This window comes from Mycobacterium sp., assembly GCF_019247635.1.
In the GTDB taxonomy this organism is placed as follows: Bacteria; Actinomycetota; Actinomycetes; order Mycobacteriales; family Mycobacteriaceae; genus Mycobacterium.
This window is the reverse complement of record NZ_JAFBAR010000090.1, coordinates 57,672-113,826: the sequence shown is the minus strand read 5'-3', so window position 1 is coordinate 113,826 and position 56,155 is coordinate 57,672. Positions and strand designations below refer to the sequence as shown.

Annotated in this window: 60 protein-coding genes (2 of these 60 only partly in view); 31 read left to right on the top strand and 29 right to left on the bottom strand. The window is 66.7% G+C overall.

Translation table 11 applies throughout. The annotated features are described in order from the left end of the window. A protein-coding gene (locus JO236_RS14640) for a CPBP family intramembrane glutamic endopeptidase (RefSeq protein ID WP_293331405.1) crosses the window boundary here: on the top strand, nt 1–661 show its 3' portion. Its footprint begins 62 nt before the window's first position; 661 of the gene's 723 nt are visible here — the last part of the coding sequence; its start codon lies beyond the left edge, outside the window; the stop codon is at nt 659–661. On the opposite strand, the gene JO236_RS14635 is transcribed toward JO236_RS14640, so the two are convergent. Together JO236_RS14635 and JO236_RS14630 are read right to left on the bottom strand one after the other, a co-directional pair. Continuing rightward, the gene (locus tag JO236_RS14635; protein WP_293331402.1) at nt 624–2,000 is read right to left on the bottom strand and encodes a DUF2867 domain-containing protein; all 1,377 of its coding nucleotides are present in this window, start codon (nt 1,998–2,000) and stop codon (nt 624–626) included. The genes JO236_RS14640 and JO236_RS14635 overlap by 38 nt on opposite strands. A gap of 57 nt (nt 2,001–2,057) precedes the next feature. Next, complete coding sequence (locus JO236_RS14630; protein WP_293331399.1) at nt 2,058–2,870, bottom strand: enoyl-CoA hydratase; 813 nt, start codon at nt 2,868–2,870, stop codon at nt 2,058–2,060. Nucleotides 2,871–3,016: 146 nt separating this feature from the next. Here JO236_RS14630 and JO236_RS14625 point away from each other — a divergent pair, with 146 nt between their 5' ends. Then, on the top strand, nt 3,017–4,120 hold the full coding sequence (locus tag JO236_RS14625) for a CaiB/BaiF CoA transferase family protein (protein WP_293331396.1): 1,104 nt from the start codon (nt 3,017–3,019) through the stop codon (nt 4,118–4,120). Nucleotides 4,121–4,247: 127 nt separating this feature from the next. Here JO236_RS14625 and JO236_RS14620 read toward each other — a convergent pair whose 3' ends face one another. Then, entirely contained in the window at nt 4,248–4,379 is a 132-nt protein-coding gene (locus JO236_RS14620) for a hypothetical protein (RefSeq protein WP_116526608.1), read from the bottom strand. Nucleotides 4,380–4,645: 266 nt separating this feature from the next. Here JO236_RS14620 and JO236_RS14615 point away from each other — a divergent pair, with 266 nt between their 5' ends. Both JO236_RS14615 and JO236_RS14610 read left to right on the top strand, forming a co-directional pair. Then, entirely contained in the window at nt 4,646–7,018 is a 2,373-nt protein-coding gene (locus JO236_RS14615; protein WP_293331388.1) for an MMPL family transporter, read from the top strand. Between the two features lie 219 nt (nt 7,019–7,237). Continuing rightward, nucleotides 7,238–7,885 carry a class I SAM-dependent methyltransferase gene (locus JO236_RS14610; protein ID WP_416362243.1) on the top strand — a complete coding sequence of 216 codons (648 nt, stop codon included), beginning with the start codon at nt 7,238–7,240 and terminating at the stop codon, nt 7,883–7,885. A 99-nt stretch (nt 7,886–7,984) separates the two neighbouring features. Here JO236_RS14610 and JO236_RS14605 read toward each other — a convergent pair whose 3' ends face one another. Together JO236_RS14605 and JO236_RS14600 are read right to left on the bottom strand one after the other, a co-directional pair. Next, the gene (locus JO236_RS14605) at nt 7,985–8,848 is read right to left on the bottom strand and encodes a hypothetical protein (RefSeq protein ID WP_293331385.1); all 864 of its coding nucleotides are present in this window, start codon (nt 8,846–8,848) and stop codon (nt 7,985–7,987) included. A 116-nt stretch (nt 8,849–8,964) separates the two neighbouring features. Next, nucleotides 8,965–9,681 (bottom strand): NAD-dependent deacylase, encoded by a 717-nt coding sequence (locus JO236_RS14600; protein ID WP_293331382.1) that lies wholly within the window; start codon nt 9,679–9,681, stop codon nt 8,965–8,967. A 37-nt stretch (nt 9,682–9,718) separates the two neighbouring features. On the opposite strand from JO236_RS14600, the gene JO236_RS14595 reads away from it, so the two are divergent. Continuing rightward, nucleotides 9,719–10,093 (top strand): GntR family transcriptional regulator, encoded by a 375-nt coding sequence (locus JO236_RS14595; protein WP_293331379.1) that lies wholly within the window; start codon nt 9,719–9,721, stop codon nt 10,091–10,093. Nucleotides 10,094–10,114: 21 nt separating this feature from the next. On the opposite strand, the gene JO236_RS14590 is transcribed toward JO236_RS14595, so the two are convergent. Then, nucleotides 10,115–10,630 carry a DUF1697 domain-containing protein gene (locus JO236_RS14590; RefSeq protein WP_293331376.1) on the bottom strand — a complete coding sequence of 172 codons (516 nt, stop codon included), beginning with the start codon at nt 10,628–10,630 and terminating at the stop codon, nt 10,115–10,117. A 50-nt stretch (nt 10,631–10,680) separates the two neighbouring features. Here JO236_RS14590 and JO236_RS14585 point away from each other — a divergent pair, with 50 nt between their 5' ends. Both JO236_RS14585 and JO236_RS14580 read left to right on the top strand, forming a co-directional pair. Continuing rightward, on the top strand, nt 10,681–11,124 hold the full coding sequence (locus JO236_RS14585; RefSeq protein WP_293331373.1) for a PPOX class F420-dependent oxidoreductase: 444 nt from the start codon (nt 10,681–10,683) through the stop codon (nt 11,122–11,124). An 88-nt stretch (nt 11,125–11,212) separates the two neighbouring features. Further along, a complete protein-coding gene (locus JO236_RS14580; RefSeq protein ID WP_293331370.1) occupies nt 11,213–11,398 on the top strand; it encodes a DUF5302 domain-containing protein in 186 nt (61 codons plus the stop codon). Here JO236_RS14580 and JO236_RS14575 read toward each other — a convergent pair. After that, complete coding sequence (locus JO236_RS14575; RefSeq protein ID WP_293331367.1) at nt 11,395–11,781, bottom strand: DUF4345 domain-containing protein; 387 nt, start codon at nt 11,779–11,781, stop codon at nt 11,395–11,397. The genes JO236_RS14580 and JO236_RS14575 overlap by 4 nt on opposite strands. Nucleotides 11,782–11,872: 91 nt before the next feature. Here JO236_RS14575 and JO236_RS14570 point away from each other — a divergent pair, with 91 nt between their 5' ends. Further along, complete coding sequence (locus tag JO236_RS14570; protein ID WP_293331364.1) at nt 11,873–12,448, top strand: TetR/AcrR family transcriptional regulator; 576 nt, start codon at nt 11,873–11,875, stop codon at nt 12,446–12,448. A 53-nt stretch (nt 12,449–12,501) separates the two neighbouring features. Here JO236_RS14570 and JO236_RS14565 read toward each other — a convergent pair whose 3' ends face one another. Continuing rightward, nucleotides 12,502–12,813 carry an extradiol dioxygenase gene (locus JO236_RS14565; RefSeq protein WP_323802161.1) on the bottom strand — a complete coding sequence of 104 codons (312 nt, stop codon included), beginning with the start codon at nt 12,811–12,813 and terminating at the stop codon, nt 12,502–12,504. 122 nt (nt 12,814–12,935) lie between these two features. Here JO236_RS14565 and JO236_RS14560 point away from each other — a divergent pair, with 122 nt between their 5' ends. Together JO236_RS14560 and JO236_RS14555 are read left to right on the top strand one after the other, a co-directional pair. Next, a complete protein-coding gene (locus tag JO236_RS14560; protein ID WP_293331361.1) occupies nt 12,936–13,511 on the top strand; it encodes an HhH-GPD-type base excision DNA repair protein in 576 nt (191 codons plus the stop codon). Further along, the gene (locus tag JO236_RS14555) at nt 13,508–13,654 is read left to right on the top strand and encodes a DUF1059 domain-containing protein (RefSeq protein WP_293331358.1); all 147 of its coding nucleotides are present in this window, start codon (nt 13,508–13,510) and stop codon (nt 13,652–13,654) included. Before JO236_RS14560 ends, JO236_RS14555 begins: the two co-directional genes overlap by 4 nt. Before the next feature lie 132 nt (nt 13,655–13,786). On the opposite strand, the gene JO236_RS14550 is transcribed toward JO236_RS14555, so the two are convergent. After that, nucleotides 13,787–14,833, bottom strand: coding sequence for a hypothetical protein (locus tag JO236_RS14550; protein ID WP_293331685.1), 1,047 nt, complete (start codon nt 14,831–14,833; stop codon nt 13,787–13,789). Nucleotides 14,834–14,852: 19 nt separating this feature from the next. Further along, nucleotides 14,853–15,584 (bottom strand): hypothetical protein, encoded by a 732-nt coding sequence (locus JO236_RS14545; protein WP_293331355.1) that lies wholly within the window; start codon nt 15,582–15,584, stop codon nt 14,853–14,855. Nucleotides 15,585–15,763: 179 nt separating this feature from the next. Here JO236_RS14545 and JO236_RS14540 point away from each other — a divergent pair, with 179 nt between their 5' ends. Next, complete coding sequence (locus JO236_RS14540) at nt 15,764–16,969, top strand: mannosyltransferase (protein WP_293331683.1); 1,206 nt, start codon at nt 15,764–15,766, stop codon at nt 16,967–16,969. Here the strand turns inward: JO236_RS14540 and JO236_RS14535 are convergent. Further along, nucleotides 16,966–17,250 (bottom strand): 4a-hydroxytetrahydrobiopterin dehydratase, encoded by a 285-nt coding sequence (locus JO236_RS14535; RefSeq protein WP_293331352.1) that lies wholly within the window; start codon nt 17,248–17,250, stop codon nt 16,966–16,968. The two genes, JO236_RS14540 and JO236_RS14535, sit on opposite strands and share 4 nt — an antisense overlap. A gap of 27 nt (nt 17,251–17,277) precedes the next feature. Here JO236_RS14535 and JO236_RS14530 point away from each other — a divergent pair, with 27 nt between their 5' ends. The 3 genes from JO236_RS14530 to JO236_RS14520 are packed head-to-tail and all read left to right on the top strand — an operon-like array spanning nt 17,278 to nt 21,549. Then, a complete protein-coding gene (locus JO236_RS14530) occupies nt 17,278–17,670 on the top strand; it encodes an NUDIX domain-containing protein (protein ID WP_293331349.1) in 393 nt (130 codons plus the stop codon). A gap of 49 nt (nt 17,671–17,719) precedes the next feature. Continuing rightward, on the top strand, nt 17,720–19,606 hold the full coding sequence (typA, locus tag JO236_RS14525; protein WP_293331346.1) for a translational GTPase TypA: 1,887 nt from the start codon (nt 17,720–17,722) through the stop codon (nt 19,604–19,606). Between the two features lie 35 nt (nt 19,607–19,641). After that, a complete protein-coding gene (locus tag JO236_RS14520) occupies nt 19,642–21,549 on the top strand; it encodes an ABC transporter family substrate-binding protein (protein ID WP_293331343.1) in 1,908 nt (635 codons plus the stop codon). A gap of 42 nt (nt 21,550–21,591) precedes the next feature. Here the strand turns inward: JO236_RS14520 and JO236_RS14515 are convergent, their stop codons facing one another. Continuing rightward, nucleotides 21,592–22,206: a TetR/AcrR family transcriptional regulator gene (locus JO236_RS14515; protein WP_293331340.1), complete on the bottom strand. Its 615-nt coding sequence runs from the start codon at nt 22,204–22,206 to the stop codon at nt 21,592–21,594. A 61-nt stretch (nt 22,207–22,267) separates the two neighbouring features. Here JO236_RS14515 and mshB point away from each other — a divergent pair, with 61 nt between their 5' ends. Together mshB and JO236_RS14505 are read left to right on the top strand one after the other, a co-directional pair. After that, nucleotides 22,268–23,167 (top strand): N-acetyl-1-D-myo-inositol-2-amino-2-deoxy-alpha-D-glucopyranoside deacetylase, encoded by a 900-nt coding sequence (gene mshB / locus JO236_RS14510; RefSeq protein ID WP_293331337.1) that lies wholly within the window; start codon nt 22,268–22,270, stop codon nt 23,165–23,167. Between the two features lie 68 nt (nt 23,168–23,235). Further along, nucleotides 23,236–23,697, top strand: a complete 462-nt coding sequence (locus JO236_RS14505) for a hypothetical protein (protein WP_293331334.1) — start codon at nt 23,236–23,238, stop codon at nt 23,695–23,697. 9 nt (nt 23,698–23,706) lie between these two features. Here the strand turns inward: JO236_RS14505 and JO236_RS14500 are convergent, their stop codons facing one another. Next, a complete protein-coding gene (locus tag JO236_RS14500) occupies nt 23,707–24,549 on the bottom strand; it encodes a PE family protein (RefSeq protein ID WP_323802160.1) in 843 nt (280 codons plus the stop codon). Nucleotides 24,550–24,759: 210 nt separating this feature from the next. Here JO236_RS14500 and JO236_RS14495 point away from each other — a divergent pair, with 210 nt between their 5' ends. Next, nucleotides 24,760–27,333: a bifunctional FO biosynthesis protein CofGH gene (locus tag JO236_RS14495; protein ID WP_293331681.1), complete on the top strand. Its 2,574-nt coding sequence runs from the start codon at nt 24,760–24,762 to the stop codon at nt 27,331–27,333. Nucleotides 27,334–27,433: 100 nt separating this feature from the next. Beyond that, nucleotides 27,434–28,198, top strand: coding sequence for a maleylpyruvate isomerase N-terminal domain-containing protein (locus tag JO236_RS14490; protein ID WP_293331329.1), 765 nt, complete (start codon nt 27,434–27,436; stop codon nt 28,196–28,198). Between the two features lie 5 nt (nt 28,199–28,203). On the opposite strand, the gene JO236_RS14485 is transcribed toward JO236_RS14490, so the two are convergent. Then, a complete protein-coding gene (locus JO236_RS14485) occupies nt 28,204–28,545 on the bottom strand; it encodes a hemophore-related protein (protein ID WP_293331326.1) in 342 nt (113 codons plus the stop codon). Between the two features lie 462 nt (nt 28,546–29,007). On the opposite strand from JO236_RS14485, the gene fdxA reads away from it, so the two are divergent. The 4 genes from fdxA to JO236_RS14465 all read left to right on the top strand — a co-directional run bounded on the left by fdxA (nt 29,008) and on the right by JO236_RS14465 (nt 34,150). After that, complete coding sequence (fdxA, locus tag JO236_RS14480; protein WP_293331323.1) at nt 29,008–29,334, top strand: ferredoxin; 327 nt, start codon at nt 29,008–29,010, stop codon at nt 29,332–29,334. Between the two features lie 11 nt (nt 29,335–29,345). Beyond that, on the top strand, nt 29,346–30,431 hold the full coding sequence (dapC, locus tag JO236_RS14475; protein WP_293331679.1) for a succinyldiaminopimelate transaminase: 1,086 nt from the start codon (nt 29,346–29,348) through the stop codon (nt 30,429–30,431). A 62-nt stretch (nt 30,432–30,493) separates the two neighbouring features. After that, complete coding sequence (locus JO236_RS14470; RefSeq protein WP_293331320.1) at nt 30,494–32,860, top strand: APC family permease; 2,367 nt, start codon at nt 30,494–30,496, stop codon at nt 32,858–32,860. A 15-nt stretch (nt 32,861–32,875) separates the two neighbouring features. Beyond that, nucleotides 32,876–34,150 carry an alpha/beta hydrolase gene (locus tag JO236_RS14465; RefSeq protein WP_293331317.1) on the top strand — a complete coding sequence of 425 codons (1,275 nt, stop codon included), beginning with the start codon at nt 32,876–32,878 and terminating at the stop codon, nt 34,148–34,150. A 67-nt stretch (nt 34,151–34,217) separates the two neighbouring features. On the opposite strand, the gene JO236_RS14460 is transcribed toward JO236_RS14465, so the two are convergent. From JO236_RS14460 to JO236_RS14420, 9 genes are all read right to left on the bottom strand, one after another. After that, complete coding sequence (locus JO236_RS14460) at nt 34,218–35,336, bottom strand: YeiH family protein (protein WP_293331314.1); 1,119 nt, start codon at nt 35,334–35,336, stop codon at nt 34,218–34,220. 4 nt (nt 35,337–35,340) lie between these two features. Then, entirely contained in the window at nt 35,341–35,499 is a 159-nt protein-coding gene (locus tag JO236_RS14455) for a hypothetical protein (RefSeq protein ID WP_293331311.1), read from the bottom strand. Between the two features lie 400 nt (nt 35,500–35,899). Beyond that, nucleotides 35,900–36,208 (bottom strand): type II toxin-antitoxin system PemK/MazF family toxin, encoded by a 309-nt coding sequence (locus JO236_RS14450; protein WP_293331307.1) that lies wholly within the window; start codon nt 36,206–36,208, stop codon nt 35,900–35,902. After that, nucleotides 36,208–36,444, bottom strand: coding sequence for a YlcI/YnfO family protein (locus JO236_RS14445; protein ID WP_293331304.1), 237 nt, complete (start codon nt 36,442–36,444; stop codon nt 36,208–36,210). The genes JO236_RS14450 and JO236_RS14445 overlap by 1 nt, the downstream gene beginning before the upstream one ends. Nucleotides 36,445–36,515: 71 nt before the next feature. Continuing rightward, nucleotides 36,516–38,423, bottom strand: coding sequence for an adenylyl-sulfate kinase (gene cysC, locus JO236_RS14440; protein ID WP_293331301.1), 1,908 nt, complete (start codon nt 38,421–38,423; stop codon nt 36,516–36,518). Next, on the bottom strand, nt 38,423–39,337 hold the full coding sequence (cysD, locus tag JO236_RS14435; protein ID WP_293331298.1) for a sulfate adenylyltransferase subunit CysD: 915 nt from the start codon (nt 39,335–39,337) through the stop codon (nt 38,423–38,425). The genes cysC and cysD overlap by 1 nt, the downstream gene beginning before the upstream one ends. Next, a complete protein-coding gene (gene stf0 / locus JO236_RS14430; RefSeq protein ID WP_293331295.1) occupies nt 39,334–40,137 on the bottom strand; it encodes a trehalose 2-sulfotransferase in 804 nt (267 codons plus the stop codon). Before stf0 ends, cysD begins: the two co-directional genes overlap by 4 nt. Before the next feature lie 155 nt (nt 40,138–40,292). Further along, nucleotides 40,293–40,595 carry a hypothetical protein gene (locus JO236_RS14425; protein ID WP_293331292.1) on the bottom strand — a complete coding sequence of 101 codons (303 nt, stop codon included), beginning with the start codon at nt 40,593–40,595 and terminating at the stop codon, nt 40,293–40,295. Between the two features lie 236 nt (nt 40,596–40,831). Next, a complete protein-coding gene (locus tag JO236_RS14420; protein ID WP_293331289.1) occupies nt 40,832–42,394 on the bottom strand; it encodes a PucR family transcriptional regulator in 1,563 nt (520 codons plus the stop codon). 84 nt (nt 42,395–42,478) lie between these two features. Here JO236_RS14420 and pruA point away from each other — a divergent pair, with 84 nt between their 5' ends. The 5 genes from pruA to JO236_RS14395 all read left to right on the top strand — a co-directional run bounded on the left by pruA (nt 42,479) and on the right by JO236_RS14395 (nt 47,165). After that, a complete protein-coding gene (gene pruA / locus JO236_RS14415; RefSeq protein WP_293331286.1) occupies nt 42,479–44,110 on the top strand; it encodes an L-glutamate gamma-semialdehyde dehydrogenase in 1,632 nt (543 codons plus the stop codon). Next, complete coding sequence (locus JO236_RS14410; protein WP_293331283.1) at nt 44,110–45,063, top strand: proline dehydrogenase family protein; 954 nt, start codon at nt 44,110–44,112, stop codon at nt 45,061–45,063. Before pruA ends, JO236_RS14410 begins: the two co-directional genes overlap by 1 nt. A gap of 124 nt (nt 45,064–45,187) precedes the next feature. Then, nucleotides 45,188–45,478 carry a hypothetical protein gene (locus JO236_RS14405; protein ID WP_293331280.1) on the top strand — a complete coding sequence of 97 codons (291 nt, stop codon included), beginning with the start codon at nt 45,188–45,190 and terminating at the stop codon, nt 45,476–45,478. Then, on the top strand, nt 45,479–46,696 hold the full coding sequence (locus JO236_RS14400) for a hypothetical protein (RefSeq protein ID WP_293331277.1): 1,218 nt from the start codon (nt 45,479–45,481) through the stop codon (nt 46,694–46,696). Between the two features lie 73 nt (nt 46,697–46,769). Further along, nucleotides 46,770–47,165 (top strand): hypothetical protein, encoded by a 396-nt coding sequence (locus JO236_RS14395; RefSeq protein ID WP_293331274.1) that lies wholly within the window; start codon nt 46,770–46,772, stop codon nt 47,163–47,165. Nucleotides 47,166–47,259: 94 nt separating this feature from the next. On the opposite strand, the gene JO236_RS14390 is transcribed toward JO236_RS14395, so the two are convergent. From JO236_RS14390 to JO236_RS14365, 6 genes are all read right to left on the bottom strand, one after another. Beyond that, nucleotides 47,260–47,871 carry a TetR/AcrR family transcriptional regulator gene (locus JO236_RS14390; RefSeq protein WP_293331271.1) on the bottom strand — a complete coding sequence of 204 codons (612 nt, stop codon included), beginning with the start codon at nt 47,869–47,871 and terminating at the stop codon, nt 47,260–47,262. Between the two features lie 132 nt (nt 47,872–48,003). Continuing rightward, nucleotides 48,004–49,173: a lipid-transfer protein gene (locus JO236_RS14385; protein ID WP_293331268.1), complete on the bottom strand. Its 1,170-nt coding sequence runs from the start codon at nt 49,171–49,173 to the stop codon at nt 48,004–48,006. Continuing rightward, nucleotides 49,170–49,637, bottom strand: coding sequence for a MaoC family dehydratase (locus tag JO236_RS14380; protein ID WP_293331265.1), 468 nt, complete (start codon nt 49,635–49,637; stop codon nt 49,170–49,172). Before JO236_RS14380 ends, JO236_RS14385 begins: the two co-directional genes overlap by 4 nt. Further along, nucleotides 49,634–49,924: a hypothetical protein gene (locus JO236_RS14375; protein WP_293331262.1), complete on the bottom strand. Its 291-nt coding sequence runs from the start codon at nt 49,922–49,924 to the stop codon at nt 49,634–49,636. The genes JO236_RS14380 and JO236_RS14375 overlap by 4 nt, the downstream gene beginning before the upstream one ends. 11 nt (nt 49,925–49,935) lie before the next feature. Continuing rightward, nucleotides 49,936–50,343, bottom strand: coding sequence for a Zn-ribbon domain-containing OB-fold protein (locus JO236_RS14370; protein WP_293331259.1), 408 nt, complete (start codon nt 50,341–50,343; stop codon nt 49,936–49,938). Continuing rightward, nucleotides 50,343–50,885, bottom strand: a complete 543-nt coding sequence (locus tag JO236_RS14365; protein ID WP_293331256.1) for an FAS1-like dehydratase domain-containing protein — start codon at nt 50,883–50,885, stop codon at nt 50,343–50,345. Before JO236_RS14365 ends, JO236_RS14370 begins: the two co-directional genes overlap by 1 nt. Nucleotides 50,886–51,161: 276 nt before the next feature. Here JO236_RS14365 and JO236_RS14360 point away from each other — a divergent pair, with 276 nt between their 5' ends. The 4 genes from JO236_RS14360 to JO236_RS14345 all read left to right on the top strand — a co-directional run. Continuing rightward, nucleotides 51,162–52,631, top strand: a complete 1,470-nt coding sequence (locus JO236_RS14360) for an aldehyde dehydrogenase family protein (RefSeq protein WP_293331253.1) — start codon at nt 51,162–51,164, stop codon at nt 52,629–52,631. A 45-nt stretch (nt 52,632–52,676) separates the two neighbouring features. Beyond that, nucleotides 52,677–53,585: an alpha/beta fold hydrolase gene (locus JO236_RS14355; RefSeq protein ID WP_293331250.1), complete on the top strand. Its 909-nt coding sequence runs from the start codon at nt 52,677–52,679 to the stop codon at nt 53,583–53,585. Between the two features lies 1 nt (nt 53,586). Beyond that, nucleotides 53,587–55,002 carry an acyl-CoA synthetase gene (locus JO236_RS14350; RefSeq protein WP_293331247.1) on the top strand — a complete coding sequence of 472 codons (1,416 nt, stop codon included), beginning with the start codon at nt 53,587–53,589 and terminating at the stop codon, nt 55,000–55,002. A gap of 200 nt (nt 55,003–55,202) precedes the next feature. Beyond that, a protein-coding gene (locus JO236_RS14345) for an MFS transporter (RefSeq protein ID WP_293331677.1) crosses the window boundary here: on the top strand, nt 55,203–56,155 show its 5' portion. Its footprint extends 313 nt past the window's final position; only the first 953 of its 1,266 coding nucleotides appear in the window; its start codon is at nt 55,203–55,205; its stop codon lies beyond the right edge, outside the window.

Here is a 56,155-nt window from a genome sequence, read left to right as displayed (position 1 = left end):
CAATGTCGCTGTGCCACACAACGAACCGCCCTCGGTTGTGTTGCGCCGGCGGATCGTGGTCGGCGTCACCGTGGTGGTCGGTGCGGTGGTGCTCGGGTTTTCGCTGCGGCGCGCGCCGGGCGAATCCAGCTTCTACTGGCTGACGCTGCTGCTGGCGGCCGTGTGGATGGCCGGCGCGTTCGTGTCCGGGCCGCTGCATCTGGGCGGCATCAACTGGCGCGGCCGCAACCAGCGTCCCGTCATCACCGGGACCGCCGTCGGCCTGCTGCTTGGTGGCGTCTTTGTCCTGGGCGGGCTGATGGCCAGGGAGATTGCACCCGTCGCACACCTGATCACACGGGTCCTGCTGTATGCACACGGCGGTTCGTTTGTGCTGATCGTGCTGATCACCCTGATCAACGGGGTTGCCGAGGAGGTGTTCTTCCGCGGCGCGCTGTACACCGCGTTGGGGCGGCACCATCCGGTGGTGATCTCGACGATTTTGTACATCGTTGCCACTTTGGCCAGCGGGAACCCGATGCTCGGGTTTGCCGCGATCATCCTTGGGGCGGTGTGTGCGCTGGAGCGTCGGGCCAGCGGCGGGGTGCTCGCGCCGATGCTGACCCACTTCGTGTGGGGCCTGATCATGGTGCTGGTACTGCCGCCTTTGTTCGGCGTGTGACGTCGGACGACCCGACGACATCGCGGGCCAGCCGCCGCAACGCCAACGACCACAGCGGGCGCGCCGCAAACCAGTACAACCGCCCCGCGAGACCCCTCGGCTGAAAGATCGCCCGAAGCGCGCAGGTGCTGCCGCCGCCGTCGCGCGGTGCGACGGCGATGTCCAACCACGCCCGCCCTGGCGCGCGGATCCGCACACGCGCCCGCAGCCTGCTGCCCAGCTCGCGCTCATGCACGATGCAACGCCGGTTCGCGGCCCGCTCGGCGGCGGCGAACACGTCGTCGGGTGCTGCGGTCGCCACGGCAGTGCGTCTGACGGTGTACACCACGTCGCCGGCCCAGTCCGGGTCGCTGGGCAGCGGTTCGGCGGGCTCGGATCGCGAGGAGGCCCAGGTGGCGTCGGGTGGGCCCGGCGCGGCGGGGTTGAGGGCCAATTCGACGGCGCGGCGGTAGGGCGTCAGGCCTTCTGGCGGAGGCTCGATGATGGTGTCGATATCGCGGTCACGCATCACCGCGTCGCATTCCAGCGACTCGATCAGCGGCCGCGCCAGCCCGGGGGGCATCGGGGTCACGGTGCCAACCCAGAGACTGGCGATCGTGGGGGTCAAAAATGGCAGCACGATCAAACGCCGCCGGCGCAGACCTGCCACCTCGGCATAGATCCGGATCATGTCGCCGTACTCCTGCACGTCCGGGCCGCCGATGTCCCAGGTTCGCGACGACGGCACCGCAACCTTCGCGGCGGCGACCAGGTAGTGCAGCGCGTCGCGGATCGCGATGGGCTGAATCCTGTTATGCACCCACTTCGGTGTGGTCATCACCGGCAGCCGGTCGGTGAGGTGCCGGATCATTTCGAACGACGCCGACCCCGAACCGACGACGACGCCGGCCTGCAGCACCACCGATTCGATGCCGGACTCGATGAGAGCCTGGCCCACCGCGGTGCGTGACTTGAGATGCGTTGAGAGATCGGCATTTTCGGGGTGCAGACCGCTGAGGTACACCACTCGCCGCACCTGCGCTTGACGGGCGGCCGTCACCACGTTGCGGACTGCGCGGGCCTCGTCGGCGGCGAAGTTTTTCGACGAGCCCATCGAGTGGACCAGGTAGTAGACGACATCGACTCCGGCGAACGCGGCGATCAGCGAATCGACGTCCTCCAAATCACCGGCCACCACCTCGGCCCGCTCGCGCCACGGCACGCCTCCTGATTCGGAATCCAATTTGCTCGGGGTACGGGCCATGGCCCGAACTCGATAACCCTCGTCCAGCAATCGCGGCACCAACCGACCACCGATGTAGCCGGTGGCCCCAGTGACCAGGCAGCGCAGTTCTTCCATTTGTTCCTCCGTTGCCGGTTATTCGGAACCGAAACAACGAAGGATGGCAGGGTCTGTTCAGGAGTCGGTGAAGACGGGGTCGCGCCGTTCCTGGAATGCCTTTGTGCCCTCTTTAAAGTCGGGTGCAACCAGCAACCCCGACTGCCCGTCATACTCGCGCTCGAGAGTGGGGTTCAATTCGGTCAACGTGGCGGCGTTGATCGCGTTCTTGGTCTTGGCGTACGCGACCGCGGGACCGGCGAGCAGCCTGGCGACCACCTTGTCCACCTCGGCGTCGAACTCATCCGCCGGGTAAACCGCGCTCACCAGGCCCCAGGAGAGTGCCTCGGCGGCCGGCAAGCGCTCGGGCAGCAGCGCCATCCGCAGCGCCCGGACGCGGCCGACGGCCGCGGCGACCAGAGCCGATGCGCCGCCGTCGGGCATCAACCCGATCTTCGTGAACGCCAGCAGGAAAAACGCTTTGTCAGAGGCCAGTACGACGTCACAAGACAGTGCGATCGAAACACCGACGCCCGCGGCCGGCCCATGGACCACGGCTACGACCGGGTGCGGCAATGTGGTGATGGCTCGTATCAGCCGGTTGATCTCGAGAATGATTTCGTCCGGCGAGGCGCCGCGGCTACCGGACATGTCGTCAGCGCTGATGCCCGCGCCGGAGCTGAAGCCGCGGCCGGTACCGCCGAGGCGCACCACCCGTACGCCCGGGTCGGTGGCCGCGCGTTCCATGGCGTCGGCGATTCCGGTGATCACCAGGATGGTCAGCGAGTTGAGGCTGTCGGGCCGGTCGATGGTCACCGACAGCACTCCGTCGGCCAGCGTGACGTCGAGACCTGCGACAGGCGCAAGCGTCGCGATTCCTGAATCCGGCATGGGTGTCACCCTAGGGGACCGGGTGGCGACCCGCTGCGCGAGGCTACGCCGCGCTCGCGATCGCCACGGGGCGACCGGGTGCACGGCCATCGGCGGCGGCTGCGAAGATGCGAACGGCGTCAAAGTAGACGAAAGGTCGGTACACCATGGCGGGACCACTGCGCGGCTTGCGGGTAATCGAACTGGCCGGCATCGGGCCTGGCCCGCACGCCGCGATGATCCTGGGCGATCTGGGCGCCGACGTGGTGCGCATCGATCGTCCGTCGGCTTCTGCCGCCAGTGCGGGCGACAGCACAGTCAAAGACGCCATGAGTCGCAACCGGCGCATCGTGACCGCTGACCTGAAGTCCGACGCGGGCCGCCAACGGGTGCTCGGTCTCGTCGCCAAAGCCGACGTTCTGATCGAGGGCTACCGGCCGGGCGTTACCGAGCGGCTCGGGCTTGGTCCCGAAGACTGCGCCAAAGTGAACGACGGGCTGATCTACGCCAGGATGACCGGCTGGGGACAAAGCGGCCCCCGCAGCCAGCAGGCCGGCCACGACATCAACTACATCTCGCTGAATGGCATCCTGCACTCGATCGGCCGGGTCAACGAGCGGCCGGTGCCGCCGCTGAACCTGGTCGGCGACTTCGGGGGCGGCTCGATGTTCCTGCTGGTCGGCATCCTGGCCGCGCTGTGGGAGCGGCAGAACTCCGGCAAGGGGCAGGTCGTGGACGCCGCCATGGTCGACGGGTCCAGCGTATTGATCCAGATGATGTGGCAGCTGCGTGCGGCTGGGATGTGGTCTGACGTGCGGGGCACGAACATGCTCGACGGCGGCGCGCCCTACTACGACACCTATGAGTGCGCCGACGGCCGCTACGTCTCCGTCGGCGCAATCGAGCCGCAGTTCTACGCGGCCATGCTGGCTGGACTGGGTCTGGACGCCAAGGACCTCCCGTCGCAGAACGACGAGACCCGCTGGCCCGAGCTGCGTGCGGTGCTGACCGAGACGTTCGCCGGCCGCGACCGCGACCACTGGGCCAAGGTGTTCGCGGATTCCGATGCCTGCGTGACGCCGGTGCTGGCCTTCGGCGAAGTGCAGACGGAGCCGCACATCACCGAGCGGAACACGTTCTACGAACTCAACGGCGGCCTGCAGCCGATGCCGGCGCCACGGTTCTCCCGCACCGCGCCTGAGACGCCGCGCGCGGCCGTGCGGGTTTCGGACAGCGACGATGTCCTGACGGACTGGGCGCCGCCGACCTAGACGCCGTACAAAAACGAAAGCCCCCCGCGCTGCGGGGGGCTTTCACTGGCAATAAGGACTATCGACGGAACCAATGCTGAAGCCGCGGGTTGGCCATAAGCAGCCGCGCAAACACACTCATGACAGGTCAGCTAGCCGTAGGCAGCGGGTGCCAGTCTTCGAACTGCTCGGAGGTCTCGCCTTCCACCAGCATGTCGCCGTGGTAGAGAGCCTCGAAGTCAGCCTTGATGACATCGGCACTCGAGTCGTCGATCCACATGGCCCTGAGCCTATGGGCTTCCTCTAAGGAATCTTTGAGTCACGATTCGGAAAATGATGGCAATTCTTACCCGTGGGTAGGGTATGCGGCTCTCAGGCGTTCTGCGGGGGCGTGCCGGGTACCCATTCTGCGTCCCGGTGAACCGTCGCGGACCCCAGCCCGTATCTAGTGCGGGTGTTATTTGACACCTGTAAGTTAGCTCCGATAAGTTACCGCCGGTGCGGGGCGGCGCGGTCGGGACCAGCACCCCCGCGGAGGGACGCAACATGCTTCAGGCCATCGCTCGATTGGCTATCGCAGCTCCGCGTCGAATCATCGCCATTGCTGTGCTGGTGTTCATAGCAGCGGCCGTCTTCGGTGTGCCCGTCGCCAAGAGCTTGGCTCCCGGGGGTTTCCAGGACCCGAATTCGGAGTCGGCGCGCGCCATCGCGGTGTTGACCGACAAGTTCGGACAGAGCGGGCAGCAGATGCTGATTCTGGTGACACCGCCCGACGGCGCCAACAGCGAACAGGCCCGGAAAGTCGGCACCGACCTTGTCGAGCGGCTGCAGAAGTCGCCGTTGGTGTACAACGTGTCCTCGGCGTGGACCCCGCCTCCCCAGGCGCCGGGGGCCGCAGCCGATCTCATCAGCAAGGATGGCGAGTCGGGGTTGATCGTCGTCAACCTCAAAGGCGGCGAAAACAACGCGCAGAAGAACGCCCAGACCCTGTCTGACGAGTTCGTCCACGATCGCGACGGCGTCAGCATCCGCTCCGGCGGCTCGGCGATGGAGTACGCGCAGATCAACTCGCAGAATCAGGCCGATCTGTTGGTGATGGAGATGATCGCGATCCCGTTCACCTTCTTGGTACTGGTGTGGGTGTTCGGCGGGCTGTTGGCTGCGGCGCTGCCGATGGCGCTTGGTGCGATGGCCGTCGTCGGCTCGATGGCGGTGCTGCGGTTGGTCACGTTCGCCACCGAGGTGTCGATCTTCGCGCTGAACCTCAGCACCGCGTTGGGGTTGGCTCTGGCCGTCGACTACACGCTGCTGATCGTCAGCCGCTACCGGGACGAGCTGGCCGAGGGCAGCGATCGCGAAGAGGCGCTGATCCGGACCATGGCCACGTCCGGGCGCACGGTGCTGTTCTCCGCGGTCACCGTTGCGCTGTCGATGGCCGCGACGGTGGCGTTCCCGATGTACTTTCTGAAGTCCTTCGCCTATGCGGGCGTGGCCACCGTGGCCTTTGTCGCGACCGCGTCCATCATCGTCACCCCGGCCGCCATCGTGCTGCTGGGTTCCCGACTGGACGCATTCGACGTTCGGCGGCTGATTCGTCGGATGCTGGGCCGCGCCGAACCGATACACAAACCGGTCGAGCAGCTGTTCTGGTATCGGTCCAGCAAGTTCGTCATGCGCTTCTGGGTGCCGATCGGACTGGCCGTGATCGCGTTGCTGTTGCTGCTCGGGCTGCCCTTCACCACTGTGAAGTGGGGTTTCCCCGACGACCGGGTGCTGCCGCATTCGGCGTCGGCGCATCAGGTCGGTGACCAGTTGCGCGGCAACTTCGCGCACGACTCGGCGACCGCAGTGCCCATCGTCATCCCCGACGCCCGCGACCTGAGCCCCGGGGAACTTGACCGGTACGCTGCCGAGCTGTCGCGGGTGCCCGACGTGTCGGCGGTGTCAGCCCCGAGCGGGACGTTTGTGGCCGGCGACCAGAAGGGCCCGCCGGTTGGAGCGACCGGCCTGGCCGCGGGCAGCGCGTTTGTGACCGTGAGCAGCACCGCACCCCTGTTCTCCCAAGACTCCGACGCCCAGCTCAGACGACTGCATCAGGTACCAGGGCCGGGCGGCAGATCCGTCGAGATGGCCGGTGTCGCCCAGGTCAACCGCGACAGTGTCGACGCGGTGACGGATCGCCTGCCGCTGGTGTTGGGACTGATGGCCGTAATCACGTTCGTGCTGCTGTTTTTGCTCACTGGCAGCGTCGTGCTGCCGGTGAAGGCGCTGATATGTAACGTGCTGTCGTTGACCGCGGCGTTCGGCGCGTTGGTATGGATCTTCCAGGACGGACATCTCGGCGCGTTGGGGACGACCCCGAGCGGGACGTTGGTCGCGAACATGCCAGTGTTGTTGTTCTGCATCGCATTTGGGTTGTCCATGGATTACGAGGTGTTTCTGGTCTCGCGAATTCGCGAGTACTGGCTGGCGTCCGGTGTCGCTCGGCCTGCCAAGCCCAGCGCTGCCCAGGCGCACGCCGCCAACGACGAGAGCGTGGCGCTCGGAGTTGCCCGAACCGGCCGTGTGATCACCGCGGCCGCGTTGGTCATGTCGATGTCGTTCGCGGCGCTGATCGCGGCCCATGTGTCCTTCATGCGGATGTTTGGCCTGGGGCTCACGCTTGCGGTGGCGGTCGATGCGACACTAGTCCGGATGGTGCTGGTGCCGGCCTTCATGCACGTGTTGGGCCGGTGGAACTGGTGGGCGCCGGCGCCGCTGGTGTGGCTGCACGAGCGTTTCGGCATCAGCGAGGCCGCCGCCGAGGTATCGGCGGAGTCCGCGGAAGCGATGCCCGGGCGTCACCGCCTGCCGCCCGAGGACGCGGCGCACCGCAACCCGCAGCCGTTCAAGGCGTCAGTGACGCACAGCGGGAAATGACGTGCCGATCGATCGTCGTCGCCGGGTTCCACGCGGGTCTGGGGACCGGTTCGGCGACGTGCAGGAGTTCGCGATCGCGTGTTGTGCTCGGTCGTGTGCGGGCGGGTCGCGGACGGCGTCGCCGGTAGGGACGCGGCGCCACAGCAAATGGTGGAATGGATGGTGGCACAACGTTCGTCGCGACCCATGTTGAGGTCCGTCTGAGGGGGAGGTTCACGCATGGCTCGGATGGTGGGGGCGGTGGCAACGGTCGACAATCCTTTCTTCGCACGGGTGTGGCCCGTGGTGGCCAGCCACGAAGCTGAGGCGATCCGGACCCTGCGCCGGGAGAATCTGGCCGGTCTATCGGGTCGGGTGCTGGAAGTCGGTGCGGGCATCGGAACGAACTTTGACTTCTATCCCCGGTCCGTTGAGCAGGTGGTGGCCCTGGAGCCCGAGCCGAGGCTGGCCGCCCGGGCGCGCGCCGCGGCGGCCGATGCGCCGGTACCGGTCGTCGTGACCGGCCAGACGGTCGAGGATTTCAGCGACACCCAGTTGTTCGACGCTGTGGTGTGCTCCTTGGTGCTGTGCTCGGTCAGCGACCCCGCAGCCGTGCTGCAGCGCCTGCGCGCCTTGCTGCGGCCCGGCGGTGAGCTGCGCTATCTCGAGCATGTGGCCAGCGACGGGGCCAGGGGCCGGCTGCAGCAATTCGTCGACGCCACGTTCTGGCCGAGGTTGCTGGGCAACTGCCACACCCATCGCGATACCGAGCGCACGATCGCCGATGCCGGATTCGACCTGGACCACACCCGTCGGGAGTGGACGTTGCCGGTGTGGGCGCCGCTGCCGGTCTCGGAGTTGGCCTTGGGTCGGGCGCGCAAGCCGTAGTTCCCGCGTCGCAAGGGCTACCAGCCGCTCGCCGAGACTGCGGTGAGGGCGTGGGCTGGCGCGCAAACGCGATCTGTGCGCAGGCTCGGCGCCACCATTTCAGGTTCGATGCAGACGCGAGGCGCGGAGTTCCCGCGCCTCGCGGACCCGGCGGATGATGTCCGCCGGGCGATCGGTGGCGATAACTCGGATGACGATCCAGCCGAGCCGATCCAAGGCCTCCCTGCGGCGGACGTCCTTCCTGTATTGCCAACGGTCGACGCGATGATGCTCGCCGTCGTACTCCGCCGCAACCATCAGGTCCTCCCAGCCCATGTCGAGGTAGTACAGCTCAGCCCCGTCCTCGGTTACCACCGGGATCTGGGTGGTCGGCGGTGGCAGACCCGCTTCGATCAGCAGGAGTCGCAGCCACGTCTCTTTCGGGGACTGCGAACCGGCATCTACCAGTCCCAGCGCGGTTTCCAGTTGACGCAGTCCCCGCGCTCCCCGATGCCGCTCGGCAATCTCGACGACATCACCGACGTTGATGCCGGTAGCTCGGATCAGGGCGTCGAGGTGGGCGACCGTCGGGCCGGTCGGCTTGCGCCGGCCGATGTCGAATGCGGTGCGACCGGGGGTCGTTACCGGAATCCCGGCCACGATGCCGGACTCGTCTGGGCGTAGCGCCATGTCGTAGGTTCGCAGCCCGCGTGGCGGTCGCGCATTCGACCAGATCAGCTCGATGGGCAGGTGTTCGTCCACCCATTTGGAGCCATGCCAAGCCGCTGCGGTGAGCCCGGCGATCACGCCTTGGCGGTGCGACCACAGCCACGCCGCCACGGCTCGCCTGCGCAACGTGAGTTGTTGGTCGCGTCGGACGTACACGTCCGGGAACACCGTACGGAATCGGGAGCGCAGCTGGTGGCGCCGCACGATTTCGCTGGCCACCGCTTCGCTGCCAATGAACGGTTGATCGCTGGTCATGACAGCAGACTCGGCTATCGCATCGATTCGACCCGACCGATTCTGCGGTCAGGGCGCCACCTTGTGAACGAAACACGATCTGTGCGCAGGCTCGGCGCCACCAACGCAGACTCGGGCTACCTCAACAGGGCGGGCAGCCGCTCCAACAACCCCGGCAACGCCTGGCTTGCCGACTCGCGGATGCTGAGCGTGACGCTGTTGGACAGCGGCGTGGGCTCGGGGTTGACCTCGACGACGACCGTGCCGCGGGCCAGCGCCACCTCGGGCAGACCGGCCGCGGGATACACGATCGCCGACGTCCCGACCACCACCATCACGTCGGCGGACTCCGTCGCCTCGACGGCATGCCGCCACGGCCCCTGGGGCAGCGCCTCGCCAAACCACACGATGTCGGGCCGGATCAGGCCGCCGCACCGAATACACACCGGCGGCTCCACCTCGATTGCCGCCTCGGTCATCATCGGTAGCGGCTCGGTATACGCGATACCGCAACGCGCGCAGCGGAACTCGAACAGGCTGCCGTGCAGGTGGTGCACCGGGGCGCTGCCGGCCCGCTCATGAAGGTCATCGACGTTCTGCGTGACGACGCTGACGTCGGCGTGCTGCTGCCACTCGGCGATCGCGCGGTGTCCGTCGTTGGGTTCGACGTCGGACACCAGGTAGTGGCGCCACAGGTACCACCCCCAGACACGCTCCGGATTGCGTTCCCAACCCTGGACGCTGGACAGCTCGTAGGGGTCGAACCGGGCCCACAATCCGTTCTTGTCGTCGCGGAACGTCGGTACGCCGCTTTCCGCGGAGATCCCCGCACCGCTCAGCACCGCCACCCGCATCCCACAAACATAGCGACGGTTGAGTGATACTGGTCACGTGGACTTGCGGGATTTGCTGAAGGTCGACATGAAGGCGGGCAAACCGTTGTTCGACCAGCTCAGAACCGGGGTGATCGACGGAGTGCGGGCCGGTGCCCTGCCGCCGGGCACCCGGCTCCCCACCGTACGCGACCTGGCCGGCCAGCTCGGCGTCGCCGCCAACACCGTGGCCCGCGCCTACCGTGAGCTCGAGTCGGCGGCAATCGTCGAAACCCGTGGGCGCTTCGGCACTTTCATCTCTCGTTTCGACCCGACCGACGCCGCGATGGCGGCGGCGGCCAAGGAATACGTCGAAGTTGCCCGCGCGCTGGGGTTGACCAAGTCCGACGCGATGCGTTACCTCGCCAACGTGCCCGACGACCAAGGGGCGTGACCTTCCGTCGTCAGGACGACGTCATTTCAACACCTTGTCCAGGGTGCGCAGATTGCGCGTCGTGGTTGACGACTTGTAGCGCTTCTTGCCCATCGTCTTGCCTATGGTGCTGTCCAGCGTGCTGCCCTTTGGGACCTGCCAATAGATCACGCCGTCACCGCGGCGGATCTTCTCCTTAGCGGTCGCCTTCAGCCCGGCGAGTTCATCCAGCACGTCGGCGTCGGCGACGAATGTGACATAGGACTGGTGCCCGTCCAGTTCGCGCTCGAATGGGTACGCCTGGGAGATGTCGCGCACCGTGTCCACCTCGTAAACCAGCACCCAGGCGTCATAGCCGAACTTTTCGCGCAACGCCGACTCGGCCTTCTTGCGCACGGCGGATGCCCGGGACGAGGACTCCAGCAACACGTTGCCGGTGGCCAGGATGGTACGCACACCGTCGAACCCGGCATCGGTCAGCGCGCTTGCCAACTCGGCCATTTTCAGGTTGACGCCATTCACATTGACGCCCCGCAGGAACGCCGCGTATTTCGTCATTACCCGATTTCACCAGACCGGTCGGTTGCGGCGGCACGTAGGCTTTCGGCATGGGACGCCAAGCCTTCGACGACAAGTTGCTCGCCGTGATCAGCGGGAATTCCATGGGGGTGCTGGCCACCATCAAGCGGGACGGACGGCCCCAGCTGTCCAACGTCTCGTACCACTTCGACCCGCGCAAAGTAGTGCTGCAGGTGTCCATCACCGAGCCCCGGGCGAAGACGCGTAACCTGCGCCGCGACCCGCGAGCCTCGATCCTGGTCGACGCCGACGACGGCTGGTCGTACGCCGTCGCCGAGGGCACCGCAGCGCTGACGCCGCCGGCGGCCGCGCCCGACGACGACACGGTCGAGGCCCTGATCACCTTGTACCGCAACATCGCCGGGGAACATCCGGATTGGGACGAGTATCGGGAGGCGATGGTCACCGATCGGCGGGTGGTGCTGACAATGCCGATTTCGCACCTCTACGGCCTGCCGCCGGGCAAACGCTGACGCCCACCTCGGCCTGAACGAACGGACGCCGGGGAACGGCGGTGCCCAACACCCGACAGAGTCGTTCGGCACGCTTTAGGCTGCCGGTATGGCTGAATCTGAATCGAAGTCCGCAGGCTCGGGGGACGAGACCAAGCGCAAGTTCCGGGAAGCCCTAGACCGCAAATTGTCGAAGTCCGCGGGCGGGTCGGATCACAAGGACGGCGGCGGCAAGCAGCCGCGGGCGCACGGCGCCGCCGGCAGCCGTCGGGAATTCCGGCGTAAAAGCGGTTAGCCCGACGCCCGTTCCGCATGATCAGCAATGGTCAAAATCGCTGCGGGAACGGCGAATTCAACCGCAGTCAGAACATCTTGAAGCCAGTGTGGACGGCCGTTTCGCAGTCGCGAGAGGACTCGCCCGGCGCCCCCCGTCAGCATGACGCCCGCCAGCAGGCGCACGTCATTGACCCGCATGGGGGAGTTCCGGGCGGCCTGTAGCCAGGCGATGCCGTACCCGGCGAAGATCGCCGAGTAGAAGCGTTCCCGCGAGTCGACCGTCGCGTTCGCATCGGTGGCTCCGGGAACCGAAGCGGTGCCAAGCGCGAAGTGGTAGCCGCCGATCGCGATGCAGGACGCCCCGGTGGCGACGGCCAGTTGCCTCAAGTCACCGGCAGTCATGCGCATACCTCCCCGGACCGGCACGCGGACCGTTAAGTAGATTTCTGTCAACTTAGATCCAAAGGCGTTGAGTGTCAACTACAATCCGAGCGTGACTAGGCAGCGGCGGCTGGCACCGGAACGACGTCGCGAACACGTGGTCGATGCCGCGGAGCGCATATTCGCTGCGCGGCCTTACGAAGAAGTCACGATGGACGCGGTTGCCGAGGAGGCCGGGATCTCGCGTGCCCTGCTATACCGATACTTTCCCGGAAAACTCGTACTGTTCGCGGCGGTGTATCGGCGTGCGGCCGATCGGCTGCTCGCGGACATTCACATCGAGCCGGACGCGCCGCTCGAAGACCAGATTGCCGCCGGGCTGGACGCCCACTTCGATTACTTCTTGGCCAACCGCAATGCCGTCCTGGCGGCCAACCAAACGTTGGCCGCCGAGCCGCTGGTGCAGGACATCATCGCCGCCGAGCTGGACGCGCTGCGGGACCGACTCGCCGGCGCAGTGGCGTCGGATCACGTTGCACGCCAACGTATTTCCGCTCTGGTGATCAGCTGGCTGGCCTTCGTGCGGGTGTTGAGCGTGCAATGGCTTGCCGAGCGCAACTTCACGCGCGAGGAGATACGCGCCATCTGCGTCGACGCCCTCGACGCGGTGCTTGCGCCCAGGCTCTAGACGCGCTGCTGGTCGGCATGCTGCTGGAGTCGGGGCTGCGCCTTGAGTCCTTGCTAGAGCGCAGTCGCACGCGGATGCCGCGGCTCGTACAAGCCCAATTCGCCGCCGCCGGGAGGGGTTATCGTGGTCAGCCGACCCCACCGCTCGTCAGTGGGAGGCGAGCAGCTAAACCCGTTATCGGCCAGCATCTGCATCGTGGCGTCCAGGTCATCGCACATCAGGTACAACTCATGCTGCGACGCGTCCGAGGGATGTACCGCGACCTCCGCAGGTGGCAGTTTGAAGATCAGCCAGCCACCGCCGGCATCGACATGCCGGTAGCCCAGCGTGTCCCGGAAGAACGCACGGTCGGCCTCGGGGGTCACGGCTGTAAACGATGACGTGAGCACCCGTAATCACGTCGGCGACGGTACACCCGCCGCGAAGAGTAAGTGTGGGCAGTTCGCACCGGCCTGCTCGACCCACTTGGCAGTCCTAGACTGGCCGAGTGCCAAACCTGCGACTGGCCGGTGATCCGGCAGCTGATGCCCTGCTAGACGAGAATCCTTTCGCTCTTCTCATAGGTCTAGTGCTCGACCAACAGGTACCGATGGAGACGGCGTTCGCGGGACCGAAAAAGATCGCCGACCGGATGGGCGACTTCGACGCGCAGCAGATCGCCGACTACGACCCTGACAAATTTGCCGCGCTGTGCTCGGAAAGGCCTGCGATACACCGCTTTCCGGGGTCGATGGCCAAGCGCATCCAGGCCTTGGCGCAGATCGTCGTGGACCGCTACGACGGCGATGCCGCCGCGGTGTGGACCGCGGGTGAACCCGACGGCAAGGAATTGTTGCAGCGGCTCAAGGGACTGCCCGGTTTTGGCGAGCAGAAGGCGCGGATCTTTTTGGCGCTGCTCGGCAAGCAGTACGGTGTGACGCCGACGGGCTGGCGGGAGGCGGCCGGCGACTTCGGCAAAGCCGGCACCCACATATCCGTCGCCGACATCGTCGACGAAAAAACGCTCGGGCAGGTGCGGTCGTACAAGAAGCAGATGAAATCCAAAGGAAAGGCGGCAACGTGAAGACACACATAACGTGTCCGTGTGGCGAGGCCATCTCGGGTAAGGACGAGGACGAGCTGGTCGAGCTGACCCAGGCTCATCTGGCCGAGGTGCATCCCGGCCTGGAGTACGACCGCGACTCCATTTTGTTCATGGCCTATTAGCCCGCTCGGCGCGAGCTAGCCCGCTGGCGCGAGCTAGCCCGCTCGGCGCGAGCGTGCGTGTCCGTTCAGCGACACGCCGCAGTCGGCGCACATCTGCGCACCCTCGCGGCGAAGGGTCAGGGGGTCAGGGCCTTAGGGCACGACCGTCGAGCCGATCGTGGGCATGAACTGGCACTGCTTTTCCTTGGTGGTGACCTGACCGAAGATCGTCGACATGATGCTGCCGGAGCCTGTGTCGACAATCGCGGTCAACGTCGTCGGCCCGTCGCCGTTGATGTCCGTGCGCGGCGTCAGGGTGACGGTCCCGGACTTGCCGGTGGTCAGATTCACCCAGGTGACGTTCAACGGCAGCTTCTGCGTTTGCGCGGGCCCGGGGGTGCCGACGGCGGTGAACACGTACGCCGTCTGGCCCGGTCCGGGACCTGGCGTCGGAATCTTAGCCGGTCCCGCCACCGACAGCGCGGTCGCCAGCGAACTAGTGCCGTCCGCAAGGCAATTGGTGCCGATCGAGGGGTACATGAAGTCCTGCGTGGGCGGTGCGTCGGACCCGAACGCCGGGGCGGGGGCGGGAGGTGCGGCCGCGGGCGCCGACGGTGCCGGGGCGGGGGCGGGAGGTGCGGCCGCGGGCGCCGACGCCGGGGCGGGGGCAGGCGGTGCCGCGACGGGGGCAGACGGTGCCGCGACGGGGGCAGGCGGTGCCGCGGCGGGCGCGGGACCGGCCGCGTATGCGGGGTTGATGCCGGTCGGCAGATGAGACTGCAGGCCCGGTTCGACGCCCGCCGGGGGAACGTGTGGCATCGGGGCGCTATCGGGCGGCGTGGGTGCACTCGGAGCCGGGGCCCCGTTCGGTTCACCGACGAACTGGGTCACCGACGTGGCCACGTTCTTGGACTCGGCGGGTGCGCTCGGATTGTGCGTAAACGCTTGCGCTGCGGCCATCAGCAGCTGGGTCGCCTGTCCTGGGTTGCCAGCCGCTTGCTGGATTATCGGACTCAACTGCGACAACGCCGGCAGGCCCGGTAGCTGTTGGGTGGGGTCAGGCGATGGCACCGCCGGGTCGGCCGCCGCGCTCGGGGAAAGCCCGAGCGCGGCAACCGATGTGACGACGACAGCGGCCAAACCTTTGGACAGTTTCCAAGTGCTTGCCACGGTGTGTTCCGGTCCTTTTCTACGGTTCAGCTGGCTGGGTGGATTTCACTCAGGGCAGGGCGGAAAGCAGCGACGGCGGCGATGCCGGCGCATGCGAAGGAGTGCCCGGCGTGGTGGCCGCGGGCGCCCCGGGAACGGCACCCGACGCCAGCGCCTGGAGGTCGCCCGGCAGGTTGAGCTGCGGCGGCACCTGCACCGGAAGGTTCGGTAACGCCGGCATGTCAACCCTCGTCTGCGGCAGGCCTGGAGTGGCTGCCGGCGCGGCGGTAGTAGATGCAGGTGCGGCAGGGGTGATGCCGGGTATCGAAACGGGCAACCCGGGAATCGCCGGACTGGCCGGTGCCGTCGGCGCCGCAGCTGGCGCAGCGGCCGGTGCTGTCAATCCCGGGATCGGCGCGTTGACCCCGGGGATAGTAGGGGTCGTCGCCGCCGGCGCGGTTGTCGGCGCAGCGGCCCCCGCCGGGGTCAGCCCGGGAATGGACGGGATGAGTGACGGCGCGGAGGCCGGTGTCGGCGCCGCGGCCGGGGTCAGTCCCGGAAGCGTGGTGGTGATCCCGGGTGCGGTCGGAGGCGCCTGGGGCGGCGTTGCGCCAAGTGCCGTCGCGAGGTTCTGCAGGATCTGTGGTGCGTTGGCCACCGAGGCGATCAGCTGCTGCGGAATGTTGGGGGCCGGGGCCGGCGCGGGCGCCGGGTCGGCGTGGGCGATACCGCCCGTCAGTAGCGCGGCTGACGATCCGACAACGACGGCGGTTGCGCGCAAGTAGGTCCAGATGGTTGGCATGACTCTCCCTGGTTATCGACGAACAGGTACCGCGGCCGAAGTTACTTTGATACGGGTGTGACTCAAGTGACACGTGTGGCATTTATTCGATCGTTACCCAGACGAGTGGAAGCGGTGACCGGGCACCCACGAACCGAGATCAAAAGCACTGGGTCGTTAGAGTCGGGCGGGTAGACACCATCTCCGCTGCTTCCAAGGCCCCCGGTACCCGGCGGTCGGCGCTGGACAGCGCCGTCGCACCGGCGCTCTTGCTCATCAGCATCGCCGCGCGACTCGCCTGGACCTACCTGGCGCCCAACGGCGCAAACTTCGTCGACCTGCATGTCTACGTGGGCGGCGCCGCCGCGCTTGACCATCCCGGCACGCTGTACGCCTACGCCTACGCCGACCAGACCCCGGACTTCCCGCTGCCGTTCACGTACCCGCCGTTCGCGGCGATCGTCTTCTACCCGCTGCATCTGCTGCCGTTCGGCCTGGTTGCCTTGCTGTGGCAGGTCGCGACAATCGGCGCGCTGTACGGCGTGGTCCGGGTCAGCCAGCGGCTCATCGGTGACTGCGAGCGGCGCGCCGGCCTGGCGTGGACCGCGGTCGCCATCTGGGTCGAGCCGTTGCGCAGCAACTTCGACTACGGACAGATCAACGTGCTGCTGGTGGTGGCGGCGCTGTGGGCGGTCTACACGACGCGCTGGTGGCTGTCGGGCCTGCTGGTGGGCGTGGCGGCCGGGCTGAAGCTGACCCCGGCGGTCACCGATCTGTATTTCCTCGGTGCTAGACGCTGGGGCGCGGCGGCATGTTCGGTGGTCGTATTCCTGGCGACGGTCGGGCTGTCGCTGCTGGTGGTGGGCGATCAGGCTCGCTACTACTTCACCGACCTCATGGTCGATGCGCATCGGGTGGGGCCGATCGCCACGTCGTTCAATCAATCCTGGCGCGGGGCGATCTCCCGGATCCTCGGGCACGACGCCGGCTTTGGTCCGCTGGTGCTGGCCGCCATCGCCGTCACCGCGGTATTGGCGATCCTGGCCTGGCGCGCGCTCGACGGATCCGACCGACTGGGCAAGCTACTGGTGGTCCAACTTTTCGGGCTGTTGCTTTCGCCGATTTCCTGGACGCACCACTGGGTGTGGCTGGTGCCGTTGATGATCTGGCTGCTGCACGGACCGCTGCGTGGGCGCGTCGGCGCCCGAATTCTGGGCTGGGGCTGGGTGGCGCTCACGATCGTCGGCGTGCCGTGGTTGCTCAGCTTTGCCCAACCCACCATCTGGCAGATCGGCCGGCCCTGGTATCTGGCCTGGGCCGGCCTGGTCTACCCGCTGGCCACGCTGGCGACGCTGGGCTGGATAGCCGCGACTCGCCCAGCCTCCGGCCCGGCGCACACAAGCTAGCTGCCGATGATCCCGTCGATATCGCGTGCCATGTCGACGTCGTTCTTGGTGATACCACCCTCGGAGTGTGTGACCAGCGCGAAAGTCACTGTCCGCCAACGGATATCGATATCCGGGTGATGATCTTTGCTCTCGGCGTGCTCGGCCACCCGGCGTACGGCGTCGATACCATCCAGAAACGCCGGAAACTTGATCGAGCGGCGTAGGGCGCCATCGGCACGCTCCCAGCCGTCGAGTTCGGGCAACGCGGCGTCTACTTCCTCATCCGTGAGAACAGCCATGTGACCGACGGTATACCGTCACTGGCCATGCCTGCCCAGATCGTCGTCGCCGGAGCGATCTTGAGTGGTTCGACCGTCCTGGTGGCGCAGCGGGATCGGCCGCCGGAATTGGCCGGGCGCTGGGAACTTCCGGGCGGCAAGGTCGCCGACGGCGAAAGCGAGCGTGACGCGCTGGCCCGCGAGCTGGCCGAGGAACTCGGCCTCGAGCTGGGCGACGTCGCGGTGGGCGACCGCCTGGGCGACGACATCGCGCTGAACGACACGACGACGCTGCGCGCCTATTACGTCCGCCTGATCCGCGGTGAACCGCAGCCGCGCGATCACCGCGCGCTGCGCTGGGTCACGGCAGGCGAACTGCCCGATGTCGACTGGGTGCCGGCCGATCGCGGGTGGCTGCCGGATCTGACGAAGGCCCTCTGAGCGCTCACCCAGTTCGCCATCTCAGGCCCCCGCTGCCACAATCACCGACGTGCCATTCCGCAATGTCGCCATCGTCGCGCACGTCGACCACGGCAAGACCACGCTGGTCGACGCGATGTTGCGGCAGTCCGGCGCCTTGCACGAGCGTGGCGAGATGCAGGAACGCGTGATGGACACCGGCGACCTGGAACGGGAAAAGGGCATCACCATCCTGGCCAAGAACACCGCCGTCCACCGTCATCGTCCCGACGGGGCCGTCACGGTGATCAACGTGATCGACACCCCGGGGCACGCCGATTTCGGCGGCGAGGTCGAGCGCGGGCTGTCGATGGTGGACGGGGTGTTGCTATTGGTCGACGCGTCGGAGGGCCCGCTGCCGCAGACGCGGTTCGTGCTGCGCAAGGCGTTGGCCGCCCACCTGCCGGTGATCCTCGTCGTCAACAAGACCGACCGGCCCGACGCACGGATCGCCGAGGTCGTCGAGGCCAGCCACGACCTGCTGCTCGACGTCGCGTCCGACCTCGACGACGAGGCCGCCAAGGCCGCCGAGCACGCACTGGGCCTGCCGACGCTGTACGCGTCCGGGCGCGCCGGGGTGGTGAGCACGACGCAGCCCCCGGACGGCCAAATTCCCGACGGCACCAACCTGGATCCGCTGTTCGAGATCCTCGAAGAACACGTGCCGCCGCCCCAGGGCGACCCGGAGGCGCCGCTGCAGGCGCTGGTGACCAACCTGGACGCGTCGGCGTTTCTGGGCCGGCTCGCCCTGGTCCGCATCTATAACGGCAAGCTGCGTAAGGGCCAACAGGTGGCGTGGATGCGCGAGGTCGACGGGTTGCCTGTCATCACCAGCGCCAAGATCACCGAGTTGCTCGCCACCGAAGGCGTCGAGCGCAGCGCCACCGATGAGGCCGTCGCCGGGGACATCGTGGCCGTGGCGGGGCTGGCCGAGATCATGATCGGCGACACGCTGGCGGATCCCGATCATGCGCATGCGCTGCCGCGCATCACCGTCGACGAGCCGGCCATCTCGGTGACGATCGGCACCAACACCTCACCGCTGGCGGGCAAGGTGTCCGGCCACAAACTCACCGCGCGCATGGTCCGCAGCCGCCTCGACACCGAACTGGTCGGCAACGTCTCGATCCGGGTCGTCGACATCGGCGCGCCCGACGCGTGGGAGGTGCAGGGCCGCGGCGAGCTGGCGCTGGCGGTGCTGGTCGAGCAGATGCGTCGGGAGGGCTTCGAACTGACCGTGGGCAAGCCGCAGGTGGTCACCCGGACTATCGACGGTCAGCTGCACGAGCCGTTCGAGGCGATGACCATCGACTGTCCCGACGAATTCGTCGGGGCCATAACGCAATTGATGGCCGGCCGCAAAGGCCGCATGGAGGAGATGGCCAACCATGCCGCGGGCTGGGTCCGGATGGATTTCATCGTGCCCAGCCGCGGCCTGATCGGTTTCCGCACCGATTTCCTCACCCTGACCCGCGGCACGGGCATCGCCAACGCCGTGTTCGACGGCTACCGGCCGTGGGCGGGGGAGATCCGGGCCCGGCACACGGGCTCGCTGGTGTCCGACCGGTCCGGCACCATCACGCCGTTCGCGCTGCTGCAGCTCTCCGACCGGGGCCAGTTCTTCGTCGAACCCGGCCAGGACACCTACGAGGGCATGGTCGTCGGAATCAACCCGCGCCCAGAGGATCTCGACATCAACGTCACCCGCGAAAAGAAGTTGACCAACATGCGGTCCTCGACCGCCGATGTCATCGAGACGCTGGCCAAGCCGCTCGAACTGGACCCGGAGCAGGCCATGGAGTTCTGCGCGCCCGACGAGTGCGTCGAGGTGACTCCCGAAATCGTGCGGGTACGCAAAGTCGAGCTGGACGCCACTTCCCGCGCCCGCAGCAGGGCGCGCGCAAAGGCCCGGGGTTGATTCGGCGGGCGACGACCGCGGCGGTCGATACCCTGATGCGCATGCTGCACCGAGCCCGCCACGTCCTCATGACGATCGGTGTGCTCGTTTCACTCGTAGGCCTGGGCCTGGCCGCCTGTACCGTCAATCCGCCACCGGCGCCGCAGAGCACCGACACACCGCACAACAGCGCGCCGCCGCCCCAGCGGCCCACCCAGATCATCATGGGTATCGACTCGATCGGGTCCGGCTTCAACCCGCACCTACTGTCCGACCTTTCGCCGGTGAACGCGGCCATCAGCGCGCTGGTGTTGCCCAGCACGTTCCGCCCGGTGCCCGATCCCAGCACCCCGACCGGTTCGCGCTGGGAGATGGATCCGACCCTGCTGGTTTCCGCCGACGTGACGAACCAGAACCCGTTCACGGTGACCTACAAGATCCGTCCCGAGGCTCAGTGGACCGACAACGCCCCGATCGGCGCCGACGACTTCTGGTATCTGTGGCACCAGATGGTCACCTCGCCGGGCGTGGTCGACCCCGCGGGATACGACCTGATCACCGGTGTGCAATCGCTCGAGGGCGGCAAGCAGGCGGTGGTCACCTTTGCGCAGCCGTATCCGTCGTGGAAGGAGTTGTTCAGCGATCTGTTGCCCGCACACATCGTCAAGGACGTGCCGGGCGGCTTCGCGGCCGGATTGGCCCGGGCGTTGCCGGTCACCGGCGGACAGTTCCGGGTGGAGAACATCGACCCGCAGCGCGACGAAATCTTGATCGCCCGCAACGACCGCTACTGGGGCCAGCCCGCCAAACCGGCGCTCATTCTCTTTCGGCGCGCCGGCGCGCCCGCCGCGTTGGCCGATTCGGTGCGCAACGGCGACACCCAGGTGGCCCAGGTGCATGGTGGTTCGGCCGCCTTCGCGCAGCTCTCTGCCATTCCCGACGTGCGCACGGCCCGGATCGTGACGCCGCGGGTCATGCAGCTGACGCTGCGCGCAAACCAGCCGAAGCTGGCCGATACGCAGGTGCGCAAGGCGATCCTGGGGTTGCTCGACGTGGACTTGCTCGCCGCCGTGGGTGCCGGCAGCGACAACACCGTCACGCTGGCCCAGGCCCAGATCCGCTCGCCGAGCGATCCGGGTTACGAACCGACCGCGCCACCGGCGATGACCACGGCGGCGGCGCTGGAGTTGTTTGCGACGGCCGGTTACCAGGTCGAGGGCACGTCGGCAGCACCGACACCCGGGTCGACCACAACCCCGGTCAGCACCGGGCCGTCGGAGGCCATTCGCGGCCGGATCAGCAAGGACGGTAAACAACTGACCCTGGTCCTGGGGGTGGCGTCGAATGACCCCACGGCGGCTGCCGTCGCCAATACCGCCGCCGACCAGTTGCGCAACGTCGGTATCGCGGCGACCGTGCAGGCGCTGGATCCGGTGCTGCTGTATCGCGACGCGCTGAACAACAACCAGGTGGACGCCATCGTCGGCTGGCATCAGGCCGGCGGAAACCTGGCGACGCTGTTGGCGTCGCGCTACGGTTGCCCCGCCCTGCAGCCGACGACGGTATCGACCTCGAACGTGCCCTCCACCGCGGCGACCACCACGCCGGCCGGGACCGAGCCGTCCAGGCCGTCGGCTGGACCTGATCCGCCGACTCCAACGACGACGGCGCCCGCCACCCCGAGCGATCCAGGTGCGCTGGTGCAAGCGCCGTCGAACATCACCGGAATCTGCGATCGCAGCATCCAGTCGAACATCGACGCCGCTCTCAACGGCACCAAGAACATCAACGAAGTGATCACCGCCGTCGAACCCCGGTTGTGGAATATGTCGACGGTGTTGCCGATCCTGCAGGACACCACGATCGTCGCGGCGGGCCCTAGTGTGCAGAACGTCAGCCTGTCGGGTGCGGTGCCGGTGGGCATTGTCGGTGACGCCGGCCAATGGATCAAAACCGGACCGTAGCGGGATAGCCGCGCCGGTCCGCGCAAAGTTGCGCTGCGTTGCTCAGTTGGCTTGTGCCGCTTGTGATTTCGGCGGAATCACGGTGTCGACGATGAGAGCCAGTTCCCGTCGGTCCGGCGGGTCGCCGGTGAGCATGAAGTGCTGGTTGATCAAGGCGGGCCCGATCCGGGCGGTCAGCGGCGTGACCGTGGCGGGGTCGAGGTCGCCGTCGCGGATGGCGGCCTGCAGGATCGACTCGACGATCGTCAGGCGCGGACACACCACCGCGTCGGCGAAGATTGCGCGCAGCTCCGGTTCGTGCAGTAGCTGAGCCATGATCGTCAGGCCGGGGAAGACCGTCTTGCCGGCCAGCACGTCGCGATGGGCGCCGAGCACCGCCGACAGGTTCTCTCGCGCCGAGCGACCTGGCCGCGGTTCCGGCACCCGCGGCAGGGCATGCCGCAGCGCGGCCTGCACCAGGTCATGCTTGGACGCCCAGCGGCGATACAGCGCCGCCTTGCCGGTGCGGGCGCGCGCCGCTATTCCTTCCATGGTCAGTCCGCCGTAGCCGACTGCGGCCAATTCGGCCAGGGTTGCCTCGTAGAGCGCACGTTCGAGCACCTCGCCTCGCCGCCGGCTCCTGGCGGCTGCCGACACGGTCTGGGTGGGCTGAGCCATTTGTCGATAGTAGCCGTTGGCGTTCCTACGTGTGCCTGCTTGCTCGGGTTAGGGTGCGTCCATGTCCGAGACACCGCGGCTGTTGTTCGTGCATGCGCACCCCGACGACGAGAGTCTGGCCAACGGCGCCACCATCGCGCATTACGCCGCCCGCGGGGCGCAGGTCCATGTGGTCACGTGCACGCTCGGCGAGGAAGGCGAGGTCATCGGCGACCGCTGGGCTCAGCTGGCCGTCGACCAGGCCGACCAACTCGGCGGCTACCGCGTGGGGGAACTCACCGCCGCGTTGCGCGCGCTGGGGGTTGGTGGGCCCATCTACCTGGGCGGCGCGGGTCGCTGGCGCGACTCCGGCATGGCCGGCACCGAACCGCGCAGCCGGCGCAGATTCACCGACGCCGATCAGCGCGAGGCTATCGGCGCAATGGTCGCGATCATCCGCGAGCTCCAGCCGCACGTCGTGGTCACCTACGACCCCCACGGTGGTTACGGCCACCCGGACCACATCCAAGCGCACACGGTCACCACGGCCGCCGTGGCCGCCGCGGGCTCAGGCGACTCTCCAGGCGAGCCGTGGGAGGTGCCGAAGTTCTACTGGACGGTTCTGGCCGTAAACGCCTTCCTGGCGGGCTGGCACGCGCTTGGCGCCGACGATATGCGGCCCGGGTGGACGATCCCACCGGAAGGTGAATTCGACTTCGGATACTCCGACGACGACATCGGCGCCGTGGTCGAGGCGGATCCGGCCGCGCGGGCCGCCAAGGTCGAGGCGCTGACCGCCCACGCCACCCAGGTCACCGTCGGCCCGACGGGCCGCGCCTGCGCCCTGTCGAACAATATGGCGCTGCCCATCCTGGGCGACGAGCACTACGTTCTGGTCGGCGGATCGGCGGGGGATCGCGACGAGCGTGGCTGGGAAACGGATCTGCTTGCGGGTCTGGGCTTCCCGAGGTCAGGCACGTAAGCTGCTCGTATGGACCCGGACATGGACCCCAACATGCAGCACTGGCAGGACCGGCTGGACAGCCTGCAGTGGGTCATCGGCTCGATACTCGCTCAGTTCGACAGCGTCCCGACCTGACCGAAACCGCGCCACGCGCCGCGTCGATCGAAGACAGCGGCGCGACTGATCCCGCTATTCGTGTTGTTGTTCTGGCGCTGTTGGCCGTCGACGGCGTCTTGTCTGCACTGGCCGGCGCCATGCTCATGCCCGCCTACATCGGGTCGGTTCCCTTTCCCGTCAGCGCATTGATCAGTGGATTGGTCAACGCCGCTCTGGTTTGGGCCGCCGGGCGGTGGACCAAGTCGGTGCGGGTGGCCGCATTGCCCTTGTGGACGTGGCTACTGACGGTGGCGGCGATCGGCCTGGGCGGTCCCGGCGACGGTCAAATCCTCGACGGCCAAGGACTCCTGGCCTACCGGGCTGTGCTGCTGATCGTGCTGGGCGTCGTGCCACCGGCGTGGGTGCTGTGGCGTCGCGGTCGGCACGGCTGAAGGGCCGGCTCAGGCCGCGGGCGGGAGCGGCGGAAGCGGCGGCAGGAGGCTGCGCACCCAGTCGATCTCGGTGTTGATGAACTGGTTGATCGACGCGTTGGTGGCCGACCAGAAGTTCGCCAGCCCCTGACTGAAGCTGATGGTTCCGCCCAGCCAATCGAGTGTGTTGAACAGGGCGCTCTGCACGATGGGCTCAAAGAGGTAGTACAGGAAATTGATCTGCGGAGCCAAGACGCCGGCCCCCGCCCACCCCGCCGCGTACGCGACGAGGCTGAAGCCATACGCCACATACGGCTCGACCGTGTTGTAGAGATTCTCGATGGCGTCGCCGATCGACTGGGCCGGGGCCGACGCGGCCAGCGCAGCGGTCCCGCCGGTGGGCAGCAGCGCCAGCACGCTGTTGGCGGCCGGACCGACGATCGCCGCGCTGCGGGCCAGCGCGCCGGGACCGCCAAGGAACAGGCTCTGCACCTGGCTTAACGTGGGCGCCGCCATCGAACGGCCGCCGGTCAGTGGCTGACCCAGCAATGCCTGGGCGGGGGCGTTCACCGTGTTCGCCAAGGTCTGTGCGGCGCTGGCCTCGGCGGCCGCAAACGCGCCGGCACCCGCGGTCAGGTTCTGCACGAAGTCCTGATGGAGCGCCGCCAGCCGCGCGCCGAGCTGCTGGTACCCCTGGCCATGCGCGGAGAACACCGAGGCAACCAGAGCCGAAACCTGGTCGGCGGCCGAGGCAATCACCCCGGTCGTCGGCACCGCCGCGGCCGCGCCCGCCACTTCGACGGACGAGCCGATGCCAGCGATATCCGAAGCCGCGGCCACCAGTGCGTCTGGAGCTGCGACCACGAACGACACCGGCTGACCCCCTGCGTTTCCAGCATCGTATCGCTATCAGCCCTGATCCGTGGCGGATGCGCCTGAACGGGGGCGCAGGGCATCGGGCGTATGCGGGCCGATGCCTGCCGCTACTGTTGCCCATATGGCGCCTAGGTTGCCCGCGCGATTGCCGGCCGGGTTGCCCGCGCGGATGAAATCAGACCGTGGGGAAGTTACACGAACGTGCCATTGACACCGGGGCCTCCGGGCCAGGAGCCCACCGCTCTGCAGACCCCCGTCGTTCCGCGCAAGACCAGCGCGTCGGCGCTGCGCCGGGTACTGCGGCGAGCCCGCGACGGCGTCGCGCTGAACGCGGACGAGGCGGCCGTGGCGATGACCGCGCGCGGCGACGACCTGGCGGACTTGTGCGCGAGCGCGGCGCGGGTACGCGACGCGGGTCTCGAGTCGGCCGGGCGGCGCGGCATTGGCGGGCGGCTGCCGATCAGCTATTCGCGCAAGGTGTTCATCCCAGTCACCCACCTCTGCCGGGACAACTGCCACTACTGCACGTTCGTCACCGTCCCGGGCAAGCTACGCGCCCAGGGCGCGGGCATGTACCTGGAGCCCGACGAGATCCTCGACGTCGCCCGCCGCGGAGCCGAACTCGGTTGCAAGGAAGCGCTGTTCACGCTCGGCGACCGTCCCGAGGATCGCTGGCCCGAGGCTCGCGAATGGCTTGGTGCGCGCGGCTACGATTCGACGCTGTCCTACGTGCGGGCAATGGCGATCCGGGTGCTGGAGGAAGCTGGGCTGTTGCCGCACCTGAACCCCGGCGTGATGAGCTGGTCGGAGATGTCACGGCTGAAGCCGGTGGCGCCGTCGATGGGCATGATGCTGGAGACGACGTCGCGGCGGCTCTTCGAGACGAAGGGTCTGGCCCACTACGGCAGTCCCGACAAGGATCCGGCGGTGCGGTTGCGCGTGTTGACCGACGCGGGCCGATTGTCGATACCGTTCACTACAGGACTGCTCGTCGGCATCGGCGAGACGCTGGCCGAACGCGCCGACACCCTGCACGCGATACGCAAGTCGCATAAGGAGTTCGGGCACATACAGGAAGTGATTGTGCAGAACTTCCGGGCCAAGGAGCACACCGCGATGGCCGCCGTGCCGGACGCCGGCATCGAGGACTACCTGTCGACGGTGGCGGTGGCGCGACTGGTGCTCGGGCCGGGGATGCGCATCCAGGCGCCACCCAACCTGGTGTCGCGCGACGAATGTCTGGCATTGATCGCCGCCGGCGTCGACGACTGGGGCGGCGTGTCGCCGCTGACGCCCGACCATGTCAACCCCGAACGGCCGTGGCCCGCCCTCGACGACCTGGCCGACATCACCGCCGAGGCCGGTTACGACCTGGTGCAGCGGCTGACCGCGCAGCCCAAATACGTGCAGGCGGGTGCGGCGTGGATCGACCCGCGGGTGCGGGGACATGTTGTGGCGCTGGCAGATCCGGCGACGGGCTTTGCTCGCGACGTCAACCCGGTGGGCATGCCGTGGCAGGAGCCCGACGACGTCGAGTCGCGCGGCCGGGTGGACCTGCACGCGGCGATCGACGTCCAGGGCCGCAACAGCGAGGCCCGCAGCGATCTCGACAGCGCGTTCGGCGACTGGGAGTCGATCCGTGCGCACGTGCACGAGCTGGCCGCGCGCGCTCCCGAGCGGATCGACACCGACGTGCTGGCCGCGCTGCGCTCGGCGGAACGCGATCCCGCCGGCTGCACCGACGACGAGTACCTGGCGTTGGCGACGGCCGACGGTGCCGCGCTGGAAGCCGTTGCCGCGCTGGCGGACTCGCTGCGCCGCGATGTCGTCGGCGACGATGTGACCTTCGTGGTGAACCGCAACATCAACTTCACCAACATCTGTTACACCGGCTGCCGGTTTTGCGCGTTCGCCCAACGCAAGGGCGACGCGGATGCCTATTCGCTGTCGGCCGAAGAGGTCGCCGACCGCGCGTGGGAGGCCCACGTCGCCGGTGCCACCGAGGTCTGCATGCAGGGCGGGATCGACCCCGAGCTGCCGATCACCGGCTACGCCGATCTGGTGCGCGCCGTCAAGGTCAGGGTGCCGTCGATGCACGTGCACGCGTTCTCTCCGATGGAGATCGCCAACGGGGTTACCAAGAGCGGCTTGAGCATTCGCGAATGGCTGCTTGGCCTGCGCGAGGCGGGCCTCGACACCATCCCGGGCACGGCCGCCGAGATCCTGGACGACGAGGTGCGCTGGGTGCTCACCAAGGGCAAGTTGCCGACGTCGCTGTGGATCGAGATCGTGAGCACCGCGCACGAGGTGGGCCTGCGATCGTCCTCAACCATGATGTACGGCCACGTCGACAGCCCCCGGCACTGGGTGGCCCACCTCAACGTGCTGCGCGACATTCAGGACCGCACGGGCGGTTTCACCGAGTTTGTGCCGCTGCCCTTCGTTCACCAGAATTCGCCGCTGTATCTGGCCGGTGCGGCTCGACCCGGGCCTACCCATCGAGACAACCGGGCGGTGCACGCCCTGGCGCGAATCATGTTGCACGGCCGCATCTCCCACATCCAGACGAGCTGGGTCAAGCTCGGTGTCGAGCGCACGCAGGTGATGCTCAACGGCGGCGCCAACGACTTGGGCGGCACCCTGATGGAGGAGACCATCTCGCGGATGGCCGGGTCCGAACACGGGTCGGCCAAGACGGTCGGCGAGCTGGTCGCGATCGCCCAGGGAATCGGCCGCCCCGCCCGCCAGCGCACCACCACATACGCCCCCCTGGCCGCGTAGCCACCACCCCCTTTGCCGCGAGCGTGCGCGTCTGTCCAGTGACACGCCGTGCGCACCGGCATTTTGCGCACCTTCGCGGAAGGTTGGGTATACCCCGGCGGTGAGCAGAGTGATCGATAACGACCGCTTTCCCGAATGGCAGCCGTTCCTGGATGCGGTGCAGCAACGGCAACCCGACGCCGGTACCTGGTGTGCGGCATGGACGGTCCGCGACGTCGTCATCCACCAGGCCGGAAATGCCCAGGAACTCGCCCGGGTACTGGGCGGGCACCTGCGGGGCGAGCCCGTCCGCACCCGCGGCTTCGAGGAACGCGAGGCCGCGCTGCGGGCCATGAACGACGACGATCTGTGGGACGCGCTGCACGACCGGATGGCGACCCTGAACGAGGTTGCCGACGCGGCCGACGCGTTGCCGGCCGACACCGACGTCGCCTGGACCGGTCGCACCATGAAGGTGCCCTGGTTCGCCGAACACATGCGCCAAGAACTGGTGCTGCACAGCTGGGACATCACCGGCGACAGCAAAATCTCAGAGGCCGCCCTGGCTCAGCCGTGGATGACTACGCACAGTGTCGTCGCGGTGGGAAAGCCGCTGCTGGTCAAGGGGGCTGGGCAACTGCAGCCAGGCGAACGGGTGGAGGCGCGGTTGCGCGTCCCGGACGCCGACGACGTGTTGATCAGGGCCGACGCCGAGAGCGCCACCATCGGGTTGGCCGAACCCGAAGGTCCGGCCACGCTCGATACCGATGCCGCCGTTCGCGTATTGCTGCTCTGGGGCCGGCGCCCCGGCGACCCGTCGCGGATTCGCAGTAGCGTCGGGCCCGAGGCCCTGGGCCGCGTGCGCCGCCTACTTGCGGGCTACTGAGCTGCTCAGTAGTTGTTGCAGGTTGCCGCGACCGCCGAGAGGTCGTTGACGTACTGCGACGCCCCCGGCATGGCGGCTATTTGATTGGCCATCTGCCGGCGCTGTGCCGGACCCGAGGCCAAAAATCTCTGCAAATAGCTCTGCGCGATCGGCGATTGGTTGAATTGCGCGGCAGCGCCCGGGTCGGTCGCGTTCAGCGCGGCCATGACCTGCCCGTAGTTGCAGGTCGTGTTGATGGCCGGGTCCAGCGGATCAGCGGATGCGATGCCTGCGCCGGCGGTCAAGCCCAACGCCACACCCACGCCTCCAACCGCAGCGGCCAATTTGGTCAACGACAGCCTCGACATTTCTGGACACCTTCCAACTAATGCACCGTTAGCGCTCGACGCTGACGGCCTCTCCCCAGCGAACTGCCGTCGTTAGTCGAGGCTACCAGGCCCCGAGAGTTTACTTCTTCAGCTGAACCATCGGCCGAAGCCGCCGAGACGTAACAAATCGCAGGTCAGACGCATAGGTGGACGACAGCCTGGCGGTCAGCTCGGTGGCCTGTTTGATGGCCCGCTGGACATCCAGCTCGACGGCGAACGCCGCGCCGCCGACGATTTAGCTGGCGTCACGCACCGCTATGCCACTGAGTGCATAACACTAGACACATTCCCCGGCATGCCCAGTGGTTGACGTGTATGTGCAACGTCTAGTATCAGGTACCGAACGCTAGTCGTAAGCACGCGCGGCCATGCAAACATCAGCCCACACTGAGCGGTACATGGAGGACCCCAGGACATGGAAAAGACCTCGAGGAGACGTCCGTGACGTACACGATTGCCCAACCCTGTGTCGACATCAAGGACAAGGCATGCATCGAGGAATGCCCGGTCGACTGCATCTATGAGGGTGCCCGGATGCTGTATATCCACCCCGACGAATGCGTGGACTGCGGGGCGTGTGAACCGGTCTGCCCCGTCGAGGCCATCTATTACGAAGACGATGTGCCCGACCAGTGGGGCCACTACACGCAGATCAACGCCGACTTCTTCACAGAGCTGGGATCGCCGGGTGGGGCGGCCAAGGTCGGCATGACCGAGAACGACCCGCAAGTGGTCAAGGATCTGCCGCCGCAGGGCGAGGACGACTGAGCGGGCCGGTGCTGTCCGCGGCCCTGCCGGAGTTCCCCTGGGACACCTTGGCCGACGCGAAAGCGCTGGCCCTGGCTCATCCGGACGGCATCGTCGACCTGTCCGTAGGTACCCCGGTCGACCCGGTTGCGCCGCTGATCCGAGAGGCGCTGGCGGCTTTCAGCTCAGCGCCCGGCTACCCGGCCACGGCGGGCACCCCGCAGCTGCGCGAATCCATCGTGGCCGCGCTAAACCGTCGGTTCGGAGTCACCGGGCTGACCGAGGCGGCCGTGCTGCCGGTGATCGGCACGAAGGAACTCATCGCCTGGTTGCCGACCTTGCTGGGGCTGGGTGCCGAGGATGCGGTGGTGGTGCCCGAGTTGGCCTACCCGACCTACGACGTCGGCGCCCGGCTGGCTGGAGCGCAGGTGCTGCGGGCCGACTCGCTGACGCAGCTGGGTCCGCAAAGGCCAGCGCTGGTGTATCTGAACTCGCCGAGCAACCCGACCGGCCGCGTGCTGGGTGTGGACCATCTGCGCAAGGTGGTCGGGTGGGCGCGTGATCGCGGCATCGTGGTGGCGTCCGACGAGTGCTACCTGGGTTTGGGCTGGGATGTCCAACCGTTATCGGTGCTGCACCCAGCGGTCTGCGACGGCGACCACACCGGGCTGCTCGCGGTGCACTCGCTGTCCAAGAGTTCATCCCTCGCCGGCTACCGTGCCGGTTTCGTCGCCGGCGATCCTATCCTGATCGCCGAGCTGCTGGCCGTGCGTAAACATGCCGGGATGATGGTGCCCACGCCGGTACAGGCAGCCATGGTTGCCGCGCTGGATGACGACGATCACGAGAAGCTGCAGCGAGAGCGCTACGCGCGCCGGCGAGAGCTGCTGCTTCCGGCCGTGCGCTCGGCGGGTTTTGCCGTCGAACACTCGGAAGGTGGGTTGTACCTGTGGGCGACCCGCGGTGAGGCATGCCGAGACAGCGTCAGCTGGTTTGCGCAGCGCGGCATCCTGGTCGCACCCGGCGACTTCTACGGACCGCGCGGTGCCCAGCATGTGCGCATCGCGCTGACGGCCAGCGACGAGCGCATCGAGGCGGCGGTGCCGCGCGTGGGCTAGGCGTTAGGCAGAATGCTGCAGAAGATGTTGGAGGCGCTCAACCTCGGATAAGGAATGTGGTCGTGACAACTTCGGCTAGCACTGCGGCGACCAAGCTGCGCATCCCGACGTCCATCGCGGACATTGCCAGGCGGGTGTTCTTGGGCAAGCCGCTGATCACCGAGGAACTCGCAACCGAGAAACTGTCGAATCCGGTTGCGCTGGGGGCGCTTTCGCCCGATGCGATCTCGTCCACCGCGTACGGTACCGAGCAGATCCTGATCGAATTGTTGCCCGCCGCGGGGCTGGCGGCGTTTGCCTTATTGCTGCCCATCACGGGCGTCATCCTGCTGATCCTGGTGCTCGTGGCCGCGTCGTATCGGCAGGTCGTCATGGCCTACACGCGCGCGGGTGGGTCGTACATCGTGGCCCGGGAGAACTTTGGGCCCAAGGTCGCGCAGGTTGCCGCCGCAGCGCTGTTGATCGACTATGTGGTCACGGTGGCGGTGCAGGCGGCGGCCGGGACGGTGGCGGTGGTGTCGGCCATCCCGGTCCTGGGTCCGCACAGTTTGCAGATCACGGTGGGCGTGGTGATGTTGATCTGCTACGCCAACCTGCGTGGGCTGAAAGAGGCGGGATGGCAGTTCGCCTTCGCCACCTACTTTTTCGTCGCCATGGTCGGCCTTACGATCGTCATCGGTGTCGCGCGCATAATGTTCGGCGAACTTCCGGTATACGACCCCGCGCACATGCCGGGAACCGTGGAGGTTCATCAGGGCAGCGGTCTAGTGATGGGCGCGACGATCCTGACGGTGCTGCGTTCGTTCGCCAACGGCGGTTCGTCGCTGACGGGGGTCGAGGCGATCTCCAACACCGTCGACCTATTCCGAAAGCCCCAGGGCCGCAACGCACGTAAGGTGCTCACCACGATGGCCGCGATCCTCGGGTTCCTGCTGGCCGGTGTCTCCTATCTCGCCTATGTCACGCACGCCACCCCCTACGTCGACGAATATCCTTCGGTCTTGTCGCAGATTGCCCGCGCGGTCTTCGGCCACGGCGTCGTCGGCGATATCCTCTACGCGCTCGTCCAGGCGTCCACGGCTGCCATTCTGTTCACCGGTGCCAACACCAGTTTCAACGGGTTCCCCGCGCTGGCCAGCTTTGTCGCCGAAGACCGTTTCCTGCCCCGGCAGTTGATGAAACGTGGCCACCGCCTGGTGTTTTCGAACGGCATCCTCGCCCTTACCGCGCTGTCGGTGCTGTTGCTCTTGACCACCGGCGGTTCGGTCAACGCGCTGGTTCCGTTCTATGCGATCGGCGTGTTCACCGGGTTCTCGATGGCCGGTTACGGAATGACCAAACATCATCTGACGCAACGGGATCCGGGGTGGCGCCGGAGGCTCGTGATCAACCTCTCCGCGGGGATCCTCTCGACGATCGTTGTCGGCATTTTTGCGGTGGCGAAGTTCACCGAGGGTGCGTGGCTGGTAGTGGTCGTCTTCCCGATTCTGGTGTTCGGGCTGATGCGGCTCAACCGCGAATATCGCGCCGAGGCAGCGATTCTCGAGATGTTCCGGACCGACCGTCCCGAATTGGTGAAGTACGCCCGGCACAAGGTCTTCGTCTTCGTGAACTCGGTTGACCTGGCCGTCATCGAGGCGCTGCGATACGGCAGGGGGCTGCGCGCCGACGAGTTGATCGCGGTGCATTTCATGGTCGACGAAGTCCATGCCCAACTGATCCGAAAGCGTTGGGATCACTTCGGGCTCGACACTCCGTTACGGGTAGTGGACTGCCCGGATCGGCGGATCACCCGGGCCGCTCAGGTGCTGGTCATCAAGGCGCGCGACGAACATCGGAACACCAACGTGACGGTGCTGTTGCCCCGTCGCACCTACGCGCCGCTGCTGGGACGCCTGCTGCACGACCGCACCGCCGACAAGGTGGCCCGGGCGGTCAGCCTGATCCCGGACGCCGCGGCGACGATCGTGCCGTACGACGTCGAGTCCCGGATCAAGCAGGCGTACCCCGAAGGCCTCGAGCAACGGGTCGCGCGCGAACTCGACAAGATCGAGGCGTGGGTTTCCAAGGGTGAGGAAGAGGACGTTGAGGCTTACGAGCATCCCGAGCCGGGGGCGTCGGTGATCACGGTGGCGGGATTGATCCCCGGGCAGCGAGCCAGCTTCGAAGGGCGGGTCAGCGAGGTCGAGGATGTCAGCAAGGGCAGGCGGACGCTGCGCGAGGTCGTCGTCGGCGACAACAGCGGCGAGATCAGCGTGACGTTCCGCTCCGGGCGCGGAGGCGCCGACATCAAGCCCGGCCAACTGCTGCGGATCACCGGTAAAGCCCGCCAGAGCGGTAACCAGCCCATTTCGATGGCCGACCCGGCGTATCACGTGCTCGAGCAGCCCGTCGAGGCAAAACAGGAACCCGACGAGGGCGGCAATTAGATCGGGAGGACAGCTATGCGGCGACTGTTGGCGTTGGTGTTATCGCTGGCCGGCCTGGTGTTCACCGCCAACGGCTATCGGCCGGTCTCGAAGCAGGGTTATTTGGCGGGTTACGCCTTCGGCTCCGGGGTGTTCGCCTCCGAGCTTCCGACGCAGGCGATAGTCACCCAGTTGGCCGCGCTGGCGGTGGTGTCGCCGCGGCTGTCGGCGCGCGTGCGTGCAATCACTTGGTTGGTGTCCGTGCTGTCATGGCTGGGCCTGCTGGGTCTGCGCCGGACGGGCCGCGCGGCTGACCAACCGCTTACGGCGGCCCTGGACGCCGGGCTCGGTCCCGACCGTCGTGCCGAGTCGGGCGACCTGTGGAAGCGGCCCGCGCCGGGAGGCGCCACCGCGAAGAAGCCCGGTGCCGCGCGGATGCTGCGGATCTACCGCGACTACGCGCACGACGCCGACATCAGCTACGGGGAGTGTGGCTCCAGGAACCATCTCGACATCTGGCGACGACCCGACCTCGACCGCGGCGGACGGGCGCCTGTGCTGCTGCAGATTCCCGGCGGCGCCTGGATGACGGGAAACAAACGCGGTCAGGCACATCCGTTGATGAGCCACCTCGCCGAACTCGGCTGGGTGTGCGTCGCCATCAACTACCGACTCAGCCCGCGCTCCACCTGGCCCGATCAGATCGTGGATGTCAAGCGCGCGATCGCGTGGACCAAGGAACACATCGCCGAGTACGGCGGCGACCCGGATTGGATCGCGATCACCGGCGGCTCGGCCGGCGGGCATCTGTCCGCTCTGGCCGCGTTGACCCCGAACGACCCACGGTTTCAGCCGGGGTTTGCGGACGCCGACACCCGCGTGCAGGCGGCGATCCCGTTCTACGGCGTCTATGACTTCACCCGGTCCGACAGCTCGATGCACCCGATGATGGTGCCGATGCTGCAGAAGCACGTGTTCAAGGTGAAGCGCAGAGAACACCCCGACGAGTTCCGCGTCGCCTCGCCGATCACGCACGTCCGTCAGGACGCGCCGCCCTTCTTCGTGTTGCACGGCACCAACGATTCGTTGATCCCCGTCGAGCAGGCGCGCAGCTTCGTGGCTCGCTTGCGCGAGACGAGCGACCAGCCGGTTGTCTACGCTGAATTGCCTTGCGCCCAGCATGCTTTCGATATCTTTGGATCGGCGCGTGCCGCGCACGCCGCAGTGGCCGTGGAGCAGTTCCTTGCCGAGGTGTACGCATCGCGTCCGGCCTCCACATCGGTGGGCTTGACGAAGCTGGCGCCGTCCTGATGCTCACCCGCGAGCTTGTGCGTCCATACCCAACAGGGTCACGTCGCCAACGTGCTCGCTGCTGCCCCTAAGTGCCCACGCCCCAATGTAATACGCGGGATGTCAGCAACACGATGCCCAGCGAGACCGAGGCCACCACGACAAGTCCGATGACCGCGACGACGAGCGGGCGCCATCCGGTGCGAACGATTTGGCGGATGTCGGTGTTGAGCCCGACCCCGGCGAAGGTAAGCAGGAACGCCCATTTCGACACGTTGCCGAGGTTGGCGGTTTGGCCCTTGGTCAGCCAGCCCGCGGTCGCTATCGCCGAAACGGCAAGGAAGCCAAGCACGAACTTCGGAAACTTCGCCCAGATGAACGCGGCCTTGGCCCGAGCACCAGGTGCGATCTGGTCGGCCTGCCCGCGCGCGGCCCAATACAGCGCGAAACCAAGTACGACGAAACCGATCAGCGCGTTGCGGGTCGATTTGACCAGGACGGCGATTTTGCCGGCGTGGTCGGAGAACAGGTAGCCGGTGGCCGTGGTTTCGGCGGTGTTGTCCACCGCCAGCCCCGCCCATAGGCCAAACTCCCGGTCCGTCAGGCCGATTGCGTGTCCCAAGGGCGGCAACACGAACAGTGCCACCGCACCCAGCGCCAGGATTGCGGCGATGGCGTAGCCCACATCGGAGTTCCGGGCCCGGATCGCGCCCTTGGCCGCGACGATGGCCGACACTCCACAGATCGAGGTTCCGATCGCAAGCAACGAGCCCAGCTTGCCCGATAGCCCGAATGCCCGCGCGGCCAGGATGATGATGGTTCCCGCAACCGCCATGTCGACCAGGATCTGGACCAGGCTCACCGCGCCGAGTTTGGCGATATCACCGAGCACGAAGCGCGCACCGAGCACCACGATCCCGGTCTTGAGCCAAAACTCGTAGGTCTGCACGCCGGGGCGGAATATCCGATGCAGACCGATGGTGTTGGTGATCACGAGCCCGATCACGATGGCCCACAACACATATTCGATATCTGGCACGTGCCAATGTTCGTGTTTGGCCAGCGCGTTCCACCAGATCTGGGCGTATTTGCCCAGCAGCCCCACGCCGATCAGCAGCAGGATGCCCGGCACGTAGTCCAGCGGCTGCCTGCTGGTGAAGGTCGGCTCTGCTACGGCTTCCTCGGGGTCGATGCGCGTGGTAGTCATGGCGTCACCACGGAATCTTCGGAAGCACGTCTGCTACCGCCAACGCGGTGATCACACCGGCGAGCAGAGTGGCCCACCAGTCCACCGATACCGAGCCGACTCGGCCGAGCCGACGATCTCGCTGCGGCGCTGCGTCGCTTCCCTGCGGTATGTCTTCACTCACGACGATTGCTCCTCACGCGCGGCGGCTATCCGGCACTGTCTGCCCCGGCAAATCGTTGCGCGGACCTACTCGCCGACCAAGGGATTGGCTCGCGCTGAATCTTGAGCGATCGCAAGCGCGGCGTCGCCGGGCGCAGCGGGTCGCGCCCCTCTGCGGAGACGCGATCGCAAGCGCGGCGTCGCCGGGCGCAGCGGGTCGCGACCCTCTGCCAAATACTTCCTGCCGCAGACACGGTCGGCCGTTTGCGGCACTGCGCTACTGCACCGGCAGCTCCAGCACCGCCGCGGCCCGGCAACTCCACCAAGCGGTAGCGCCCGAACGGCGTGCCGTCCACCCGAACCTCCTGCCGGAAATCACGGTCCAGCACACGATGATCCGGCCAGGAGTGAGCGCTAGGACGTCAAACGGCCCAATCGAGATCGAACGCGTTGCCGACGGCGTCGGCCAGGGCGGGCTCCTGCGATGCGAGCAGGTAGCCGATTTTACGACCAAGGTCAGACACCGGGATCGTTTGGATGTTGTCGCAACTGACGACAGACGGTTGATTCAGTCCGTTCACCGCGCCTACCGGAACTTCGGTGGCCAGCCCCCGGACGGTTGTCGTGATCGGGGCGACGGTGACGTTGGTGAGATGCGGACGCACGAGCTCGCGGGTGAGAATCAGGACGGGTCGAGCCTTGTCAAGCTGGGCGATGTGGATGGGGCGCATCAGTCGATGTCGAGGACGGTACGACCAGAGTGGGCGGCCAGCGCATCCACATCACTCGGCGCTGACATGCTGGCCGCGAGGATCTCCGCGTCGCGTTCGGCGAGACGACGGCGACGTTCCCGTTCCAGCGCCCGAACCACGACAGCCGCGCGGCTGCGGGCATGCTGTGCCCGGACTTCGTCATCGATAAAAGCGACGATCTCGTCGGGTAGGCGGACCGCAATTTGTGTGCTCACTTCACCGATGGTACCAGTTTGGTATGCACGTCAGCGTCGTCGAGGCGTCCCGGAAACCGGCTTGAGTCAGCTCACTTCCCGGCAACGGGAGCGGCCGCCGGGCGCGGGCTGCGCTCGTCCAGCAGATCAATGACCTTCGCCGCCAGATCCTCGATGCTGGCGCCGGTGGTATCGAGCACCAGATCGGCGTTTTCCGGCGGCTCGTAGGGTGCGTCGACGCCGGTCAGCCCCTTCAGCTCACCCTTGCGGGCACGCGCGTAAAGGCCTTTGGGGTCACGCTTCTCGCATTCGGCCAGGGAGGTGGCAACGTGCACCTCGATGAACGGCAGTTTGGCGGCGTCGTTGAGGGCGCGCGCGGTTTCGCGGTCCGACCTGAGTGGTGACACCAGCGACGCCAGCGCAACCACGCCCGCGTCGGCCAGCAGTCGCGTCAAATGTCCTACCCGCCTGATGTTTTCGGTGCGGTCACCGGGAGAGAAGCCGAGGTCGTCGGACAGGCCGTGGCGCAGGTTGTCGCCGTCGAGCAGGTATGCAACCCGTCCAGATTCGACCAGTGCGCGCTCCACGGCCACGGCTATCGTCGACTTGCCGGAAGCGGGCAGGCCGGTGAACCAGATCGTGGCACCCGACTGTCCGGTGGCCTGCCATCGGTGGTGGCGATCGAGAGACGATGGATGCCAGCGGATGTCGGTGCGCGGATGCGTGCCTGGGTTGACCTCCCGGGCTTCGAGGATGGTGCCCGCGCCGACGGTGTCGTTACTGGTCTCGTCGATCAGGATGAACGCGCCGCTATCCCGGTTATCGGTGTAGGCGTCGGCGATTACTACCGAACTCGTCCGCAGGGTCACGGTGCCGATGTCGTTGAGCGCCAACTCAACTGGATTGTCGAGTTCGTCGAGGGTCTCCGGGTCCAGCCGCGAATGCAACGCCTGCACCGTTGTCCGGACGCTCTTGGCGGTCTGCTTGAGTGCCAGTCGGTCGCCGGCCCGCAGCGGGGTGTCGACGAACCAGCACACTGTCGCGTCGAGCTCACGCGCCAGCACGGGCGCAGCAGCGTCGTCGGCCCCACTGACCAGCACGTCACCCCGGCCCACGTCGATGTCGTCCGCCAGTTCGATCGAAACCGACAGCGGCGCAACGGCAGTCGGGCGGTCGTCGTCGAGGGTATCCAGTCCCGTCACGGTGGAACGGGTGCCGGCGGGCAGCGACACCACCGGGTCGCCCACGCTGAGTGTGCCCGCCGCGAGCCGCCCGGTGTAGCGGCGCCGCACGTCGGCGGTCGGCCGCGAGACCCATTGCACCGGGAGCCGCAGTCGGGACGCCTCGGCTTGCGGTGCGGCCAGCTCGACACTTTCCAGGTACTCGAGCAACGTCGGACCTGCGTACCACGGTGTGCGATCGGAGCGGTGCACGACGTTGTCGCCGTGCTTGGCCGCCAGCGGTATCACCGTGATGTCCACGTCGCCAAGCCGCGCCGCCGTCTGGCGCAGCTCTTCCTCCACCTCGGTGAACCGACCTTCGTCGAAGCCGACGAGGTCGATCTTGTTCACGGTCGCGACAAAGTGCTTGATGCCCAACAGTTTTGCGATCCGGGCGTGCCTGCGGGTTTGGCGCAGCACCCCGGCGCGCGCGTCCACCAACAGGATTGCCACGTGCGCGTTGGACGCACCGGTGAACATGTTGCGGGTGTAGCGCTCGTGGCCGGGGGTGTCGGCCAGGATGTAGCTGCGGGTCTCGGTGGAAAAGAATCGGTACGCGACGTCGATGGTGATGCCTTGTTCGCGTTCGGCGCGCAGACCGTCGGACAGCGCCGCCAGGTCGGCGACGCCCTCCTCGTCGGTGACGGCTTCCAGGTGGTCCAGCGGCAAGCTGTCGGTGTCGTGCAGAAGCCGTCCGATCAGGGTGCTCTTGCCGTCGTCCACCGAACCCGCGGTGGCAATGCGCAGCAGTTGACGCGTCACAGGCTTGGTCAGACTCATCAGAAGTAGCCCTCTCGCTTGCGGTCCTCCATCGCGGCGGCCGACGTGCGGTCGTCGGCGCGGGTCTCGCCGCGCTCGGACACCGTCGCGGCCGAGATCTCGGTGATGACGCGGGTGATGTCGGTGGCCTTCGAGCGCACCGCCCCGGTGATGGTCAGGTCGCCGACGGTGCGATAGCGCACCGACTCCACGGCGGACGTTTCACCATTCTGCGGCCCGGCGTATTCCGAGACCGCCAGCAGGATGCCGTCGCGCTCGAACACCTCGCGTTCGTGGGCGTAGTAAATCGACGGTATTTCAAGGTCTTCCAGCTCGATGTAGCGCCACACGTCGAGCTCGGTCCAGTTGCTCAGCGGAAACACCCGGACCTGCTCGCCCTTCTTGATCCGGCCGTTGTACAGCGACCACGGTTCCGGGCGCTGGGCGCGCGGATCCCACTGGCCGAACTCGTCGCGGAAGCTCAGGATGCGCTCCTTGGCGCGGGCGCGCTCCTCGTCGCGGCGGGCACCGCCGAATGCGGCGTCGAAGCCACCGGCCTCGAGGGCGTCGAGCAGCGTGCGGGTCTGCGCCCGGTTCCGCGACGCGCCGGGGCCCGGGTCGGGAACCCGGCCGTTGTCGATGGATTCCTGCACCGACGCGACGATCAGCTTGTGCCCCTGACCGGTGACCCTGCGATCGCGAAACTCGATAACCTCGTCGAAGTTGTGCCCTGTGTCAACGTGCATCACCGGAAATGGCAGCGGCAGTGGACGAAACGCCTTCTCCGCCAAGCGAAGTAACACGATCGAGTCCTTGCCGGCCGAGAACAGCAACACCGGCCGCTCCAGTTCGGCGACGACCTCACGGATGATGTGCACCGCTTCGGCCTCCAGCAGGCGCAGCTCGTCGACCGCCACGGTCGCGGTTGCAGTCATGTTGGTAGTCCCTCTCTTTCGGCATCGGCCCGGTAGCGGTCCACCCACTCGTCGGAACGCTGGTCGGCCTGACGTTGCAGGACCGGCTCCGGTGCCAACCGCGGATCGAGCCCCAGCTGCTCGAGGATGTTGGCCACCACCTCAGTTAGGTTGCGCCACAACACCGGATAGGAAACCTCGATCGGATTGACGTTTTCCTCGTCGAACCAATCCTGCCAGCCCCGTTCTTGGTCACGCAGCATGGTGACGACGTGGGCGATCGCCCCGGCGTGATACGTGGCACGCGCGTCACGGACCGGGTCGGGCCTACCACGCCACACCCGGGTCTGCACCGCGCGCCAGAATGACACGGCCTGTGAGATCACGTCAGGTCGATGTATATGAATCAGGAGCGGATCTTCCCCGACGACGTCGCGGATCGCGGCCAACAATCCGTCACCGGATCGGTCGGGTAGTCCCTCCGCGCGGTCCAACAGGAGCGGCGTCTGGTTCCACATGAGCTTGCCGCCCCACACGCCGTTGGGCGTTCGACCGACGGTGCGGATGTAGTCGCGCCAGATGTGCGGCGGCGCCAGGTCCGGCTTGCCTTCGTCCCATGGGTCAAGCAGGTTCAGAATCGACTCGTCTTGGACGCCGGCGAACCATTCCCGCGGTTGGGGAGACTGGCTGGTGGTCGGCAGATACTGGAAGAACTCCTGGGGCTCGCCGGCCACCCCGGTCGCACGCAGCGATTCGACCAGCAGCGTGCTGCCGCTGCGCTGCGAGGCGAGCACCAGGTACGACGACGGGGTATCTGCCACCCAGGAAGCCTAACTGGCTGGAAATCCGGTGCAACGCAGGGCGTTACGTTCACGGCGAACATAACCCTTGCGCGCCGTGGCCGGCTTACAAGGAGCGGCCCCGTCGGGCGCCGCGCCGCGTGGGCCGCCGCCCGCGGGTCGGCGACCGAGCTATGTCAGGCGACCTTGGTTACGGTCACCGGGCCGTTGCTCTGTTGGCACACAGTTGTAGGTGCACCGGTCTGACTGACCTGGTACACCAGCGCGTTGACGTTAGGCAAGTCGACGCCGCACGCATTGGCAACGACGGCGGCCGCGGCGTCCACGGTCACGTTTGCTGCGATGGTGACGTTGCCGATGTTCACGTTAACCAGGCCGCCCTGAACCGGATCTGCGTATGCATCACCAACCCCGGCCGTGACCAACACGGCTCCGCCGAGTACAGCGCAGGCTGCGGTTCGTTTGATGATGTTCCTCATTAGCTACTCCTTCAGTTCGAGGAATCGGTCCCGCTACTCGGCCCCATATCGCGCCGACGCGACAATTCCACCCCAGGCGGCTTTGCCCGAAGCTCACCGCGGGGGACTACCCGCGTGTAACTGAGTCGTAAACCGATGTCGGCAGACTATTTGCGCAGCTTGTCGTGGCAGTCTCGAAAAATTGACCGCGCAACGGAGCCGCAGAACATCGAACAAGGTTTCGGAAGCCAGGAGCGCTATGGTCTCTCGAGTACCCGCAAACCGAGCGAAAACAACAGCCGCACATCGGGATCGGTCAACGTCGTCGACAACAGCTTTTCGATCCGCCGCACCCGGTAGCGGACGGTGTTGGGATGCACCTGCAGCCACTCGGCGGCGGCGCCGATGTCGCCGAAGCAGTCCAGATAGGCACGCAGGGTCTGAGCCAGCACGGGATCCGTGGCATTCAGATCACGCACCCTCGGGTCGACCAGGCGCTCTTCGGTTCCGATCAGGCTGACGATCTCGTCAAGTAGCACCGTCGTGCGCGCTTCGGCCAACGACGTCACCTGGCCGATCGAGATCGGGTGGCGCTCAGCACTGTCGAGCACGCGGTCCACTTCGCGGCGTGCCGCAGCCGCTCCGGCCAAACCCGCAATCGGCGCGGCGATGGCGGCCCGGAGCGTCACGCCCAACTCCGCGCGCAGCGCGCTGATGGTGCCGCGCGCCCACGAGGCGACCGACCGGGTCGCCGCGGTGTGCGGTAGCAGCACATAGACCCGCGACCCGTTGGACGCAACCAACGCGTCGCGCCGAAAAGCGCTGGCGCTCAGAGCCAGAACGTCGGCCAACCGATGTTTGGTGGTTACGGCGTGGAAGCCGACAACCGCGGCGTTGCCGTCGACCGGAAGATCGAGTTCGCGGGCGATGTCGGCCGGCTCGGCCGGCTGAGCGTCACCGATGCCCAGCAGCTGTTGCACCCGCCGCGCGTGCGTGGACGGCCTCGTCGCCAGCCGCTCCATGATCCGGGCGGCCAGCACCGCCGCGCCCCGCATCATCTCGTCGGCGTCGTCGGCCAGGGGTTGTGAGCCCTGCTGCACCCAGATGGCTCCGGCGAACGCGGGCGGGCCTCGAACGGCGGCCGGCGCGTGGTGAATCCCGATGGCCAGCCGGGGACGCAGCCCCAACTCGGGGCGCTCCGCGACGCGAACCACCTCGCGGCCGGCCCGCAGCGCATCGAAAATGCCCCATTGGCCGATCCATTCGAGATGCTCGGGCGGGCCGGCACGGCCCAGGATGGACAGTCGGCGCAGGTCATCGGCTTCGTCGTTGGAAGCCGAGTACGCGAGCACATGGGATTGGGCGTCTTCGATGCTGACCATGCCGTGGATGCGGTCGGCCAGGGACTGGGCCAGGCCGAACAGATCGGTGCCGGGATCGTCCGCCGCGCGATCACCCTGGTGGTCGAAGACCTGATTGACCAATCGATAGAGCCGCTCCCAGCGCGCCCGCGGCTCCACGGCGACGACCGCTGACCCGGTTGCGACGGCCTTGGCCACCAGTGCGTCGGACGGCTCCTTGACGAAGATCGCGACCGGTGCCCGCCCGTCGAGCCAGCGCCTCGCTTCATCGTCGGCGATGCCGAGCAGGAAGAAGACGTCGGCCGACCCCGCTGCGGGCGCCAGGCCGAGCCGGACATCGTCGGAGTCGATCAGCGCCGCCGAGGCGACCCGCATATCCAAGCCGCGCGGGGCTGCCACGAGGCTGACCAGCGTGGCGTCCAAAGCGAGCAGCAGCTGCCCTAGCCCGACACCGGTCATATTGTCCGATTCTACTAGCCGTTGTGTTCTATCTTGTCGGATCAGCCAAGCATTCATCCCGGCGTGCCGGGGATCCTTGGCTCCATGGACGCGATCACCCAGGTTCCGGTGCCTGCCAACGAGCCGGTCCACGACTATGCGCCACATTCTCCCGAACGCGCCCGGCTACGCGCCGAACTGGCACAGCTTGCCGACAATCCGACCGACCTGCCGCACGTCATCGACGGCCGACACCGGATGGGCGACGGCGATCCGATCGATGTCGTGCAACCGCATCGGCACTCCGCGAAGCTGGGCACTCTGACCAACGCTCAGAGCGCCGACGCCTCCGCGGCAATCGACGCCGCAATGGCGGCCAAGAACACCTGGGCGGCAATGCCTTTCGATGAACGTGCAGCGGTGTTCTTGCGAGCCGCCGATCTACTGGCCGGGCCCTGGCGCGAAAAGATCGCCGCCGCAACTATGCTCGGCCAATCGAAGTCGGTGTACCAGGCCGAAATCGACGCACCTTGCGAGCTGATCGACTTCTGGCGGTTCAACGTCGCGTTCGCCCGGCAGATCCTGGCGCAACAGCCCGTGAGCGGCCCGGGTGAGTGGAACCGGAGCGAATACCGCCCACTCGACGGTTTCGTTTATGCGATCACACCTTTCAACTTCACCTCGATCGCCGGCAACCTGCCGACCGCACCGGCGCTGATGGGCAACACGGTTGTGTGGAAGCCGTCGATCACCCAGACGCTGTCGGCCTACCTGCTCATGCAACTGCTCGAAGCCGCGGGGCTGCCGCCGGGGGTGATCAACATGGTTACCGGCGACGGCCTCGCGGTATCCGATGTGGCCCTGGCCGATCCGCGGCTCGCCGGTATTCATTTCACCGGGTCGACGGCCACCTTCCAGCAGCTGTGGCGGCAGGTGGGCACCGGTATCGAGCGCTATCAGAGCTATCCGCGATTGGTGGGAGAGACCGGCGGCAAAGACTTCGTGGTCGCGCATGCTTCCGCGCGACCGGAGGTATTGCGCACAGCCCTGATTCGCGGGGCGTTCGACTACCAGGGGCAGAAGTGCTCGGCGGCATCGCGCGCATTCGTCGCGCGTTCGGTGTGGCAGCGGATGGGTGACGACTTCCTTGGCGACGCGGCGGAATTGCGCTACGGCGATATCACTGACCTGACCAACTACGGCGGAGCGCTGATCGACCGGCGCGCGTTTGTCAAGAATGTCGATGCTATCGAACGCGCCAAGGGCGTCGCAGGGGTCACGATCGCGGTCGGCGGTGAATACGACGACAGCGTCGGCTATTTCGTGCGCCCGACGGTTCTGCTGTCCGACGACCCGACCGATGAGGCGTTCTCGACCGAGTACTTCGGTCCGCTGCTGTCGGTGCACGTCTATCCCGACGACCAGTACGAGTCCGTGCTGGATGTCATTGACGCCGGGTCCCGCTACGCGTTGACCGGTGCGGTGATCGCCGATGACCGCGCGGCCGTACTGAACGCGCAGGAGCGACTGCGGTTCGCGGCCGGAAACTTCTACGTTAACGACAAACCAACTGGTGCTGTGGTCGGTCGCCAGCCGTTCGGGGGTTCGCGCGGGTCGGGCACCAACGACAAAGCGGGATCGCCGCTGAATCTTTTGCGCTGGACGTCGGCTCGCACCATCAAGGAGACGTTCGTTCCGGCCGTCGACCACACCTACCCGCACATGATGGCGGATTGATGGCCGGACTGTTCGCCCACACCGTGCGCCCGGCCATGCTGGCGGCGAGTCGGGCCGACGGGCTGCGCCGCGCGGTCGAACACTCCTCGGTGACCCGCCGGGTGGTGCGCCGGTTCGTTCCCGGGGACACCCTGGACAGCGTGCTGGATATCGTTGGTGCGCTGCGGGATTCCGGACGTTATGTCAGCGTCGACTATCTGGGTGAAAACGTCACCGATGCCGAAGGTGCCAACGCTACGGCGCGGGCGTATCTCGAGTTGCTTGATGCGTTGGGCTCTGACCCGACTCCCGACGGTGTGCGGCCGTTCGAGGTGTCGTTGAAACTTTCGGCGCTGGGGCAGGGGCTGGAGCGCGACGGCGAAAAGATCGCGCTGGACAACGCGCGAACCATTTGCGAGCGGGCCCAGCAGGTCGGCGCCTGGGTCACCGTGGACGCCGAGGACCACACCACCACCGATTCGACATTGTCGCTCTCGGCCGAGCTTCGGGTCGACTTCGACTGGCTAGGCACGGTTTTGCAGGCCTACCTGCGACGCACCCTGGGTGACTGCCAGGACCTGGCGGTCGCCGGGGCCCGAGTTCGGTTGTGTAAGGGCGCGTATGACGAGCCGGCGTCGGTGGCCTACCGAGGCCGCGCCGAAGTCACCGATTCCTATCTGCGCTGCCTTCGAGTGCTGATGGGTGGATGCGGTTATCCGATGGTGGCTTCCCATGATCCGGACGTGATCGAGGCTGTTCCCGGTATGGTGCTTGAATCAGGGCGCAGTGCTGCCGATTTCGAATACCAGATGTTGTATGGCATTCGCGACGACGAGCAGCGGCGGCTGGCCGGCACGGGCAACCCGGTGCGCGTGTATGTTCCCTTCGGATCGCAGTGGTACGGATACTTCATGCGGCGACTGGCCGAGCGACCAGCCAACCTGACGTTCTTCTTGCGGGCGCTGTCGCATTGATCCTGCGCTTAGGGTTTTTGACTCTGCGCTGAGGGTGGGCTTTATCGAGTAAGACCCGCCCTCAGCGCAGAGTCAAAGTCGGGAGTGAAGTGTGCCCGACGGTCCTCGGTTCTACGCTCTGCGTGTGGGGCTGCCGGGGACCGTTACCGAACTGCAGGTCAGCGGCTTGCGCGCGCTGGCTGGGTGTTGCGAGTCGTTGGCCGAGATGCTGGCGGACAACGGCGCACCCATTCCGTGCCCGGACGTGTCGTGGTTGAGTAGCGGCGCGGCCGTCAACGACGCTCAGGTGCAAGTGGCCGCCGCGAGCGCTAGATGCGCGGCGCGCACGCGCGCGACGGTCAGTGATCTTTTTTCGGCGGCCAATGGTTACGCCGAGAACGAGGCAGGTTCGTCGGCTCAGTTGCGGACGTGTTAGGTGACGACCGCAACATTGCCGACGTTGTCGCAAGTCCGGGGGTTAGACGTCACGTATCTGATTGCGGCGGCCCGCGATTGGGCACACACTGCTGATCTGTGGGAAGAGGCGTTCACGCAGATCCATGGCCGACTCTCGTCGCACGGCGTCACTTCATGGACGGGTGTGGCGGCGGCCAAAGCCCAGCAAAGAGCCTACGGTGACATGGTGAAGGTCCGTGCGGTGTCGTACCAGTTGCACGAGGCTGCGGCGATAGCGCGCCGAGCAGGAGAGCAGCTGCAGGCCTGCAAGGAGCTCGCGATGGACGCGGTCACCGACGCCCGGGCGGAGGGATTTGACGTCGGCGAACATTACGCGGTGACCGACCGCATACACGGTGGTTCGGCAGAGTTCCGCGCGGCCCGGCGTGCCCAGGCGCTTCAGCATGCGGGTTTTATCCAGCATCGGGTGGCCACTCTTGTTGCGGCTGACCAGCGAATCGCGGTGCAAGTTGCAGCCGCCACCGAAGGCATTGATTCCCTTTCGTTTTCGGAGGGGACTGGTGGGATCCGCCTCGTCGACAATCACACCTTCAAAGACGCGCCGAATCCTGAACCCGTTCCACCGCCGGGGGGTTGGAGCAGCGATCCGCTCATGCGGGCTGCTCAAAAGATCGCGTACGGGCACGCCAGCGGGCCCGAAGGGCACATGAGCGACTTCCCCGGCATGACCAAAGACCAACTTGCCCAGCTGATTTACGACAAGATGAAAGCATCGATCGAAAGCCCAGAAGGCCTGCGGCTCGGGCCCAGCAGTAGTGACGGCGCTCCAGTTATCTACGATCCCCGAGACAATGTGCTTATTGTGCGCGATCCGAATGGGGCCGATTGCGGCACAGTGTTCAAACCCGATAGGCAGGAAAAACCCAATTATGTAGACGGAAAATTCGGAGGAACTGTCAAATCGTTCCAGCCCAGTCAGCTTGCCGACGAACCTATTCCAGCCCCCGCAGGGCCACGGCTTGGGCCGCCCGCAGTAAGAGAGCCCGTACCGCCTGATGCGCCGGTCGAGGTGTTGCCGCCAGGTCGGCTTTCGCCGGGCATCAGTGAAGGCGGTCAGCCGATGCCGCGTCTCCCCTTTGGCATCGGCACTCCATGGGACGCCCCCGCGACGGGGCCACATCCCATCCATATACCGCACCAACATCACACGCCACTGCTAGGCGAGCCCCCTGACTAGAACGCGATCATTGGAAACCCTTCAGCCAGTGGCCGATGATTACAGTTGGCCCGACATCTCGTGAGGAGAGTCTATGACCGAACCTGAGCTAGTCGCGATTGAACTGACCGACGAAGAACGGAAGCTCATAGTGCTCGCACTCAACGAATACGCGGGTACAGCCCAGCACACCTATCGGCTGCTGTGCCCCGTATTGGGCTGGTCAACCAAGCATGATTGGTTCCAGCTCATCAACCGGCTCACATCATCGATAGAAAACAAGGAGCCGTTGTCCGACCTGGATTGGGCGCGTGCGATGTTTCTCACTGACATCAGCTTCGGGAGCACGCTGGTCGGTTCGGGGCTGCGGTTCGGTCGGGGCGCTGATGCCTACTGGTTCCAGGTGTTGCGCTCGCTACAAGAAAAGGTCAGCAACTATCAACGATTTCTTCTGCTCCTGCAGAACGCCAGCTACCCCGCCGCGGAGTGATCAGTAACCACGGTCGGATTCGACGGAAAGGCAGCAGCCGCAGACGACTTCGACCACCAGTGGATACCGGTAGACAGGCGCTGGAAGTCGAGTCCTACGCACGCCGGGTCCGGGGGCGATCGCTGGTAAAGCCGCGTACGACGTGGGCGCGCACGAAATCGGCGACGGCGTCGGGATCATCCATATCCAGCGTCGACGACGGAGTGCTGAACAGCGAGAACAGGATTCGGGCGAACCATTCGCCGGCGCCTTCGGCGTCGAGGTCCTTGCGCACTTCGCCGGTGAGCTTGGCCGCGTTGAGGTAAGGCGCTAGGAACTCGACGCATTCGCGCAATAGCACGGCGGCGTCCTTGGTGAGTAGCAGGCTGATCGCCTCTTCGTCGAAGTACTTCTCCGAAGCGATGGCCCGCCGCGCCTGTGCCACGAATACCGCTGCACTACTGAGCTTTTCCTCTAGCGAGTCGCCCTGGGCCATGGCCGTCGACATATCGCGATAGAACCGTTCCGACGCGTGCTCGGCACAAGCCTCGACGATGGCCGCCTTGTCGCGGAAGTACTCGTAAATGGTGCTGCGCGACACGTTGGCCATCTTGGCGATGTCGACGATCGTCGCCTTCAGCATGCCGTGTTTGGCGAAACAGGCGTACGCGGCCTTGATGATGAGATCGCGGGTCTCGGTGGTCTGGGTCAACGAAGACTGGGTCATCAGGACACCAACGCGCCTCGGGGTACCAAACCGCGGAACCAAAAGTGCGGCGTGGCAACGCGATCACTGATTACCAATGGTTTTTTCGCTGAATCGATCGCGGTCAGCAGTGCGAGCGTGGGCATGGTGGTCTCAGCCGGCCGGTTCGAGGATCAGTCCACTGGTGGGCACCCCGGTGCCCGAGGTGACGAGGACGTGCTCGACGTTGTCGACCTGGTTGTGCGAGGTGCCGCGGACTTGGCGGACACCTTCGGTGATGCCGTTCATGCCGTGGATGTAAGCCTCGCCGAGTAAGCCGCCGTTGGTATTGATCGGAAAGTCTCCGCCCAACGACAGGCGCTCGACTGTGGCGAAATCCTTGGCCTCACCACGGCCGCAGAAGCCGAGCTCCTCGAGCTGGGTGAACACGAACGGCGTGAAATGGTCGTATATGAACGCGGTCTGGATGTCCTGGGGCTTGAGGCCCGAATCGCGCCAGAGTCGTTCGGCGACCACCCCCATCTCCGGCAGACCCGTGATGTCATCCCGGTAGTAGCTGGTCATCATCTCGCCGTTGTAGGCCGCGCCCTGCGCGGCGGCGGTGATCACCGCCGGTGGTTGCCGCAGATCGCGGGCGCGCGCCGCACTCGTTACGACCAGGGCGACACCGCCGTCGCTTTCCTGGCAGCAATCCAGCAGTCGCAGCACCGGTTCGATGATCCACCGGGAGTTCTGGTGGTCTTCCAGGGTGATCGGGCGTTCGTAGAACCAGGCGTCGGGGTTTGTGGCGGCGTGGGCACGGTCGACGACGGCGATGCGGCCGAAGTCGACGTTGGTGACCCCGTAGGTCGACATGTAGCGCTGGGCGTGCAACGCGACCCACGCTGCGGGAGTTAGCAATCCGAACGGGGCGTAGTGCGCCATGAACAGCGGGGTCTCTGAGCTGGTGCGCCCGCTGCCGCCGAATCGGAAGCCGGAACGCTCGTTGAAAGCGCGCCAGCACACCACCACGTCGGCGACGCCTGTGGCGACGGCCATGGCCGCGTGCACTACCGTGCCGGCCGCGGCGCCGCCGCCATGGTGCACGCGGCTGAAGAAGGTCAGGTCTCCGATGCCCACGTTACGGGCGATGTCGATCTCGTCGCTGGAGTCCATGGTGAACGTGACCATGCCGTCGACGTCTCCGGGTGCCAGGCCGGCGTCGTCGAGTGCGGCACTAACCGCCTCGCACGCCAATTGCAGTTCGCTGCGGCCGGATTCCTTGGAGAACTCGGTCTGCCCGATCCCAGCGATGGCCGTAGCGCCCGGCAGCGAACTGCTCATGCTCTGGTCCTTTCGACGGCCCCGTCGAGCAGGCTGAGAATCGCGGTGCCGGAGACGTGATCGCCGAGGCTGTTGGAACCCTTGAACGTGACCTCGATAAAGTTCTCGCCGTTGGCGCCCTCCGTCTTCCCGGTCACGCTGCCGGTGAAGCGTAGGGGATCATCCGGAAAGCACGGCGCGCCAAGGCGAATCGATAAATTCTTGACCATCGCCTCCGGTCCTGCCCAGTCGGTGAGGAACCGCACGCAGTAACCGTTGGTGGTCAGGATGTTCATGAACAGATTGGGCGAACCCTGTTTCTTTGCGTACTCGTGGTCGTGGTGCACCGGCATGAAGTCCCGGGACGCGATCGCGCCGGCGACGATCATCGTTGTGGTGATAGGGATCTCGAGTGGCGTTACCTCGTCGCCGACCGAGATGTCCTGCCATTGCAACGTTGTGGTTCGGCTGGCGGTGGTGGTCATGGAAGTCCTTCCGAATATGTGCTGCCGGTACGGGCCAGCTGCTGGAAGCCGGGCCGAGGGCGGCTTCGTTGTGCTTGGCCGACAATAACGATGCAGGGGATAGGTGGTGCGCGCTCGGCGACGTCGAGCTGGATCGCGCTCAGGGCGACCAGGGACCGGGTGTACAGCGGCTCGATCGACCCGGCGAGCCTGTCACGATCTGAAACCAGCGCGCTGTCAAGGAACACATCGGCATGCGGTTCGCGGTTCGTCGTGCTCTCTTGCTCTTCGGCGAAGGAGGAAGCCATTGTGGTGTTACCTAGGCGCTCGGACGGAACTGATGTAGCACCAGGTCCCCGTTGGCCCCGTCAAAGGTCTGGTAGCAGATCTCGACCGGCATCCCCACCGTGACGTCGGCAGGATCGACGTCGATCAGATTGGACACCAGCCGCACACCCTCGTCGAGCGCGACCAGCACCACGATGTAGGGGTAGTCGAAGAACGGGAATCGGGGCTGGTGCGGCAGCACGTAGCTGTACACGCTGCCGCGGCCCGATGACTCGATTGCTGCCCAGTCCAGGGACCGGCACTGGGGGCACATCGGGCGCGGCGGGTGGCGCAGCGTCCCACAGCCGCCACAGCGCTGGATCAGAAGCGTGTTCTCGCGCAACCCATTCCAGAAGAATTCGGTGTCCGGACTGATCGCCGGCGCCATCCGGGTCGCCATCAGCGTTCCGGCCTGAACCGCAGCACCCGGAATCGTTGTCGCCCCAGCACTTCGCCGTCCTGGTTGGTGTAGGTGGTCAGCCAGGTAAGAAAGTAGCCGGTGCCTAGCGCGGTCTTCTTCTCGTCGGAGACCGACTCGTAGGCCGTCGTCGCGCTGATCAGGTCGCCCAGGTGGGGATAGCGTTCGATCTCGAACTCCGAATTGGTCGCCACGGTGCTCGTGTAGCCGGCCTCGTCGAGGAATGCCGTTGGGTTGCTTTTGATTTCGATGGGAGCGCCGCCTCGGTCCCCGATGCCCTCCAGTTTGGGCGAGGGCATGGTCCAGGTTTGCAACATGACCGGTGGCGAGACGATGCCGCCGAACCGCGACGTGGCCGCGAACTCCGGGTCGATGTAGACGGGGTTCATGTCGGCGAGCGCATACGCCCAGTGTCGAATCATCGGCTGGTTGACCGGATCCGGTGCCACCGAGGGCTTTCCGGTGCCTCCGGTGGGCTGGTCGACGAGTGCGCGCAGCTTGCTCTGGAACTCTGCGTCGGTCACTTACCCTGCCTTTCCTGCAGCTGTTTTTCGAAGGTTGGGCGAGTGCAGCGGGAGATCGGGCGAGTGCAGCGGAAGATCGGTCTTCAAGGCCAGCCTCGCTATCCGACAGAGTAGCGCAATCTGTCCTGCTCAATGTACTTACTCCGCGCCGGCGCGCGCTGTCAATACGACGACAACATATTGAAATAGCGCGGAATTGGGTCTTCGATGATTGACGCTGGAGTCCAGCGGGTGTACACCAGGTGATTAGATGACCGACCTCGATGAGGAAGCCACATGGCCAATGCGCAACCTGCACAAGCCCTCATAGACACCTACCAGCTCTACATCGACGGAAAGTGGGTCCAACCGGAGGACGGGCGCTACGACGACGTCTCTCCGTCCACCGAGGAGGCCATCGCCGCGGCGCCCGACGCGAGCCTCGCCCAGGTCGGCGCGGCGGTTGGGGCCGCCCGGCAGGCTTTCGACAGCGGGCCCTGGGCGGGGACGAGCCCGCAGCAGCGCGGCGAGTGCCTCAACCAGCTTGGCGAAGCCCTGATGAGGCATGCAGACGACTTCTTCGCACTGTCCCAGGTGGAGTGGGGCTGCATCGCCAATGAGCGGGTGATGCAGGTCGACGGGGCGGCGTTCCTGTCCATGCACGCCGCCCAGCTCGCCACGCAGTTGGCCGACGAAGCGGTCACCGGAATCGGTGCCGGAACCACGCTGCTGCGGCACGAGCCGCTGGGTGTCGTGTCAATCCTGACGCCGTGGAACTTCCCGCACTGCCTCAACGTCATGAAGCTCAATCACGCGCTGGCCGCCGGCAACACCGTCGTGCTCAAGCCGTCGCCGCTGACGCCGCTGGCAGGGCTGGCGCTCGCGCGGATCATCGACGAGCACACCGACATCCCGGCGGGAGTGGTCAACGTCGTCACGCCGTCGGGGGTCGAGGCGGCCAAGCTGCTCACCACCGATCCGCGGATCGACATGGTGAGCTTTACCGGCAGCTCGGTCGTCGGTCGCCAGGTCATGTCCGCCGCGGGGGACACCATGAAGCGGGTCCTGCTGGAGCTGGGCGGCAAGTCGGCCAGCATCGTCCTGGACGACACCGAGGTCACCGACGCGATGCTCGAGCAGATGCTGTTCGACTGCTGCTCGCTGCACGCCGGACAGGCCTGCATCCTGCACAGCCGGCTGCTTCTGCCCGATTCGTTGCACGACGACGTCGTTGATCGGCTCGCCGCGCTGGCCCGCGCCGTGAAGGTCGGAGACCCCACCGATCCCGAGGTACAGATGGGCCCGCTGATCAGCGCGGCGCAGCGCGAGCGGGTCGAGGGTCATGTCGCCGGGGCGGTCGACGACGGGGCCAAGGTGGTGACCGGTGGCGGCCGTCCGGCCGGGCTGGATGTCGGGTTCTACTTCGAACCAACGATTCTCACCGACGCCGAACCGAATTCGACCATCGCGCAAGAGGAAGTGTTCGGGCCGGTGTTGACAGTGCTGCGGTACCGGGACGACGACGACGCGGTCGCGATCGCGAACAACTCCCGCTACGGGCTTTCCGGCGCGGTATGGGGCGGCGACGTGGACCGGGCGGTCGGTGTCGCTCGTCGCATCCGCACCGGCCAGATCGCCGTCAACGGTTGCGGTCCCGGCGCCGCGCCGTTCGGTGGATTCAAACTGAGCGGGCTGGGTCGTGAGGGTGGCGGAATCGGTGGCGTGCACCAGTACATGGAGCCAATGGCCATCGGGGTTCCCGCATGACGGGACCCCTCGCGGGGCTGCGGTCGACATGCGAAGCTGCTGGACATGGTCCTCGCGATTGCCCGTCCGAAGCTTGAAGGAAACATCGCCGTCGGTGAAGACCGCCAGATCGGCTTCGCCGAGTTCGGTGCCCCGCAGGGGCGCGCGTTCGTCTGGCTGCACGGCACACCCGGCGCCCGCCGCCAGATCCCGACGGAGGCCAGGGTCTACGCCCAAGAGCACAACATCCGTCTGATCGGTCTGGACAGGCCGGGAATCGGCTCGTCGACCCCGCATCGGTACGAGAACATCCTCGCCTTCGCCGACGATCTGCGTAGCGTCGCGGAGACCCTCGGGATCGACAGGATGGCGGTCATCGGCCTGTCCGGCGGCGGTCCGTACGCCCTGGCGTGTGCGGCGCGGTTGCCCGATCGGGTGGCGACGGTCGGGGTGCTTGGCGGCGTGGCGCCGACGCAAGGTCCCGACGCGATCAGCGGCGGAGCGATGAACCTCGGCCTGCGGGTCGCGCCGCTGCTGAAGTTCGGGGGCAACCCGCTGCGCATCGGCGCGAGCATGCTGGTTCAGTCGATTCGGCCGGTTGCGTCTCTCGCGCTGTACGCATACGCCGCGATCTCGCCGCAAGCCGACCGGCATCTGCTGACCCGTCCCGAGTTCAAGGCGATGTTCTTGGACGATCTCCTCAACGGCAGCCGCAAGCAGCTGGCCGCGCCGTTCAACGACATCATGCTGTTCGCCCGCGACTGGGGATTCCGGCTCGACGAGGTGAAGGTCCCGGTCCGCTGGTGGCACGGCGATCACGACCACATCATCCCGTTCGCCCACGGCGAGCACGTGGTCTCCCGGCTGCCGGACGCCGAGCTGTCCCGCCTGCCGCAGGAGAGTCATCTCGCCGGGCTGGGCCGCGGCGAGGAGATCCTGTCCACCTTGACGAAGATTTGGGACGAGCGGGGCTGACGTGCTGCTGGCCTCGCTGAATCCGTCGGCCGCGACCGCCGAAGACATCGCCGACGCGGTGCGCATCGACGGCGTGACGCTAAGCCGCAGCGACCTCGTGGGCGCCGCGACATCGGTGGCCGAGCGGGTCGCCGGCGCGCGCCGTGTCGCCGTGCTGGCGACGCCGACGGCGGCGACGGTGCTCGCGATCACGGGCTGCCTGATCGCCGGCGTGCCCTTCGTCCCAGTGCCCGCCGACGTCGGCGTCGCCGAACGCCGGCACATGCTCACCGATTCGGGAGTGCAGGCCTGGCTCGGACCCGTCCCCGATGAGGCGGAAGGGCTGCCGCACATCCCCGTTCGGTTGCACGCCCGGTCCTGGCACCGGTACGCCGAGCCGCCACCGGAGGTCCCGGCCATGGTGATCTACACCTCGGGCACCACCGGCCTGCCCAAAGGCGTACAGCTGAGCCGGCAAGCAATCGCCGCCGACCTCGACGCGCTGGCCGAAGCCTGGCAGTGGACCGCCGATGACGTGCTGGTGCACGGGCTACCGCTGTTCCACGTGCACGGGCTGGTGCTGGGTCTGCTCGGGTCGCTGCGACGGGGAAATCGCTTCGTGCACACCGGAAAACCGACGCCGGCCGGCTACGCGCTGGCCGGGACGGCCCAGGGCGGAACACTGTATTTCGGGGTGCCGACGGTGTGGTCGCGGTTGGTGTCCGACCAGGCCGCGGCCGAGGCGCTTCGGCCGGCACGGCTGCTGGTCTCGGGCAGCGCCGGGCTTCCGGTGCCGGTGTTCGACCGGCTCGAGCGGCTCACTGGACACCGGCCCGTCGAAAGATACGGCAGCACCGAATCATTGATCACGCTGTCCACCCGCGCCGACGGTGAGCGTCGGGCCGGCTGGGTGGGACTGCCGGTGGCCGGCGTGCAGACCAGACTCGTCGACGACGCCGGCGACGACGTCGCGCACGACGCTGAAACCGTTGGGAAACTTCACGTTCGGGGCCCGATGCTCTTCGACGGCTACCTGAACTGGCCGGAGGCAACCGCCGAGGCGTTCACCACCGACGGGTGGTACCGCACCGGCGACGTCGCGGTCGTCGACGGTACCGGGATGCATCGCATCGTCGGGCGCGAGTCCGTCGACCTGATCAAGTCCGGCGGATACCGGATCGGCGCGGGCGAAATCGAGACGGCGCTGCTGGGGCATCCCGGCGTGGACGAGGTGGCCGTCGTCGGGCTGCCCGATCAGGATCTGGGCCAACGGATCGTCGCCTTCGTGGTCGGCTCGGCCGATCCGGATGATCTGATTCAGTATGTCGCTCAACAGCTTTCGGTGCACAAGCGACCGCGCGAGGTGCGGGTCGTGGACGCGCTGCCACGCAACGCGATGGGCAAGGTCCTCAAGAAGCAGTTACTGTCCGAGGCCTAGTTTTTCGGTCGCGAGCGTGCGCAGAATGCCACGGTAAGCGGCGTGTCACTGTGCAAACACGCACGCTCGCGAAACCGGGGGGCGCCAGCGTTTCTGACGAGCGGTACCGCGCACCTTCACCTACCCTCGTCATCGTGTCGACGCAGCAGCGCCCAGCTGGCTCCCTGGTAACGCGGGAAGCTGAGCCCACGCCCACCCCGATGAGGCGGGTGGCGCTGGCCTGTTACGTCGGCTCGGCGATCGAGTTCTACGACTTCCTCATCTACGGCACCGCCGCCGCGCTGGTGTTTCCCGCCGTGTTCTTTCCGCACCTCGGCCCTGGGATAGCCACCATCGCCTCGATGGGGACCTTCGCCGCAGCGTTTGTGGCCCGCCCGGTGGGCGCGGCAGTCTTCGGGTATTACGGGGACCGGCTGGGCCGCAAGAAGACTCTGATCGCGACATTGCTGATCATGGCCTTTTCCACCGTGTGCGTGGGCCTGGTCCCCACCACCGCGGCCGTCGGCGCGATTGCGCCGGTGCTGCTGACCGCGCTGCGGCTGCTGCAAGGGTTTGCCGTCGGCGGCGAATGGGCCGGGTCAGCGCTGCTGAGTGCCGAATCCGCACCGCCCGGCAAGCGCGGCCGGTTCGGCATGTTCACCCTCATCGGCGGCGGCACGGCGACGATGCTGTGTGGCCTGACCTTCCTGGGCGTGAACTGGACGATCGGGGAGAGCAGCCCCGCCTTCATGGAGTGGGGCTGGCGCGTTCCTTTCCTGATCAGCGCCGCGCTGATCGTGATCGCCCTCTACGTGCGGCTCAACATCGAAGAAACTCCGGTTTTCGCCGCGGAAAGGGCCCGCAACCTGGTGCCCGACGCGCCGGTGTCCGAGGTGCTGCGTCTACAGCGCCGCGAAGTCGTCCTGGCCGCCGGGAGCGTCTTGACCTGCTTCGGGCTCGTGTACATGGCCAGCACCTTCCTGCCCGGCTACGCGCATCATCACCTCGGATATTCGCGCAACTTCATCTTGTCCATCGGTGTGCTGGGCGGGCTGGCAAGCGTCGCGTCCGTCGCGACCTCGGCCACGCTGTGCGACCGGGTCGGGCGGCGCCGGATGATGTTGATCGGGTTTGCCGCGTGTCTGCCGTGGTCGATGCTGGTGATGCCGTTGAT

Bases quoted from the DNA above. Each gene is read 5' to 3' on its own strand.
- JO236_RS14620 (WP_116526608.1), bottom strand. From the start codon at position 4,379: ATGTGGATCGACGACTCGAGTGCCGATGTCATCAAGGCTGACTTCGAG.
- JO236_RS14635 (WP_293331402.1), bottom strand. From the start codon at position 2,000: ATGGAAGAACTGCGCTGCCTGGTCACTGGGGCCACCGGCTACATCGGT.
- JO236_RS14460 (WP_293331314.1), bottom strand. From the start codon at position 35,336: ATGACTACCACGCGCATCGACCCCGAGGAAGCCGTAGCAGAGCCGACC.
- JO236_RS14610 (WP_416362243.1), top strand. From the start codon at position 7,238: ATGGCTCGGATGGTGGGGGCGGTGGCAACGGTCGACAATCCTTTCTTC.
- JO236_RS14465 (WP_293331317.1), top strand. From the start codon at position 32,876: ATGCGGCGACTGTTGGCGTTGGTGTTATCGCTGGCCGGCCTGGTGTTC.
- JO236_RS14605 (WP_293331385.1), bottom strand. From the start codon at position 8,848: ATGACCAGCGATCAACCGTTCATTGGCAGCGAAGCGGTGGCCAGCGAA.
- JO236_RS14530 (WP_293331349.1), top strand. From the start codon at position 17,278: ATGCCTGCCCAGATCGTCGTCGCCGGAGCGATCTTGAGTGGTTCGACC.
- JO236_RS14410 (WP_293331283.1), top strand. From the start codon at position 44,110: ATGGCCGGACTGTTCGCCCACACCGTGCGCCCGGCCATGCTGGCGGCG.
- cysC (WP_293331301.1), bottom strand. From the start codon at position 38,423: ATGAGTCTGACCAAGCCTGTGACGCGTCAACTGCTGCGCATTGCCACC.
- JO236_RS14545 (WP_293331355.1), bottom strand. From the start codon at position 15,584: ATGCCAACCATCTGGACCTACTTGCGCGCAACCGCCGTCGTTGTCGGA.
- JO236_RS14535 (WP_293331352.1), bottom strand. From the start codon at position 17,250: ATGGCTGTTCTCACGGATGAGGAAGTAGACGCCGCGTTGCCCGAACTC.
- JO236_RS14355 (WP_293331250.1), top strand. From the start codon at position 52,677: ATGGTCCTCGCGATTGCCCGTCCGAAGCTTGAAGGAAACATCGCCGTC.
- JO236_RS14485 (WP_293331326.1), bottom strand. From the start codon at position 28,545: ATGTCGAGGCTGTCGTTGACCAAATTGGCCGCTGCGGTTGGAGGCGTG.
- JO236_RS14395 (WP_293331274.1), top strand. From the start codon at position 46,770: ATGACCGAACCTGAGCTAGTCGCGATTGAACTGACCGACGAAGAACGG.
- JO236_RS14630 (WP_293331399.1), bottom strand. From the start codon at position 2,870: ATGCCGGATTCAGGAATCGCGACGCTTGCGCCTGTCGCAGGTCTCGAC.
- JO236_RS14375 (WP_293331262.1), bottom strand. From the start codon at position 49,924: ATGGCTTCCTCCTTCGCCGAAGAGCAAGAGAGCACGACGAACCGCGAA.
- cysD (WP_293331298.1), bottom strand. From the start codon at position 39,337: ATGACTGCAACCGCGACCGTGGCGGTCGACGAGCTGCGCCTGCTGGAG.
- JO236_RS14425 (WP_293331292.1), bottom strand. From the start codon at position 40,595: ATGAGGAACATCATCAAACGAACCGCAGCCTGCGCTGTACTCGGCGGA.
- JO236_RS14385 (WP_293331268.1), bottom strand. From the start codon at position 49,173: ATGAGCAGTTCGCTGCCGGGCGCTACGGCCATCGCTGGGATCGGGCAG.
- JO236_RS14600 (WP_293331382.1), bottom strand. From the start codon at position 9,681: ATGCGGGTGGCGGTGCTGAGCGGTGCGGGGATCTCCGCGGAAAGCGGC.
- JO236_RS14520 (WP_293331343.1), top strand. From the start codon at position 19,642: ATGCGCATGCTGCACCGAGCCCGCCACGTCCTCATGACGATCGGTGTG.
- JO236_RS14590 (WP_293331376.1), bottom strand. From the start codon at position 10,630: ATGACGAAATACGCGGCGTTCCTGCGGGGCGTCAATGTGAATGGCGTC.
- JO236_RS14360 (WP_293331253.1), top strand. From the start codon at position 51,162: ATGGCCAATGCGCAACCTGCACAAGCCCTCATAGACACCTACCAGCTC.
- JO236_RS14585 (WP_293331373.1), top strand. From the start codon at position 10,681: ATGGGACGCCAAGCCTTCGACGACAAGTTGCTCGCCGTGATCAGCGGG.
- JO236_RS14390 (WP_293331271.1), bottom strand. From the start codon at position 47,871: ATGACCCAGTCTTCGTTGACCCAGACCACCGAGACCCGCGATCTCATC.
- JO236_RS14450 (WP_293331307.1), bottom strand. From the start codon at position 36,208: ATGCGCCCCATCCACATCGCCCAGCTTGACAAGGCTCGACCCGTCCTG.
- JO236_RS14515 (WP_293331340.1), bottom strand. From the start codon at position 22,206: ATGGCTCAGCCCACCCAGACCGTGTCGGCAGCCGCCAGGAGCCGGCGG.
- mshB (WP_293331337.1), top strand. From the start codon at position 22,268: ATGTCCGAGACACCGCGGCTGTTGTTCGTGCATGCGCACCCCGACGAC.
- JO236_RS14625 (WP_293331396.1), top strand. From the start codon at position 3,017: ATGGCGGGACCACTGCGCGGCTTGCGGGTAATCGAACTGGCCGGCATC.
- JO236_RS14420 (WP_293331289.1), bottom strand. From the start codon at position 42,394: ATGACCGGTGTCGGGCTAGGGCAGCTGCTGCTCGCTTTGGACGCCACG.
- JO236_RS14380 (WP_293331265.1), bottom strand. From the start codon at position 49,637: ATGACCACCACCGCCAGCCGAACCACAACGTTGCAATGGCAGGACATC.
- JO236_RS14370 (WP_293331259.1), bottom strand. From the start codon at position 50,343: ATGGCGACCCGGATGGCGCCGGCGATCAGTCCGGACACCGAATTCTTC.
- JO236_RS14580 (WP_293331370.1), top strand. From the start codon at position 11,213: ATGGCTGAATCTGAATCGAAGTCCGCAGGCTCGGGGGACGAGACCAAG.
- JO236_RS14575 (WP_293331367.1), bottom strand. From the start codon at position 11,781: ATGACTGCCGGTGACTTGAGGCAACTGGCCGTCGCCACCGGGGCGTCC.
- pruA (WP_293331286.1), top strand. From the start codon at position 42,479: ATGGACGCGATCACCCAGGTTCCGGTGCCTGCCAACGAGCCGGTCCAC.
- JO236_RS14615 (WP_293331388.1), top strand. From the start codon at position 4,646: ATGCTTCAGGCCATCGCTCGATTGGCTATCGCAGCTCCGCGTCGAATC.